Annotated in this window: 36 protein-coding genes and 1 riboswitch; of the genes, 21 read left to right on the forward strand and 15 right to left on the reverse strand. The window is 50.9% G+C overall.

Annotated elements, in window-relative coordinates; genetic code table 11:
• The 4 genes from CFERDRAFT_RS08675 to CFERDRAFT_RS08690 all read right to left on the reverse strand — a co-directional run.
• A partial coding sequence (locus CFERDRAFT_RS08675; RefSeq protein WP_040433568.1) for an energy transducer TonB occupies positions 1-844 on the reverse strand: 844 nt, incomplete at its 3' end.
• Positions 845-853: 9 nt separating this feature from the next.
• Positions 854-1,273 (reverse strand): protein TolR, encoded by a 420-nt coding sequence (gene tolR / locus CFERDRAFT_RS08680; protein ID WP_006366845.1) that lies wholly within the window; start codon positions 1,271-1,273, stop codon positions 854-856.
• Positions 1,273-1,950: a protein TolQ gene (gene tolQ, locus CFERDRAFT_RS08685; RefSeq protein WP_006366846.1), complete on the reverse strand. Its 678-nt coding sequence runs from the start codon at positions 1,948-1,950 to the stop codon at positions 1,273-1,275. The genes tolR and tolQ overlap by 1 nt, the downstream gene beginning before the upstream one ends.
• Positions 1,951-1,976: 26 nt before the next feature.
• Entirely contained in the window at positions 1,977-3,554 is a 1,578-nt protein-coding gene (locus CFERDRAFT_RS08690) for a DUF92 domain-containing protein (protein WP_006366847.1), read from the reverse strand.
• A 493-nt stretch (positions 3,555-4,047) separates the two neighbouring features.
• On the opposite strand from CFERDRAFT_RS08690, the gene ilvD reads away from it, so the two are divergent.
• From ilvD to radC, 10 genes are all read left to right on the forward strand, one after another.
• Positions 4,048-5,754, forward strand: a complete 1,707-nt coding sequence (gene ilvD / locus CFERDRAFT_RS08695; RefSeq protein WP_006366848.1) for a dihydroxy-acid dehydratase — start codon at positions 4,048-4,050, stop codon at positions 5,752-5,754.
• A 7-nt stretch (positions 5,755-5,761) separates the two neighbouring features.
• Positions 5,762-7,483 (forward strand): biosynthetic-type acetolactate synthase large subunit, encoded by a 1,722-nt coding sequence (gene ilvB / locus CFERDRAFT_RS08700; RefSeq protein WP_006366849.1) that lies wholly within the window; start codon positions 5,762-5,764, stop codon positions 7,481-7,483.
• An 8-nt stretch (positions 7,484-7,491) separates the two neighbouring features.
• On the forward strand, positions 7,492-7,968 hold the full coding sequence (gene ilvN, locus CFERDRAFT_RS08705) for an acetolactate synthase small subunit (RefSeq protein ID WP_006366850.1): 477 nt from the start codon (positions 7,492-7,494) through the stop codon (positions 7,966-7,968).
• A 41-nt stretch (positions 7,969-8,009) separates the two neighbouring features.
• Entirely contained in the window at positions 8,010-9,002 is a 993-nt protein-coding gene (gene ilvC / locus CFERDRAFT_RS08710; RefSeq protein ID WP_006366851.1) for a ketol-acid reductoisomerase, read from the forward strand.
• A 17-nt stretch (positions 9,003-9,019) separates the two neighbouring features.
• Positions 9,020-10,078: a 3-isopropylmalate dehydrogenase gene (gene leuB, locus CFERDRAFT_RS08715; RefSeq protein ID WP_006366852.1), complete on the forward strand. Its 1,059-nt coding sequence runs from the start codon at positions 9,020-9,022 to the stop codon at positions 10,076-10,078.
• A 25-nt stretch (positions 10,079-10,103) separates the two neighbouring features.
• Positions 10,104-11,672, forward strand: a complete 1,569-nt coding sequence (locus CFERDRAFT_RS08720) for a 2-isopropylmalate synthase (RefSeq protein WP_006366853.1) — start codon at positions 10,104-10,106, stop codon at positions 11,670-11,672.
• 6 nt (positions 11,673-11,678) lie between these two features.
• Positions 11,679-12,974 (forward strand): 3-isopropylmalate dehydratase large subunit, encoded by a 1,296-nt coding sequence (locus CFERDRAFT_RS08725; RefSeq protein WP_006366854.1) that lies wholly within the window; start codon positions 11,679-11,681, stop codon positions 12,972-12,974.
• Positions 12,975-13,020: 46 nt separating this feature from the next.
• Positions 13,021-13,587 (forward strand): LeuD/DmdB family oxidoreductase small subunit, encoded by a 567-nt coding sequence (locus tag CFERDRAFT_RS08730; RefSeq protein ID WP_006366855.1) that lies wholly within the window; start codon positions 13,021-13,023, stop codon positions 13,585-13,587.
• Between the two features lie 3 nt (positions 13,588-13,590).
• A complete protein-coding gene (gene cimA / locus CFERDRAFT_RS08735; RefSeq protein WP_006366856.1) occupies positions 13,591-15,204 on the forward strand; it encodes a citramalate synthase in 1,614 nt (537 codons plus the stop codon).
• Between the two features lie 194 nt (positions 15,205-15,398).
• Positions 15,399-16,070 carry a RadC family protein gene (gene radC / locus CFERDRAFT_RS08740; RefSeq protein WP_006366858.1) on the forward strand — a complete coding sequence of 224 codons (672 nt, stop codon included), beginning with the start codon at positions 15,399-15,401 and terminating at the stop codon, positions 16,068-16,070.
• A 12-nt stretch (positions 16,071-16,082) separates the two neighbouring features.
• Here radC and CFERDRAFT_RS08745 read toward each other — a convergent pair whose 3' ends face one another.
• The 3 genes from CFERDRAFT_RS08745 to CFERDRAFT_RS12395 all read right to left on the reverse strand — a co-directional run bounded on the left by CFERDRAFT_RS08745 (position 16,083) and on the right by CFERDRAFT_RS12395 (position 31,097).
• The gene (locus CFERDRAFT_RS08745) at positions 16,083-16,340 is read right to left on the reverse strand and encodes a cold-shock protein (RefSeq protein WP_006366859.1); all 258 of its coding nucleotides are present in this window, start codon (positions 16,338-16,340) and stop codon (positions 16,083-16,085) included.
• 208 nt (positions 16,341-16,548) lie between these two features.
• Positions 16,549-21,732, reverse strand: coding sequence for a VCBS domain-containing protein (locus CFERDRAFT_RS08750; protein WP_083791484.1), 5,184 nt, complete (start codon positions 21,730-21,732; stop codon positions 16,549-16,551).
• A 641-nt stretch (positions 21,733-22,373) separates the two neighbouring features.
• A complete protein-coding gene (locus tag CFERDRAFT_RS12395; RefSeq protein WP_006366861.1) occupies positions 22,374-31,097 on the reverse strand; it encodes a VCBS domain-containing protein in 8,724 nt (2,907 codons plus the stop codon).
• A gap of 488 nt (positions 31,098-31,585) precedes the next feature.
• Here CFERDRAFT_RS12395 and CFERDRAFT_RS08765 point away from each other — a divergent pair, with 488 nt between their 5' ends.
• The 3 genes from CFERDRAFT_RS08765 to serS all read left to right on the forward strand — a co-directional run bounded on the left by CFERDRAFT_RS08765 (position 31,586) and on the right by serS (position 34,153).
• Positions 31,586-32,317: an SDR family oxidoreductase gene (locus CFERDRAFT_RS08765; protein WP_006366862.1), complete on the forward strand. Its 732-nt coding sequence runs from the start codon at positions 31,586-31,588 to the stop codon at positions 32,315-32,317.
• A 69-nt stretch (positions 32,318-32,386) separates the two neighbouring features.
• A complete protein-coding gene (locus CFERDRAFT_RS08770) occupies positions 32,387-32,845 on the forward strand; it encodes a GatB/YqeY domain-containing protein (protein ID WP_040433588.1) in 459 nt (152 codons plus the stop codon).
• Positions 32,846-32,863: 18 nt separating this feature from the next.
• On the forward strand, positions 32,864-34,153 hold the full coding sequence (serS, locus tag CFERDRAFT_RS08775) for a serine--tRNA ligase (RefSeq protein WP_006366868.1): 1,290 nt from the start codon (positions 32,864-32,866) through the stop codon (positions 34,151-34,153).
• A gap of 35 nt (positions 34,154-34,188) precedes the next feature.
• Here serS and metX read toward each other — a convergent pair whose 3' ends face one another.
• Positions 34,189-35,265 (reverse strand): homoserine O-acetyltransferase MetX, encoded by a 1,077-nt coding sequence (gene metX, locus CFERDRAFT_RS08780; RefSeq protein ID WP_006366869.1) that lies wholly within the window; start codon positions 35,263-35,265, stop codon positions 34,189-34,191.
• Positions 35,262-36,566, reverse strand: a complete 1,305-nt coding sequence (locus tag CFERDRAFT_RS08785) for an O-acetylhomoserine aminocarboxypropyltransferase/cysteine synthase family protein (protein WP_040433580.1) — start codon at positions 36,564-36,566, stop codon at positions 35,262-35,264. The genes metX and CFERDRAFT_RS08785 overlap by 4 nt, the downstream gene beginning before the upstream one ends.
• Before the next feature lie 116 nt (positions 36,567-36,682).
• Positions 36,683-36,798, reverse strand: a riboswitch (SAM riboswitch).
• 104 nt (positions 36,799-36,902) lie between these two features.
• Between CFERDRAFT_RS08785 and rsmB the strand changes: the two genes are divergently transcribed.
• Both rsmB and xerD read left to right on the forward strand, forming a co-directional pair.
• A complete protein-coding gene (gene rsmB, locus CFERDRAFT_RS08790; RefSeq protein WP_006366871.1) occupies positions 36,903-38,246 on the forward strand; it encodes a 16S rRNA (cytosine(967)-C(5))-methyltransferase RsmB in 1,344 nt (447 codons plus the stop codon).
• Entirely contained in the window at positions 38,243-39,157 is a 915-nt protein-coding gene (xerD, locus tag CFERDRAFT_RS08795) for a site-specific tyrosine recombinase XerD (protein WP_006366872.1), read from the forward strand. The genes rsmB and xerD overlap by 4 nt, the downstream gene beginning before the upstream one ends.
• A 33-nt stretch (positions 39,158-39,190) precedes the next feature.
• Here the strand turns inward: xerD and CFERDRAFT_RS08800 are convergent, their stop codons facing one another.
• The 3 genes from CFERDRAFT_RS08800 to CFERDRAFT_RS08810 form a co-directional block, all read right to left on the reverse strand.
• Positions 39,191-39,640, reverse strand: a complete 450-nt coding sequence (locus CFERDRAFT_RS08800) for a DUF2721 domain-containing protein (RefSeq protein WP_006366873.1) — start codon at positions 39,638-39,640, stop codon at positions 39,191-39,193.
• Between the two features lie 190 nt (positions 39,641-39,830).
• Positions 39,831-41,222, reverse strand: a complete 1,392-nt coding sequence (locus tag CFERDRAFT_RS08805; protein ID WP_006366875.1) for an MBL fold metallo-hydrolase RNA specificity domain-containing protein — start codon at positions 41,220-41,222, stop codon at positions 39,831-39,833.
• A 149-nt stretch (positions 41,223-41,371) separates the two neighbouring features.
• Entirely contained in the window at positions 41,372-43,168 is a 1,797-nt protein-coding gene (locus tag CFERDRAFT_RS08810) for a DEAD/DEAH box helicase (RefSeq protein ID WP_006366876.1), read from the reverse strand.
• 486 nt (positions 43,169-43,654) lie between these two features.
• Here CFERDRAFT_RS08810 and CFERDRAFT_RS08815 point away from each other — a divergent pair, with 486 nt between their 5' ends.
• From CFERDRAFT_RS08815 to CFERDRAFT_RS08840, 6 genes are all read left to right on the forward strand, one after another.
• Positions 43,655-44,944 (forward strand): 3-deoxy-D-manno-octulosonic acid transferase, encoded by a 1,290-nt coding sequence (locus tag CFERDRAFT_RS08815; protein ID WP_006366877.1) that lies wholly within the window; start codon positions 43,655-43,657, stop codon positions 44,942-44,944.
• A gap of 103 nt (positions 44,945-45,047) precedes the next feature.
• Positions 45,048-45,512 (forward strand): DUF4293 domain-containing protein, encoded by a 465-nt coding sequence (locus CFERDRAFT_RS08820; protein ID WP_006366878.1) that lies wholly within the window; start codon positions 45,048-45,050, stop codon positions 45,510-45,512.
• 2 nt (positions 45,513-45,514) lie between these two features.
• On the forward strand, positions 45,515-46,522 hold the full coding sequence (gene pdxA / locus CFERDRAFT_RS08825; RefSeq protein ID WP_006366882.1) for a 4-hydroxythreonine-4-phosphate dehydrogenase PdxA: 1,008 nt from the start codon (positions 45,515-45,517) through the stop codon (positions 46,520-46,522).
• The gene (locus CFERDRAFT_RS08830) at positions 46,519-47,220 is read left to right on the forward strand and encodes a cell division ATP-binding protein FtsE (RefSeq protein WP_006366883.1); all 702 of its coding nucleotides are present in this window, start codon (positions 46,519-46,521) and stop codon (positions 47,218-47,220) included. The genes pdxA and CFERDRAFT_RS08830 overlap by 4 nt, the downstream gene beginning before the upstream one ends.
• Positions 47,221-47,417: 197 nt before the next feature.
• Positions 47,418-47,645 carry a ParD-like family protein gene (locus tag CFERDRAFT_RS08835; protein WP_040433591.1) on the forward strand — a complete coding sequence of 76 codons (228 nt, stop codon included), beginning with the start codon at positions 47,418-47,420 and terminating at the stop codon, positions 47,643-47,645.
• Positions 47,645-47,923: a type II toxin-antitoxin system RelE/ParE family toxin gene (locus CFERDRAFT_RS08840; protein WP_006366884.1), complete on the forward strand. Its 279-nt coding sequence runs from the start codon at positions 47,645-47,647 to the stop codon at positions 47,921-47,923. Before CFERDRAFT_RS08835 ends, CFERDRAFT_RS08840 begins: the two co-directional genes overlap by 1 nt.
• A gap of 495 nt (positions 47,924-48,418) precedes the next feature.
• Here the strand turns inward: CFERDRAFT_RS08840 and CFERDRAFT_RS08850 are convergent, their stop codons facing one another.
• The 3 genes from CFERDRAFT_RS08850 to CFERDRAFT_RS08860 all read right to left on the reverse strand — a co-directional run.
• Positions 48,419-48,667 carry a DUF2442 domain-containing protein gene (locus CFERDRAFT_RS08850; RefSeq protein ID WP_006366886.1) on the reverse strand — a complete coding sequence of 83 codons (249 nt, stop codon included), beginning with the start codon at positions 48,665-48,667 and terminating at the stop codon, positions 48,419-48,421.
• Positions 48,668-48,672: 5 nt separating this feature from the next.
• A complete protein-coding gene (locus CFERDRAFT_RS08855) occupies positions 48,673-48,930 on the reverse strand; it encodes a DUF4160 domain-containing protein (RefSeq protein ID WP_040433584.1) in 258 nt (85 codons plus the stop codon).
• A 491-nt stretch (positions 48,931-49,421) separates the two neighbouring features.
• A partial coding sequence (locus tag CFERDRAFT_RS08860) for a vitamin B12-dependent ribonucleotide reductase (RefSeq protein ID WP_006366885.1) occupies positions 49,422-52,769 on the reverse strand: 3,348 nt, incomplete at its 5' end.

Below are 52,769 nucleotides of genomic sequence, written 5' to 3' on the forward strand. Positions count from 1 at the left end.
TAAAGACAAAACCGACCCAAAGCTCACGCGTACGCTCCTCTTTTGGAATAACGGGAAGCGGGGAGGATTTCTCAAGTGCCCGTTTCACCGAGTTGTTCAGGTACTCACTTGGAGCCCTCCTGTCGATAACAATCTGATCGATCGTTCCGTCTGCAAGGATGTGTATATGAACATAGACCTCCATTCCATAGTTGCTCTTCAGCAACTTATTTGAGAACTCCCAGTTTTTCTGGATACGGTCCGCTATAACTGCCTTGTAGGGGCCGCCCCCTCTGCCGCTGCCGCCGGACCCGTTTCCACCCCCTGCGGAGCCGCCCCGTCCTCCCGGATTTCCTTCAGCATTCACTCTCTGCTGAAGCTGCGCCAGCGCTTTGTTCAGATTACCCATACTCCCTGCCGGAGATGGTTTGGGCGGCGCGGGCGAACTCTTGGCAACGACCTGTTTGAGGCGCTCAAGGGCCTTGTTGATCTCATCCTGCTTGCTGGCCGGCTTGGCTACAACATCGGAAATAGTCTTTGCCTTTTGTTGTACCGGGGTCGGCGGGGGCTGTGAGGCCGGCTGCGAGGCTTTTGGTTCGACCGGAGCAGGCGGTTCTGACACAGTTTGAGCTGCCGGAAGTGAGGATCCCTCGCCCGGTGCTTCTGAAAAACCGGCAGGGCCTCCGGGACCGGAGAGCGACACAAGCGTGACGCTTACCAGCCTTGGTGGTTTGGCATGCCGCTCTGCATCCAGAATCTGGAGATACAACGCGAATATAAAGAGCAGGAGATGCATGGCTGCTGCAGCGGCAAGCCAGAAAAAAAACTTTTTTTCAGCAGGAACTCTCTTCTGAGCTGTTTTCATACTCCCCACTTATCTCCCCTCTTTGCCGATAACAGCCGCCGGTTCCGTCACCATTCCGATCTTTTCAATTCCGGCATCCCTGATCTGGGCCATAACATCCATGACCAATCCGTAGGGGAGCGATTTATCGGCTTTCAGGTAGACCTCCCCTGTCCGCTTGACATCAAGGATCGTCGGCAGTTTCTGGCGAACTTCACTGGCGTTCAACTGATATTCATTGATATAGACCCGCCTTGAACCGTCAATGCTGATCACCAGCGCTTTCTCCGAGACGTCCATCTTCTCGTGGGTTGTTTGCGGGGTCTCAACCTTGACTCCATGCGTCATCATGGGTGCCGTTACCATAAAAATGATAAGGAGCACAAGCATGACATCAACAAATGGCGTTACATTGATGTCGCTCATCAAACGACCTTTTCCGGAAGTCATCATATCCCTTGCTGAGAAGAGGGTTCAATAAGGAATGCAGCGGCAAATTCCGGAGAAAACTCCTCGAGGTCATGTTCGATACTACCGATCTGCTGCGAAAAATAGTTATAGCCGATAACCGCCGGAATTGCTGCGGCAAGACCGGCGGCAGTTGCAATCAGGGCTTCAGAAATACCCGGAGCGACAATGGCAAGAGAGGCTGACTGAGACTGGCCTATATTCTGAAAAGAGGTCATAATACCCCAAACGGTGCCGAAAAGCCCGATGAAGGGTGCGGTATTACCGACAGTTGCAAGAAAAGAGATGAGTGACGAAAGTCTTTTGCCTTCCAGATTTGCCTCACGTTTGATTGCTCTTGCAATCCGGGCACGCGCCTGCCGGATATCGCTTTTCTCTCCAAGTGCCCGATACTCGATATAGCCTGCACGGAACACCCTGGGCAGGGAGCCATGCCGGTACTGTTCACTCTCGGTGAAAGCCTTGTCGACATTATAGACATCGAAAAAAAAGTCAAGGAACACTTTCGACTCGCCGAGTGATTTACGGACATAACCGAACTTGTAGGCAATGATTGCCCAGGATACCACAGAGAAAAAGAGGAGTACAAAAAGAACAAACAAGACGACAGGTCCGGCATCCGAAACCAGTCCGAAAATCCCGAGTTTAGAATCAAGCATCAGAAGGGTAACTAATTAAAGGTTCATTAAAACAAATTCATATTCTCAATCACCATGTAGGCCAGCGCTGAACCGGAAAGCGCACAGAGTGTGTTGACCAGATCATTATTGACAAAAGGGACGCCCTTGAGCAGCCGGTTTTCAACCATCAACCCGTCAGGAGCGAGGCTGTGGGTCCGTTCTGTAACCTTTTCCCGGATCGGATCAAAATACTGGGCCTGCACTGTTGCGCCGAAAAAGCTGTCAACAAGACTTGCCAGAAGTCCGGAAAAGCCGATGAGAAGAAAGGACTGGAGAACGCCAAAATCGGCCAGCCACTGCACATCGACGATCATGGCACTTGCACAGATAAAAAGGGAACCGAGAAATGCCCCTGATGTACCGGGAACAGAAACACCGCCGGAAGTACCTACGGGAACCTCCCTGAAGGTCGTGATCAGTCTCGCCTTCGGGTTTGGCCACATGGTTCCTATCTCTGTTGCCCAGGTATCGGCCTGCACGGCCGCAAGCGTACCAAGGTAGGCAAAAAAGATTGCCGGATCGTTGGTCAGGGAAAACACCACCATCATCATCCAGGCAATTCCCCCGTTGGCGTACACCTGGCCGGCATCACGCTGTGAACCTTTTTCAAAGACCAGATCAAATTTCGCCTTCCGTTTCTTGCCAACTTTGGACAATACCGATGAGAGAAGATAAAAGGTCAGGAGAGGAACAGTCCAGGCCATCCCGCCTATGCCGAATATCGTTGTTCCCAGAAGAAATGTGGCCGTTGCTCCGCTGTTATTGAGGAATTTAACCTTGATCGAGAATAACGCAAGGAGAAAGGCAAAAAATCCTCCGAGGAGAAAATTCTCAAGAAGAATAGTATGATTCATCTCAAGCACATAGAGGATATAGGCAATGGAAACCGGTATAAAAAAGTTATCCAGACCATAGGAGAGCAGCGCTTCAACCGCCGTGGCAACAAGCGCAAGAAGCAGCACAAGAGCAAAAAGAGAGATGGTTGATGTGCCCGCAAGGCCTCCGCTGAATTCATGACGGAAAAGCATCATGGTTGTACCGAGCAAGAGCAGGCTGCTGAAAAACATCGTGAGCGATCCCTCGACTGTTTTAGGGTTTTTGGTCAGATGCTCGATATGTTTTTTGCCGACGGAACTCCCTACAAGAGCCGCAAGCGAGTCACCCACCCCCATGACCAGCACGGAGATCTGGAGTATCCATTTATGCGATTCCCAGAGAAAAAGAGCAAGAAAAAGAAAGACCAGAGGAAAAAGAAGCGAACCATAGCTTTTAACGGTCGCGGTCGGCTGAAGATCACCGCTCTCGGCAAGCAAGGCCCGGAACCAGCTAAATCGCATGTTCAGTGCATTAAGCAGCAGCAGCAAAAGAGCTGCAAGCACGGGATAAAAGTTTGACTGAAAATAGGTTGGTATAAAAAACAGCACAACACCCATAGAGAGGTGAATGACTTTTCTGACCACCAGAGGAGAGATTCCGAATTTTCTTGTAAGCAGTTCCGCAAGAAGAACAAAAAGGAGCACAAGACAAAGAGTCAGAAAAAAGACCGGGATGTCCTGAGACAACGGAGACTGAAGGTTCAGCATGATTCTGTTGTTTGTTGTTTATTGCGCAAATATCAGCACTGAAAAAAGAATGCGACTGCTTAAAAAATATCATTTTAACTCTATAGATTAAACAGCAAATATTCACTCTCGTTTAATATTTTTATTGTTTGTATTAGTAGAACATTAAACGTAAATTAACTCCAGTTTTCGTTTTCTTTCGAAGAAACCTGTACCCATCAATGTCCGCATGTAATCGACATCTATTCCGCACAAGCAACGGATACGAAAAACCGGCCTCCGGAAATAATGCTGTTGGCGGTAGTATGGTCGCGATTTTGCTGAACTCCTTCAATTCCAGGATCGAAATAGTGTACACTGTGGTGATTCCGCAGGTGAGCACTGTTGTGCTCTAAACAAGCAACCGGTCCCAAGTCCATCACTCTCTTTTCAGACCTTTTACTTTCAGTGGCTTCGGGAACGGCAGTCCAGGAGATTTTTTTATAATTGGCGAAAAAAATAATCTTTCCCTGCCATGAGATCTGATACGATAAAGAGCGGATTTGAAAAAGCACCGCACCGCAGCCTGCTGAAAGCCACAGGCTCAATAACATCCAACAGTGACTTTAAAAAACCATTTATAGGGATCTGTAACTCCTTTAATGAACTGATTCCCGGTCATGCACACCTGCAGGAGCTGGGCAGAATTGCAAAGGAAGAGGTGCGAAAAGCCGGCGGAGTCCCTTTTGAGTTCAATACCATCGGTGTATGTGACGGTATCGCCATGGGCCATATCGGTATGCGCTACTCGCTTGCAAGCCGTGAACTCATTGCCGACAGTGTCGAGACTGTTGCCGAAGCCCACCGTCTTGACGGGCTTGTCTGCATTCCGAACTGCGACAAGATCACCCCCGGCATGATGATGGCCGCTCTGCGCATCAACATTCCCGTTATCTTTGTTTCCGGCGGGCCCATGAAAGCAGGCCATACACCTGCCGGTAAAACGGTTGACCTGATTTCGGTTTTTGAAGCTGTCGGCCAGTTCAGCAGCGGTAAAATCAGTGAAGGTGAACTGGAGACCATAGAGGATAGCGCGTGCCCCGGATGCGGATCCTGCTCCGGAATGTTCACGGCAAACTCAATGAACTGCCTGAGTGAGGCTCTCGGTTTTGCCCTGCCGGGAAACGGAACGATTCTGGCCGTTGATCCACGGCGAAATGAGCTGGTTAAAGAGGCCTCACGCCGCATCATTGATCTGGTAAACCGCAATATCAGACCGAGGGATATTCTTACAAGAAGTGCGCTTTTAAACGCATTTGCCCTTGATTTTGCAATGGGAGGGAGCACCAACACCATTCTGCACACCCTGGCCATTGCCAATGAAGCAGAGCTTGATTTTGACTTTTCGGAGCTGAACGCTCTTTCGGCAAAAACACCCTATATCTGCAAAGTCAGCCCTGCCACCATGGAGGTCCATATCGAGGATGTAGACCGGGCCGGTGGTGTATCGGCAATCCTGCATGAGCTCAGCCGGATTGATGGGCTTCTTGACCTCTCGGCGTTGACGGTAACAGGAAAAACTCTTGGAGAGAATATTGCTCATTCGGAAGTAAAGGACAGAACCGTCATAAGAAGTGTTCAGGATCCCTACTCCGCAACCGGCGGCCTGGCAGTACTATACGGAAATCTTGCCCCGCAGGGTGCTGTAGTGAAAACCGGAGCGGTGAGCCCGTCCATGCTGAAACATACCGGTCCGGCAAAGGTCTATGACTCTCAGGATGATGCGATCAAAGGTATTATGGGGGACGATATCAAACCGGGCGATGTCGTTGTTATCCGCTATGAGGGGCCGAAAGGAGGCCCTGGAATGCCGGAGATGCTCTCCCCCACCAGCGCCATCATGGGACGCGGACTCGGAGAGTCGGTGGCACTCATTACCGATGGGCGATTCTCCGGTGGATCACGGGGAGCCTGCATCGGTCACGTATCGCCTGAAGCAGCAGAAAAAGGGCCTATTGCCGCGCTGGAAAACGGTGACCTGATCACCATCGATATTGCGGAAAGAACCATCTCGATGGAGCTGACCGATGACGTTATCAAAGAACGGCTGGCAAAACTGAAGCCGTTTGAACCGAAAATAAAAAAAGGGTATCTGGCGCGCTACTCCCAGATGGTCACATCAGCCAATACAGGCGCCATACTGAAAAACCCGGGATCCTGTGAACCTTGTGAATCAAAATAATCGAGCTATGCACTCTTCAGACCAAACACTTAATGGTTCAGAGATATTTTTTGAATGTCTGCGGCGCGAACACGTTGAATATATTTTCGGATATCCAGGCGGATCGCTGCTGAAAGTCTATGAAACGCTTCATGACGTTAAAGATATAGAGCACATCCTTGTCCGCCATGAACAGGGTGCTACCCACATGGCTGAGGGTTATGCCCGTGCTACCGGCAAACCGGGTGTTGTACTTGTCACCTCCGGGCCCGGCGCAACAAACACCGTTACCGGTATTGCCAATGCCTATATGGACTCATCTCCGATGGTGGTCTTTACCGGGCAGGTCCCAAGCTCACTGATCGGTAACGATGCCTTTCAGGAGGCCGACATTGTCGGCATTACCCGTTCGATAACGAAACACAACTTCCTTGTAAAGGATGTCAGGGAGCTTGCTCTGACCATCCGCAAGGCGTTTTTCCTTGCCACTACCGGCAGACCGGGTCCGGTTCTTATCGATATGCCGAAAGATGTACTGAATGCCTCATGCCCGTTCCACTGGCCTGAGACCGTTGATATCCGGGGCTTCAAGCCAACACTCATCTGTCACTTGAACCAGGTCGAGAAAGCTGCCCAGAAAATCGCGCAGGCAAAGCGTCCTCTGCTCTATATCGGTGGCGGAGTGATCAGCGCAGAGGCATCGGAAGAGCTTCGGGCTTTTGCTATAGAACAGAACATACCGGTCACCATGACCCTTCAGGGACTGGGCGCATTCCCTGCAAACCATCCCCTCAGCATGGGGATGCTCGGCATGCACGGAACCTACTGGGCCAATCAGGCTGTCAACAACTGCGATCTTCTGATTGCCGTCGGTGCCCGCTTTGATGACCGGGTAACCGGAAAAATCGAGACGTTCGCGCCCCAGGCTTACAAGATTCACAATGACATTGATCCTACCAATGTCGATAAAAATGTCAAGGTTGATCTGCCGATTGTCGGCGATGCCAGACACTTTCTCGCTTCACTGCGTGAGGTTATGCCGGAGAAGTCGGCGAACCGCGAACCCTGGCTTGAGCAGATCAACTCATGGAGGGAGAGCTGCCCGTTGAGCTACAGTTACGATGAGAAGACACTCAGAACCGAGTTTGTTATTGAAGAGGTCTCAAAACAGACCGCCGGCAATGCGGTTGTTGTTACCGATGTCGGCCAGCATCAGATGTGGACATCGCAGTATTTCAAATTCATCAATCCGCGATCCATCATCACCAGCGGAGGACTCGGCACGATGGGTTACGGCCTGCCGGCGGCCATCGGTGCAGCTTTCGGCATCAAGGACCGGCCCGTTGTGCTCTTCTGCGGAGACGGAGGATTCATGATGAATGTGCAGGAGCTTGTTACCGCCGTTCACCATAAAATTCCGGTCAAAATTTTCCTGATCAACAACAGCTATCTCGGAATGGTACGACAGTGGCAGGAGCTTTTTCATAAGGAGAAATACTCTTTTACCGATCTTGGCGACAGCAACCCGGACTTTGTAAAGGTTGCAGAGGCATTCGGTTGCAAGGCTCTCCTTGCCGAAACCCCTGCTGCCGCCAAAGCCGCAGTCACTGAAGCCCTTGCATGGAACGAAGGGCCGGTACTTGTTGAGTTCAGGGTTGTCAAAAAAGATATGGTCTTCCCTATGGTTCCGGCAGGAGGCTCCATTTCAGATATGCTCCTGGCAAGGTTAAATCCAAAAACAATGGTTTGAATCGGACTATGAAACATCTTATTTCTGTACTGGTTGAAAACAAGTTCGGCACCCTCAACAGGGTTGCCGCCATGTTCAGCGCACGCGGCTTCAACCTCGAAAGTATATCCATCGGAGAGACCGAAGACAGCGAAATCTCACGCATGACCATTGTGACAAGGGGTGACGACCAGATCATCAGCCAGGTAGTAAAACAACTCAACCGGCTGATTGATACGATCAAGGTTACCGATCTGACAAAGCAGCCTCATGTTGAACGGGAGCTGCTTCTGATGACCCTGAAACTCAGCAAAAGCGTGCAGCATGAGATTTTTGAGCTGATCAATGTTTTTAAGGGAAAAGTCGTGGATATAAAACAAAAATCAATTACTATTGAGGTCATCGGCACTCCCGACAAGATCAACACAACTATTGATATCTTCAGGCCGTACGGCATCAGGGAACTTGCCCGTTCCGGGGCTGTTGCGATCCAGCGGGGAGAGTGAAACCATTTTTACTGTAATTATCAATCAAAACTATTTCAGAGATGAACGTTTATTATGACCAGGATGCCGATCTCGGTTATCTGCAGGGAAAAAATATTGCAATTCTCGGTTACGGCAGCCAGGGCCATGCTCATGCCCTGAACCTCAAGGAGAGCGGACTGAACGTCTGCGTCGGTCTTCGCAGCGACAGCTCTTCGGCGGCCAAAGCACGCGAAGCCGGCCTACAGGTCAATACCGTGGCTGAAGCGGTTAAATGGGCTGACATTGTCATGGTCCTGCTTCCCGACCAGACCCAGAAGGCGATCTATGAAAGTGAGATTCTGCCAAACCTTGTTCCGGGCAACACCCTTGCTTTTGCTCATGGCTTCAATATTCACTACAAACAGATTGTTCCGGCAGAGACCATCAACGTCATCATGATTGCGCCGAAAAGCCCGGGCCATCTTGTTCGCCGGACCTTTACCCAGGGTAACGGTGTTCCCTGTCTTATCGCCGTTCATCAGGACTATACCGGTGAGGCCAAACAGCAGGCACTTGCATGGGCAAAAGCTCTTGGCGGCACGAAAGCAGGCGTCATTGAAACCTCCATCAAAAATGAAACCGAGACCGATCTTTTCGGTGAACAGGCAGTACTCTGCGGCGGTTCAGCCGAACTGATAAAGGCCGGATTTGAAACCCTTGTTGAAGCCGGATACCCTGAAGAGCTTGCCTACTTTGAGTGCATGCACGAGCTGAAACTGATTGTGGATCTCTATTATGAAGGTGGCCTGTCGAGAATGAACTACTCCGTAAGCGATACAGCCGAGTACGGCGGCATGACCCGCGGACCCCGCCTTATCACCCCTGCGGTCAAGGCCGAGATGAAAAAGATTCTTGAGGAGGTGCAGGACGGCCGTTTCGCCAAGGAGTTTATTGACGAGTGCAACGGCGGCTACAAAAATCTCAACAAGCTCAGAGCGGAAAACAGCGGCCATTCGATTGAGAAGGTCGGTGCCAAACTGCGCGACATGATGAGCTGGCTGATAAAAAAATAACAGAACTCGAAAGAAGAATGTACAAGATCGTATCCATACCGGGAGATGGTATAGGCCCGGAGGTAGTTGCCGGAGCTGTTTCTGTATTGAAGCAGCTCTCGAAAAAACATGGCTTTGACGTAGTGATAGAAGAGCATCCATTCGGCGGAGCCTCCTATGACCTGCATGGCGAGATGCTCACGAGTGCCACGCTTGAGGCTTGTAAAAAATGTGATGCCGTGCTGCTCGGCGCTGTCGGTGGCCCGAAATGGGAGAAGCTGCCGCACGAGCACAAACCGGAAGCTGCACTGCTTAAAATCCGCAAGGAGCTTGAGCTCTTTGCCAATCTCAGACCGGCAAAAGTCTACGATGCACTTATTGACGCATCATCGCTCAAGGCTGAAGTGGTTCAGGGCACAGATTTTCTTGTCTTCAGAGAGCTTACCGGCGGTATCTATTTCGGTCAGCCTCGCGGATTCGATGAGAACCGGGGCTGGAACACCATGGTCTATGAGCGCTATGAAGTCGAACGTATTGCCCGACTCTCTTTTGAAGCCGCCAGGAAACGCAAGGGGAAGGTGATCTCCATCGACAAGGCCAATGTGCTTGAAGTCTCCCAGTTCTGGAGAAATGTCGTGCATGAAATCCACAGGGAGTACGCTGATGTGGAGCTGAGCGATATGTATGTCGATAATGCAGCCATGCAGATTGTTCGTAACCCGAAACAGTTTGATGTTATTGTAACAAGCAACCTCTTTGGTGACATTCTGAGCGATATCGCTGGTATGATCACCGGTAGCCTCGGCATGCTCCCTTCGGCAAGTATCGGCACAACCTATGCCCTCTACGAGCCTATTCACGGCAGCGCACCCGATATTGCCGGCCGTAATATTGCCAACCCGATTGCTACCATTGCTTCCGTTGCGATGATGTTTGAACACTCGCTGAACAAACCGGCAATTGCCCGCGAGATTGAAGCGGCTATTGAGGCAACTCTTGCAGCGGGACTGCGGACGGCTGATATTGCCGCACCGGGGGAGAAAACAGTTTCGACAACAGAGATGACAGAGGCAATTGTCCGCCATCTTGGCGCCTGAACAACCTGTAGGCGGAGAGAATTCGGTGAAAGAGAAGATTCTGGTATTTGACACAACACTGCGCGACGGGGAGCAATCACCCGGCGCATCGCTCAATGTGCAGGAGAAGGTGGAGATTGCCCGGCAGCTTGAAAAGCTTGGCGTCGACGTCATAGAGGCCGGCTTTCCGGCCTCCTCTCCCCTGCAGCTTGAAGCAGTACAGCGTGTCGGAGCAGAGTCGGGAGCAATTGTGGCGGCCCTTGCAAGAGCAGTTGAAGGCGACATAACTGCTGCATGGAAGGCCCTGCAGCAGGCGCGAAAGCCCCGCATCCATACCTTTATCGGCACCTCCGATATCCATATTTCCGGGAAATTCGGCAGCGAACGCTACGGTCTTACCCTGCAGGAGAAGCGCAAAACCATTCTCAGAATGGCGGCTGATGCTGTTGCCTTTGCAAAAACCTTTACAAACGATATTGAATTTTCCGCTGAAGATGCGGGACGCACCGATCCCGGTTACCTGGCAGAGATTATAGAGGCAGTTATAACGGCCGGTGCGACTACGGTCAACATTCCCGATACGACCGGCTACACCTGGCCCTCGGAGTTCGGAGAGAAAATCGAGCGTCTCCGGAACAGTGTACCAAACATCGCCAATGCCGTCATCAGTGTCCACTGCCATAACGACCTTGGTCTTGCCGTAGCCAACACCCTCAGCGCTCTCCAGCACGGAGCCCGCCAGGTGGAGTGTTCCATGAACGGCATCGGAGAGCGTGCAGGAAATGCATCGCTTGAGGAGATTGTCATGGCGCTGAAAGTGCGCAGTGACCTGCATAACTTCTGTACCGGTGTCGTCACTGAAGAGCTTTACAACACCAGCCGCATGGTCTCGACCTTTACCGGCATCATTATCCAGCCAAACAAGGCAATTGTCGGCGACAACGCATTCTCTCACGAGTCGGGCATTCATCAGGACGGCATGCTTAAAAACCGTGAGACCTATGAGGTGATGACGCCCGAATCAGTTGGCGTACCCCGTACAAGTATTGTGCTGGGCCGTCACTCCGGAAAGCACGGATTGCAGTCCCGTCTTCTTGCTCTCGGTTACAAACTGCAGGATGCTGAACTTGAAGCGGTATACCGGCGGTTTGTCGATATAGCCGACAAAAAGAAAGAGGTCTACGATGACGATCTCAGGGTGCTGATGGGTGACGAACTGACCAGACCCGGAAGCGCTTTTGAACTGGACTATTTGCATATCAACAGCGGTACCGCTTCGATTCCGACGGCAACCGTGCGAATAAAACACAATGAACAGGTGTTTGAAGAGTCAGCTACCGGGGACGGCCCTGTCGATGCCTGTTTCAGGGCCATTGAGCGGGCACTGGGCATTGAATCGATGGTCACCTCCTACTCGGTCCGTTCAACCACTGCCGGCCGCCAGGCTCTCGGAGAGGCACTGGTACGCATCAGGGACCGCAATGTATCCTTTAACGGAAGAGGGGTTTCGACCGATATTATTGAGGCAAGTGCCAAAGCCTATCTCCAGGCTCTCGGCCTGCGCCAGCATCATTTTGAAAACAACTCTACAGAAACCATAGATAACGGGGTTTAAGAAACCATGCAACAAACCATAACCCAGAAGATCCTTTCGAGGGCAGCCAACCGCAAATTTGTCGATGCGGGAGAGAGCGTATGGCTGAATGTCGACATCCTGCTTACCCATGATGTCTGCGGCCCTCCGACTTTTGATATTTTCAAGCAGGAGTTCGGACCGGACGCCAAAGTGTGGGATCCGCAAAAAGTTGTCGTGCTGCCCGACCACTATATTTTCACAGCCAACGAGCATGCACACCGCAATATTGATCTGTTGCGCCAGTTTGCCGCCGAACAGCATCTTCCCCACTACTATGATGTCGGCTCCGATCGCTACAAGGGCGTCTGCCATGTTGCCCTGGCCGAAGAGGGATTCAATATTCCCGGCACCGTGCTCTTCGGAACCGATTCGCACACCTGTACGTCAGGCGCATTCGGCATGTTCGGTACCGGTATCGGCAACACTGATGCCGCATTCATTCTCGGCACCGGCAAGCTCTGGGAAAAAGTCCCTGAATCGATCAAGTTCACCTTCGATGGCGTTATGCCCGAATATCTCACGGCAAAGGATTTGATTCTCCAGATTCTCGGCGATATCACTACCGATGGAGCTACCTACAAGGCAATGGAGTTCGACGGTGAGGCAATTTTTTCGCTTCCTATGGAGGAGAGAATGACCCTCACCAATATGGCAATTGAAGCCGGAGGGATGAACGGCATTATCGCTGCCGACAGTGTCGCCGAAAGCTATGTCAGGGCAAGAAGCCAGAAGCCCTACGAAATCTTCCGGAGCGATCCGGATGCAAAATATCACAGCAGGTATCACTACAATGTCCGCGAACTGGAGCCGGTTGTGGCACAGCCGCACAGCCCTGATAACCGGGCTACCGTCAGAAGCGTCCAGGGCACGAAAATAACCAAGTCCTATATCGGATCGTGCACTGGCGGAAAACTGACCGACTTTGTGATGGCGGCAAAGATCCTGAAGGGAAAAAAGGTTTCGGTAACCACCAACATTGTACCTGCTACGGTTCTTGTTGCCAGAGCGCTTGAAACCGAACGCTTTGAGGGAGTGACCCTGAAGCAGATTTTTGAGGATGCCGGATGCAGCATCGCCCTGCCTTCATGCGCTGCGTGCCTTGGCGGACCTTCCGATACGGTCGGACGTTCGGTAGATAACGACCTTGTGGTTTCAACCACCAACCGCAACTTCCCCGGACGCATGGGCAGCAAACATGCAGGAGTCTACCTTGCTTCCCCGCTCACAGCGGCAGCATCAGCAGTTACGGGCAAACTCACCGATCCGAGAGATTTTCTCTGAGCGGCGGAACAGGCAACTATGAACTTGTAAGGAAACAACTACCACTATGGAGACCATCATTCAGGGCAAAGCCTATGTACTGGGCAAAAATATTGATACCGACCAGATTATTCCGGCCGAACATCTTGTCTACAGCCTCTCCGATCCGGAAGAGGTAAAGCTCTACGGCAAATATGCCCTTTCAGGTGTTCCTCCCGAACAGGGTGGACTGCCGGAAGGGAACATCCCCTTCATCCGTGAAGGAGAGTTCAGCTCCGACTACACCATCATCATTGCAGGCCCGAATTTCGGCTGTGGCTCATCAAGGGAGCACGCTCCGTTCGCCCTGAAAGTTGCCGGCGCGAAAGCCATTATCGCGGAATCGTACGCGCGGATTTTTTATCGCAACTGTGTAGACGGCGGCTTTGTTATCCCCTATGAGACAGCCGAAGAGCTCAACCAGGTTATCAAAACCGGTGATGAGCTGAAAATCGATGTAAAGGCCAACACCATCGAAAACCTGAGCCGCCAGGTCACCTACAAACTCAGTGCTCTGGGTGATGTATTCAGCATCATAGAGGCCGGCGGAATTTTCGCTTATGCCCGACAGGAAAATTTAATGGCACAAAGCTGATTTATGAGTGTTCAATCAAGAAAAATAGAACTTTACGACACCACCCTGCGCGACGGAACGCAGGGTGAGCATATCAATCTTTCGGTTCAGGACAAGCTGCTTATTGCCGAGAGGCTTGATGAGTTCGGCATGGATTACATAGAGGGCGGATGGCCAAGCAGTAATCCCAAGGATGAGGAGTTTTTCATCAAAGCCCGCAAGCTGGAGTTCAAACAGGCAAAGCTCTGCTCGTTCGGTTCGACCGCCCGTTTTGCAAAAAGTGTTGAAACCGACCCCAATCTCCTGGGGCTCCTCCAGTCAGAAACTCCGGTCATCACCATATTCGGCAAAACCTGGCAGGCCCACTCCGAAAAAAGTCTCGGGATATCAGACGAGGAGAATGCCGAGTTGATCTATCGCTCGGTCTCTTTCCTCAAGAGTGAAGGTCGGGAGGTTTTTTTTGATGCTGAACACTTTTTTGACGGTTACAAAAATAACCCGCCGTTTGCGCTGAAAATGCTGCTCTCGGCAGTTCAGGGCGGTGCATCAAGAATCGTTCTTTGCGACACCAACGGAGGCTCACTGCCGCATGAAGTGACCGAGATGGTCCGCCATGTGCTCCAGGTTACCGGCATCCCTGTCGGGATCCACAGCCACAATGACGGAGATCTTGCCGTAGCAAATACCATCGCGGCTCTCCAGGCTGGTGCAACCCATGTGCAGGGTACCATAAACGGTATCGGTGAGCGGTGCGGCAATGCCAACCTCATCAGCATCATTCCGAACATCATGCTGAAACTTGAGGGTACCTCAACTTCAGTAAACAATCTCGGCAAGCTCACTCAGCTCTCCAAGTTTGTCTACGAGATTCTCAATATGCCCTCCAACACAAGGGCCCCCTTTGTAGGAAAGTCCGCATTTGCCCATAAGGGAGGCATCCACGTTAGTGCGGTCATGAAAGAGAGTTCGCTCTACGAGCATATCGACCCTGCGCTTGTCGGAAACCGGCAGAGGGTTCTGGTTTCGGAACTTGCCGGTCAGAGCAATATTCGCTACAAGGCCCAGGAACTCGGGATTGCTATTCCCGAAAAAAGCGATGTTATCAAGAACATTGTCAACCATGTCAAGGAACTCGAACACAAAGGGTACCAGTTTGACGGCGCTGAAGCCTCGTTCGAACTGATCCTTCAGAAAGAGCTTGGCAGCTTCAAACCGTTCTTTGAGGTAGTTGAAACCAAAGTGCATATTGAATCCGGAAAGGATGCCAAAAATGTCGATCAGGCCGTTCTAAAGGTGATGGTTGGTGGTGAGATTGAACATATTGCCGCTGACGGTGACGGTCCGGTCAACGCACTCGACAAGGCCCTGCGCAAGGCACTGATCCATTTTTATCCTGAAATCAAGGCCATCAAGCTGATTGACTACAAGGTCCGTGTGCTTGAAGAGAAACGCGGCACCAGCGCCAAAGTGAGGGTGCTGATTGAAAGCAGTAATGGCCGCAACACCTGGGGCACGGTCGGCGTTTCCACCAACATTATTGAAGCAAGCCTTCTGGCTCTTCAGGACAGCATGAACTACCACCTCTTCACCGTCAAAGCTGCTCTCCCCGCAGCTGAATCCCCTTTACCTCAATCCTGAACAAAATGATTTTCGGCAGCACCCCATGGTGCTGCTGTAAATCCCTGAACGATAAACCTCATCTTCCCGCCAACAAATCAACAACGGTATTGACACAAATCTGCTTTTGTGTCTAACTCATTTTCTGTACCTTAAAATATTACACTTATTATACTCTTGCGCACTAATACAGATTAATATTACTATAGTCAACTATGCGAATCCACGATCTGGACCCGGAGAACAGGCCCCGGGAACGTTTTCTCACCACCGGACCGGCCTCACTCAGCCCAGCTGAGCTTCTGGCGATTATCCTGCGATCAGGTACAAAAAATCATAACATCGTCGATACCTGCAATGAGCTGATTGCACGGGTCGGGCTTGAAAAGCTGAGCGATTTAACTCTGAGTGAGCTTCAGAAAACCAGGGGAATAGGAGAGGCGAAAGCCATGCAGATTATGGCAATCTTTGAACTGAACAGACGGCTGCACTACAGTCGAAACCAGAATAAAAAAATTCAGGCAGCACGGGATGTATTTGAATATATGGCAGGGCGGATTCCCGACGAGAAAAAAGAGCACCTCTTTGTTCTGCACCTGAACACAAAAAACCAGATCATCAAAAGCGAGCTGGTCTCTGTCGGGACATTGAACGCATCACTTATCCACCCCAGAGAGGTGTTTAAAGCAGCAATAAGGGAGAGTGCCCATGCAATCATTGTCGTACATAACCACCCGTCAGGAGATGTTGAACCAAGCAATGCCGACCGGCAGGTTACCGCTCTCCTCAAAGAGGCGAGCGCACTTATCCAGATCGATCTCCTTGATCACATCATCATTGGCAATACAGGCTGGTTCAGCTTCAGGGAGAACTCCCTGCTTGCATAAAACAGGAGCACGTTAGCCATATGACTGAATCTGCGGATGCTGCTCCTCTGACTGACTGATACCGGAAATATCGCGAACATTCTTTGCCTGTAATCCTTTCTGGGTTGTATCAAGCTCGAAATCCACTTCGGCATCCTGGTTGAGGACCTTGAAGCTCTGTTCTGAAAGAATGGCTGAAAAATGAACGAAAATATCCTCACCGCCATCCGGATTCAAAATAAAGCCATAGCCCTTTTTGCCGTCAAACCATTTCACTTTACTGATTGCCATGATAAAAAGTGTGCTTTATCATTATGAGGAAAAATCCATTCCATTTTTTCGTCCGCCATACACTTTGTATTATAAAGGGAATATACACAAACCCACACCAAACCCTCACAAACCCGCAGTAATCACTATAATATTACATCATTATATTGATATAACAAAAATATTTCACATAAAACATAGAAACAATACCCGGCAAACCAGACGTTGCTCAGGAGATAATCGAAATATCCGTATAGAGCAGTGCGGGGTGCGCTGTTGTGCCGATAAGCGCAACAAGTCGTGCGTTTGCACTTCCATTACCATCATCATCATAATACAGGTTGCCTGTTGCTGTATCGTAAATGATTCTGTCGTCACTGTCATGACCAACCGTTGCTCCGGCTTCTGACCAAAATTCTGCAGAGCTGAGCAAACCACCCGCAGAGCTGGTTATCCCGGTAAAGCTCCCTTTGCTGAATGCAAGAACATCTGAACCCGACTGAAAGTCAATAATGGTATCTTTATTGACTACCGGTTGTAGCTGATAAGTAAAGACAAAGCTATCAGCTCCCGATCCTCCGGTAAAAGTATCACAATAGGCTGTTCCTGTTAACGTATTGCTTCCCGCATTTCCGGTCAGGAGAAGGCCGTTCAACACTCCGGATGCATCAATATTGAGTGTTGCTGTACCGGTAGCTGTCACGCGTTCAATCCCCGTGTCGCCGGCATAAAGGGTCAGGGTATCATTTGCTATTGTTGAACCAAACCGCACATCATCACTGCCTGTTGTTCCTGTATCGGAAAATTCGGCAGACAAGTGCTCATCAGCAGAGAAGATGTGATAGATATCCGAACCATTTCCGCCGTTGAGCAGATCTGTCCCTTTTCCTCCATAAAGAACGTCGTTATAGGTTGTACCGGTCAATTTATTGGCTCCGGCATTTCCGGTAATAACAATCGGATTCAAAACTGCTGATGCATCAACATCCAGGGAGGTAGTCCCGGTAGTCACTCCACTAATCCCAACTCCCGTACCAATCACAACACGCTCTATGCCTGTATCCCCGGCAAAGAGGGTCAAGGTATCATGTTCAATTGTTGAGGCAAAGCGGACTTCATCAGAACCAGTGGTTCCGGTATCTGCAAATTCGGCGGCTAAATGATCTCCTGCCCTATTGACGATATAGAAATCCCCGGCATTTCCGCCATTCAGATAATTCAGTGCTGCGCTGCCGATAAGCACATCATTACCGGAACCACCAACAGCTCTTTCAATCGTGCAGTCAAAAGCAATAGCTACATTCTCAGTCATACCGCCTAAAGAGGAGTAGGTGCCTGGGTTCAGATTGATAATCTGTTGTGTTGTATAGCCGGAGCAATCAATGGTATCCATGCCGCCTGCATCCCAGATGGTAAAAATTGGCGTCGCATTGGAGGTGAAGTCATAAATCGGCCGTTCGGCATCAGTTGAAGCGAGATTGCAATTGAATCCATATATGGTATCCCCGGTGCGGGTTACCGTATCAGCACCATGCAAAGCCTGAATGGCAGCAATATCATAGAGCATCGGGGTCTGGGGAAATATAAAAGAGGAATAGGTGCCATCCGGATACCAGCCATACCCTGGCAGATATCCCCCGAAATAGGACATAACCGTATATTTACGATTATCCTCCGCGAACGCTGCGTTATTCTGATAGGTAATAGTACCGCCATTTCCTGCATCGTATACGCCGGGATGAGAGAGACCCAGAGCATGTCCGATCTCATGGATCATGGTAAACAAGCCATAACTTCCCAGACTCATTCCGATATCACTATTGGAGCTCCAGGCAGAGCTTAACCAGATCTGTTCTGCGGTTATGGAAAAGCTTTGGGTTACCGTATCCACGGTACCAAAACTTATGGTATAGGTCCCCCCTCCGGTGTTACTCGAATAGTTCAGCGTAATATTGGCTGATGGGTCTGCGATTTGAACCAGCCGATGGTCAGCTCCCGATGATTTGGCCATGATATCATCAAGCAGCTGAAAAGAGAGCCGGGCGGTTGCAACCTGGAGCGCTGACATCTGAACCAGACTGGTACCTCCTTCTGAAGGGGTATAACCGTCCACATTGGTCGGTGTTCCTTCATTGATTGCATAGGAAATTGAGGTTAAATCAGCCGGCCAGGTAAAGGTATAACCGGTAAGTCCGCTACCCCATGACGTGGTAAGTTGTGTAACAATCTGGCTCGTAGTCAAGGCATCATTCGTGCCCGTTATCGTTACCGTTACGATCTCCGTCGTGCCATCCATTGTCGATACCGTAAAACTCTCTGTGAGGGTATCTCCAGCATTCAGCTCATCGAAGGCACTGTTGGCTGCATAACTCCACAGTCCGGCAGCATCGATGCTGAAACTGCCATTGATGCCTCCGGTATCGGTCTGAACCACAAAGAGAGCCGGATTATCTACATCAGTAACCGAAAGATGGCCCGTTGCCGTGATCGGCACATTGGTCTCGTCTACACTTGCACTGAAATCACCGGTTATCACCGCCGCATCATTCGTTCCCATTATCGTCAACATCACGATCTGTGACGTCCCGTCTGCACTCTCTACAATAAAACTCTCAACGAGCGAATCTCCATCATTCAAATAGTCGAACGCACTGTTGGCGGAATAACTCCAAAGTCCATCACTATCGATACTGAAGCTGCCATTGAAGCCTGCATTATCAGTCTGAATAAGAAAGATAGCCGGATTATCTAAATCGGTCACGGTAAGATGACCCGTGGCCGTGCTTGCCTCATTAGTCTCGGCTACAGTGGCACTGAAATCACCGGTTATTACCGCTGCATCGTTCGTGCCGTTTATCGTTACGGTTACCACTTCCGATGTGCCGTCTGCCGTCGTTACCGTGAAGCTCTCCGTCACGCTGCTGTCCACATTCAGACCATCAAACGCACTGTTTGCACTGAAAATCCATACTCCATCGGTCCCGATACTGAATGTGCCGTTTGTTCCCGCTACATCCGTCTGCGCTATAAAGGCCGATGAGCTATCGACGTCCGTCGCATGCAACGTACCCGTCGCCGTTATCATCGCATCACTCTCATCCTCACTGGCATGTAAGCTCCCCGTTATCACGGCTGCGTCATTCGTACCCGTTATCGTCACCGTCACCAGATCACTTGTCCCGTCTATAGTCGTTACCGCAAAACTTTCTGTAAGCGTATCACCGACATTCAGATTATCAAAGGCACTGCTGGCCCTGAAATCCCAGGCTCCGTCTATACCGATACTGAAGAGACCAAGAGTTCCCTTTGTGCCGCTCTGTGCCACAAAAGCAAACGGGCTGTCTATATCGCTCACCGTAAGCGTGCCGTTTGCTGTTATTGGCGCATCCGTTTCGGCGACACTGGCACTGAAATTACCCGTCACAACAGAGGCATCATCGGTTCCCGTTATGATCACCGTCACCAACTCCGACGTACCGTCTACTGTCGATACCGAGAAGCTTTCCGTTACCGTTTCACCGACCTTCAGGCTGTCAAAGGCACTGTTTGCCCTGTAACTCCATGCTCCGTCCATTCCGATACTGAACGTACCCGTCAACCCCGTAATACCGTTTTGTGCTACAAAGATAGAAGGGTTATCCATGTCCATTGCTCTCAACCTTCCAGTGAGCGAAACTGCGGTATTCGTCTCAAATACCGTGGGGCTCAAATCACCCGTTATTATTGCCGCATCATTCGTACCCGTTATCGTAACCGACACAACCTGCGATGTACCATCCGAAGTGAATACTGAAAAGAGATCCTTTACCTTGCCGCCGACATTCAATCCGTCGAACGCACTGTTCGCTGTGTAGCTCCAGACGCCATCCGTTCCGATACTGAATGTTCCTGTCCGCCCCTTGCTGTCACTCTGCGCGACAAAGGCGGCCGGGTTATCAACATCATTAACCAGTAACCTGCCCATAACCGTCATGGCCGCATTCGTCTCGACGTAACTCGCACTTGAGTCACCGGTTATGACCGCTGCGTCATTCGTACCTGCTATCGTCACCGTTACCAACCCGGAGGTACCGTCAATTGTCGATGCCGTAAAGCTCTCCGTGAGGGTATCACCAATATTCAGGCTGTCAAACGCACTGCCTGCCCTGTAACTCCATGCACCGTCACTACCCATATCGAATACGCCGTACATGCCTTTAATGCCGCTCTGTGCTGAAAATATGGCCGGGTTATCTATATCGACCGCAGAAAGCCTGCCCGTTACCGCTATCAGAGCATTCGTCTCCAATACCGTTGCATTGAAGTCGCCAGAAATAACCGCAACATCGTTCGTGCCGGTTATGGTCACCGTCACCACTTCCGTCATACCATCCACGGTCGAAACCGTAAAGGACTCTTTTACGGTTTCGCCAACATTCATGCCGTCAAACGCACTGTTTGCTGTAAAGTTCCACAACCCGTCCGCTCCGATACTGAATATCCCCGTACTCCCTACCCTGCCGTTCTCTGCAACAAAGGGAAGTGGGTTGGAGGCAACCGAAAGATTACCCGTAGCTGTAATAACAGCATTCGTTTCCAGCGCACTTGCATTGATGTCGCCCGTTATGATTGCAACACTCTTGTTACCTGATGACGACAATACCGGTAAACTTTCAGCAACTGAACCGCCGGCTGGCAGAATTTCGTTTGTACCGGTTATCGTAACACGCACCACTTCAGTAGTCCCGTCGGCCGCAGTAACAATAAAGCTGTCGGTCAGGGACTCTCCTTCGTTGAGTTCATCAAAGGCACTGTTGGCTATGTAGCTCCAAAGTCCGGATTCATCAATACTGAATTTGCCATGAATACCTTCAGTCTCTATCTGAGCAACAAAGAGTGAAGGATTATCGATATCAGTTACAGCAAGCTGACCCGTTGCCGTGAGAGCCTCATCCGTTTCGGCGATAGTGGTGCTGACATCTCCACTAATTACCGCAGCATCATTGGTGCCGGTTATTTGCACCCTTTCAACCTGCGTTTTACCGTCTGTCAACGTTACGCTAAAGCGTTCCGGTATCGACTCCCGGACATTCAGTGAGTCAAACGCACTGTTTGCCGTATAACTCCAAACGCCGTTCGTCCCGATAGTAAAGGTTCCGGTACGGCCGACGTTGTCAGCCTGTTTAATAAACGACATCGGACTCTCGTTGCCCTTTATCATCAACATACCTCCGGTCGATAACGAAACGTTCGTCTCCTCAATAATCGCCCGGTTCATCCCGAAGTTGCCCGTATGGTCATGCCTGATATGGCCTGGAGCATCCGAGTTATCATGATAATGATGCCATCCATAATTTGAATGGCTCCGCTCAGCAACATTGCTCATGTTCGAGTTGCCATGTTGCGTTTTACCGGATAAAAGCGTTTTGTCCATGATGATGTATTGCTTTGGGCGCTCTGAAAAATGAACTTGTAGCGTAATTCGATCTTTACTGCTAAAAAATCCCTGCCTGCCATACCGGCAACAGTATAAAAGCTGTTCACATAAGTTGTTTTCATCATGAATCCATCAAGCGCTCATCAATACCTCCTGCGGCACCCCGCATTGAAGAAAACCAGGGTATAACCACCTTTTTCATCATCACTTTTCATGGCAAACAGATAACCCAAATCGGGAACACATAAAAATAATCAATAAAAACACCATAATTACACCGCACTACAGAGTAAAAAAATAACCGGAAATCGTACTGAAACCGACAACGATGCACGACCTATTCCGGTTATCTCAAAAACAGTTATCCGAACCGCCTGCTCAAACCACGCAAAGAGTACTGCCGCTCAACGCATGCACATGATCGACTCTCAGTAAATAAATAATAAAGCTTTCAATGTTAACAGCGTGTTAACAGTTTACCGACAAACGTCTCTCTGATTCATTAAAGCTCCCCTCTATTGACAAAAAATATCTTATACCGGTCTGGCCTCCTGATCGCTGCGTCAGTCATCATGTATACTCTTCATTGGCCCACTTCTTTCAAGCAAACCATCTCAGTCAACTTCCAGTAAATCCCGTCAGATCACAGTAAAGTCTGTGTGATCAATGTCCGTAGGTACCCCGGTAAGTACAGCAATCTGTACCGCATCACCCAATCCATCTCCATCGGCATCATAGAACAACTCTCCGGTGGCATCATTGTAGATGATCCGGTCGTCACCATCCTGGGCTTCAGACCCAACATAAAATGCAGCAGCACTCAATTCTCCAGTAGAGGTCAAAGCATCAAAAACAGATGACGAAAGATGAATTGTGTCATCATCATGATTGAAGTCAATGATCGTATCAACATTGTTGTATGGGTCAGGTACGGTATCAAAGACAAAAATATCATGACCCTCTCCACCGGTTAAAGTGTCATTACCCAATCCTCCGTTGATGGAGTCATCACCTTCAAGAGCATCAATGGAATCACTGCCATCCAGACCTAAGATCCTGTCTGCAATATCAGAACCAACCAATTCATCATCTCCGGAGGTACCCGAAACCGACTCATACGTGCCGGTTATCGTCACCGTCAAGATCTGAGAATTACCATCATCTGTTCCGACAATAAAGGTATCAATGATTGTAGCTCCAGGATTCAGGTCGTTGTAGACATCAAAGGCCGTATAGCTCCATTCTCCAGCGGTATTTATGCTGAATGTACCCAAACCATATTGCCCCGAGTCCTCCTGCGGAATAAAGCTTGGCACGGGGTCACTATCAACATCATCAACTTCGAGCACACCGGTTGTCGTCAGCACCGCATCCGTTTCATATATGGTCGAACTGCTGTTACCGGTAATGGTTGACAAGTCATCCGTACCCGTTATCGTCACAGTTACGAGCTGGGACAAAGTGCTACTGCCTTCGATAGCATAAACAGTGAAACTATCGGTATATGGCGTGTCAAGTACAAACTCGTTATGAGCAGTGTCCATCGTGTATGTCCACTCGCCGTTCGTGCCGATGCTGAACTTACCATAGCCATTGTTTCCTGCTACATTCGTCTGATTCCCAAAGGTGCCTGAAGCTCCGTTAACAGTCAGGGTGCCGGTTGTACTCTCCGCGGCATCAGTTTCGACCAGTGCCCCTGTTATATCACCAGTGACGATTGGCACCACCACATCACTCGTTCCGGTTATTGTCACTGTAACAACCTGCGTTGTACCGTCGGCTGTTGATACCGTTATGCTGTCCGTATATGTCACACCCGCTTCAAACTCATCGTGCGCACTATTTGTCGTATATGTCCACTCTCCATTCGTGCCTATGCTGAAGGTGCCGTAGCCATGGTTTCCAGCTCCACTCTGCGCTGTAAACAGGTTAGCAGTACCGTCGACGTCTGTTGATGTCAAGGTGCGTGTCACACTCAAAACCGCATCCGTCTCCGTGAGGCTCGCTGTGCTCGTGCCGGCTATAACCGCAGCATCGTTCGTACCGGTTATCGTTACGGTCACAACTTGAGAGGTGGTGTTACTTCCTTCGGTTGCATAAACAGTGAAACTGTCGGTATAGGGCTGGCCAAGTACAAACTCGTTATGAGCATTGTCCATCGTGTATGTCCACTCGCCGTCCGAGCCGATACTGAACTTACCATAGCCATGGTTTCCTGCAATATTACTCTGGGCACCAAAAGTCGGCAATATAGCCCCGGCATCCTGATCCGAAACTGTTAAAGTACCCGTCACACTCAAGGCCGTATCCGTCTCCGTCAGACCGGCACTGATAACTCCGCCAATCACAGCAGGATCATCCTTGTCGTCTACTGATACAGTAACCGCCTGCGTCGTGTCATTCGAGCCGTCGTTGGCTATCACGTTAAAGCTGTAGCTCGCTTTCGTTTCATAATCCGCCGACGTTTTTAACGTCACCGCACCGGTAGTACTGTTGATATCAAGAAGTGTTGCATCGGTACCGCTCAATGTATAGGTTCGGGTTGCGGAATCTACATCTGTCGTTGTCGCAGTATAGATAACCGTTGACGTAGGAGCATTCTCATCAACGCTGCCACTCATACCACTCGTAAATACCGGAGCATCATTAGTGCCGTTTATCGTTATAGTCACAACAGTTGAAGTGCCGTCAGCGGTTACTACATTGAAACTGTCAACCTGAGAGGATCCTGCAGCAAGGGAATCAAACGCTTCATTTGCAGTATAACTCCAAACACCATTCGAGCCGATATTGAACAAGCCGTAATCGCCATACAGCGGCTGCGATGGTGCAATCACAGCATTCGAACTATCGACGTCGGTTACCGTCAAGGTGCCGCCTGTTGTTATTGCCGCATCCGTCTCGACCACACTTGAATTGAAGTTTCCGCTAAAGGTCGCGGCATCGTTCGTGCCTGTAATGGTCACCGTCACTACTGCTACTGTGCTGGCTGTAGTCTGAACAGTAAAGCTGTCCGTTACACTTGTTCCGACATTCAGCTCATTAAACGCACTGTTCGCCGTGTACGTCCACTCGCCGTTCGTGCCTATGCTGAACGTGCCGTTTCCGTTCGTTCCCGTTCCTGTCGTCGCTATAAATGCCGATGATCCATCCACAGTGGCAGAATTCAGGATACCACCGGTCGTAATCGGTGAATCCGTTTCCGATACAAGCGATGTATCAACTCCCTGGGTGTAAGCCGGGTCATAGGTGCCGTGTATCGTCACCGTCACCAACTGGCTGGCTGAGCCGTCACTGCTTACTGCCGTAAAGCTGTCGGTCAGGGAAGCTCCATAGGCAAGCGTCTGAATCGTAGTATTCGCATTCAAGGCCGTGTAGGTCCAGTTTCCGTCGGCCGCCAAGGTGAATGTACCATAAAGCCCGGCGACGCTGGGACGTGCAGTAAAGACTGACTCACCGGTATCAGGATCGCTTGCTGTGAGTAAACCATTGGTAACCAGTGTGTTTTGTGGGGTGACCGAAACATCTTCCGTCACCGACCCCGTGCTCGTGCCCGCTATCGATGCATTATCATTCGAGCCTGATATTATTACTGTCACCACTGTTGGTGTATGATCAGCAGTTTCAACTGTAAAGCTGTCAGTATAGGTGTGGCCAGATACAAACTCGTTGTGTGCACTGCTCATCGTATAGCTCCAGGCCCCATCAGTATCTATACTGAACGTACCATATGTTCTGGCGACACCACTCTGCGATATGAACAGGTTATCCGTGCCATCAACATCAGCAGAATTCAACAAGCCCATAACGCTCTGGATAGCATTTGTCTCCGTAAGGTAACCGGTACTAATACCGTCGATAACCGCTACATCATTCGTGCCGGTTATCGTTACCGTCACCACTTTTGTTGTGTGATCAGCGGTCTCTACCGTAAAGCTGTCCGTATACGTTTGACCATCTATAAACTCGTTGTGCGCAGTGTACGCCGTGTACGTCCAGACACCGTTTGTTCCGATGCTGAACGTGCCGTAGCCATTATTTCCGGCTACTCCACTCTGCAATATGAACAGGTTAGCAGTTCCGTCGATATCCGTTGAGGCCAAGGCACCTGTAGCACTCAACACGATATCACTTTCCGTCAGGCTCGCAGTGCTCGTGCCGCTTATGACTGCCGCGTCGTTCGTGCCGGTTATCGTTACCGTCACCACTTGTGTTGTATGGTCAGCTGTCTCTACCGTAAAGCTGTCCGTATACGTCTGACCAGCCACGAGCTCATCATGCGCTCCGTTCATAAGATAGTTCCATGCCCCATTCGTACCGACGCTGAACGTACCATATGTTCTGGAGACACCACTTTGCGATATAAACAGATTATCGGTACCGTCAACATCCGTTGAGGTCAACGTACCCGTCGCACTCTGTACAGCATTCGTCTCGGTCAGAAACGCAGAACTCTGCCCATCTATGACTGCCGCGTCGTTCGTGCCGGTTATCGTTACCGTTACCACTTCCGACGTGCCGTCTACCGTCGTTACCGTGAAGCTTTCCGTCACGCTCGTTCCGACATTCAGCTCATTAAACGCACTGTTCGCCGTGTACGTCCACTCGCCGTTCGTGCCTATGCTGAACGTGCCGTTCGTTCCCGCTACTGCCGTCTGCGCTACAAAGGCCGATGAGCTATCGACGTCCGTCGCACTCAACGTGCCCGTCGCCGTTATCGCCGCATTCGTCTCCGAGACGCTCGCACTGCTCGTGCCGCTTATGACTGCCGCGTCGTTCGTGCCGGTTATCGTTACCGTTACCACTTCCGACGTGCCGTCTACCGTCGTTACCGTGAAGCTTTCCGTCACGCTCGTTCCGACATTCAGCTCATTAAACGCACTGTTCGCCGTGTACGTCCACTCGCCGTTCGTGCCTATGCTGAACGTGCCGTTCGTTCCCGCTACTGCCGTCTGCGCTACAAAGGCCGATGAGCTATCGACGTCCGTCGCACTCAACGTGCCCGTCGCCGTTATCGCCGCATTCGTCTCCGAGACGCTCGCACTGCTCGTGCCGCTTATGACTGCCGCGTCGTTCGTGCCGGTTATCGTTACCGTTACCACTTCCGACGTGCCGTCTACCGTCGTTACCGTGAAGCTTTCCGTCACGCTCGTTCCGACATTCAGCTCATTAAACGCACTGTTCGCCGTGTACGTCCACTCGCCGTTCGTGCCTATGCTGAACGTGCCGTTCGTTCCCGCTACTGCCGTCTGCGCTACAAAGGCCGATGAGCTATCGACGTCCGTCGCACTCAACGTGCCCGTCGCCGTTATCGCCGCATTCGTCTCCGAGACGCTCGCACTGCTCGTGCCGCTTATGACTGCCGCGTCGTTCGTGCCGGTTATCGTTACCGTTACCACTTCCGACGTGCCGTCTACCGTCGTTACCGTGAAGCTTTCCGTCACGCTCGTTCCGACATTCAGCTCATTAAACGCACTGTTCGCCGTGTACGTCCACTCGCCGTTCGTGCCTATGCTGAACGTGCCGTTCGTTCCCGCTACTGCCGTCTGCGCTACAAAGGCCGATGAGCTATCGACGTCCGTCGCACTCAACGTGCCCGTCGCCGTTATCGCCGCATTCGTCTCCGAGACGCTCGCACTGCTCGTGCCGCTTATGACTGCCGCGTCGTTCGTGCCGGTTATCGTTACCGTTACCACTTCCGACGTGCCGTCTACCGTCGTTACCGTGAAGCTTTCCGTCACGCTCGTTCCGACATTCAGCTCATTAAACGCACTGTTCGCCGTGTACGTCCACTCGCCGTTCGTGCCTATGCTGAACGTGCCGTTCGTTCCCGCTACTGCCGTCTGCGCTACAAAGGCCGATGAGCTATCGACGTCCGTCGCACTCAACGTGCCCGTCGCCGTTATCGCCGCATTCGTCTCCGAGACGCTCGCACTGCTCGTGCCGCTTATGACTGCCGCGTCGTTCGTGCCGGTTATCGTTACCGTTACCACTTCCGACGTGCCGTCTACCGTCGTTACCGTGAAGCTTTCCGTCACGCTCGTTCCGACATTCAGCTCATTAAACGCACTGTTCGCCGTGTACGTCCACTCGCCGTTCGTGCCTATGCTGAACGTGCCGTTCGTTCCCGCTACTGCCGTCTGCGCTACAAAGGCCGATGAGCTATCGACGTCCGTCGCACTCAACGTGCCCGTCGCCGTTATCGCCGCATTCGTCTCCGTCACGCTCGCACTGCTCGTGCCGCTTATGACTGCCGCGTCGTTCGTGCCGGTTATCGTTACCGTTACAACCTTCGACGTACCGTCTGCAGTCGTCACCGTTATGCTGTCCGTATAGGTCTGGCCGCCTACGAACTCGTTATGCGCACTGTTTGCCGTATACGTCCACACGCCGTTCGTGCCGATACTGAACGTGCCATAGTTATTATTTCCCGATACCCCACTCTGCGCCGTAAACAGATTCGCCGTGCCGTCCACATCCGTCGACGTCAACGTACCTGTCGCACTCAGCGCAGCATTCGTCTCCGTCACGCTTACCGCACTCGTGCCGCTTATCACCGCTGCATCGTTCGAGCCAGTTATCGTTACCGTTACCACCTTCGTCGTCCCATCAGCACTTGAGACCGTGAAACTGTCGGTATAGCTCTGACCTGCTGCAAACTCGTTATGTGCACCGTTAGTCGAATAATTCCAAAGGCCATTCGTGTCGATGCTGAAGGTGCCATAACCATTACTTCCTGCTACAGCATTCCGGGCAACAAAAGTTTCAGGACTATCCAGGTCAGTGACAATCAGGGTACCCGTCGCGGTAAGGATAACATCCGTCTCCGTCAGGTTCGCTGTGCTGGTACCCGTTATAACCGCATTTGATACATCATCGTCATCGTGATGATGGTGATGATGGTGACCGCCATGACCATCATGATCACCGTGACCATCATGATCTCCATGACCATCATGATCTCCATGACCATCATGATCTCCATGACCATCATGATCTCCATGACCATCATGATCTCCATGACCATCATGATCTCCATGACCATCATGATCTCCATGACCATCATGACCACCGTAACCATCATGATCTCCATGACCATCATGATCTCCATGACCATCATGACCACCGTAACCATCATGATCTCCATGACCATCATGACCACCGTAACCATCATGACCACCGTGACCATCATGATCTCCATGACCATCATGACCATCATACGTGCCAACCGTTGTCACCGTGACGACGTGTGATGTCCCGTCTGCGGTCGTCACTGTAATGCTGTCGGTATAGCTCTGGCCTCCGACAAACTCGTTGTGAGCGCTGTTGGCCGTGTACGTCCACACGCCATTCGTGCCGATAGTAAACACTCCGAATCCATTAGTTCCCGGGGCGGTCTGCGCTGTAAAGAGGTTTGCAGTACCATCCAAGTCTGAAGAACTCAATGTTCCTGTCGCAGTCAAAGCAGCATTACTTTCAGTCAGACTGACACTGCTCGTGCCGCTTATCACCGCCGCATCATTGGTACCGGTCATTGTCACCGTTACCACTTTCGGCGTTCCGTCTGCGGTCGTCACCGTTATGCTGTCCGTATAGCTCTGGCCTCCGACAAACTCGTTGTGTGCGCTGTTTGCCGTATACGTCCACACACCGTTCGTGCAGATACTGAACTTGCCGTAACCTCCGGTTCCAACGACATTGGTCTGTGCAACAAAAGCGGCTGAACTGCTGTCGATGTCTGTCGCACTCAACGTACCGGTTGCAGTCAGAACAGCATCCGTTTCCGTCAGGCTCGCCGTGCTCGTGCCGCTTATCACCGCCGCATCATTGGTGCCCGTCATTGTTACGGTTACAACCTTCGACGTACCATCAGCAGTCGTCACCGTTATGCTGTCCGTATAGCTCTGGCCTGCACCAAACTCGTTGTGGGCACTGTTTGCCGTGTAGCTCCACACTCCGTTCGTATTAATGCTGAACTTGCCGTAACCATTATTCCCCGCAACATTAATCCGGGTAACAAAATCTGTGGAACTATCGACGTCCGTGGCACTCAACGTGCCTGTCGCACTCAACACCGCATCCGTCTCTGTCAAACTTGCCGTGCTTGTGCCGCTTATCACCGCCGCATCATTGGTACCCGTCATCGTTACCGTTACCATTTTCGGCGTTCCGTCAGCGGTCGTCACCGTTATGCTGTCCGTATAACTCTGGCCTCCAATAAACTCGTTGTGGGCACTGTTTGCCGTATAGCTCCACACGCCGTTCGTGCTGATGCTGAACGTCCCATAACCGCCTGATCCAGCAACATTACTTTGCGCCACAAAAACCGCTGAACTGTCTACGTCATTTGCACTCAGCGTGCCCGAAGCCGTCAAAACTGTGTTCGTCTCCGTAAGACTCGCCGAGCTCGTACCGCATATCACCGCCGCATCATTGGTACCGGTCATTGTCACGGTTACCAACTTCGACGTACCGTCTGCGGTCGTTACCGTTATGCTGTCCGTATAACTCTGGCCTCCGACAAACTCGTTGTGGGCAGTGTTGGCAGTGTAACTCCATACGCCGTTCGTGCCGATGCTGAACTTGCCGTATCCGCCTGTTCCGGCAACATTACTCTGAGCGACAAAAGCCGCAGAACTGTCCGAGTCCGTAGCACTCAGGGAGCCTGTCGCAGTCAGACCAGTATCCGTCTCCGTCAGACTGACACTGCTCGTACCGCTTATCACCGCAGCATCATTAGTGCCCGTCATCGTCACCGTCACGACCTGCGACGTACCGTCTGCGGTCGTTACCGTAACGCTGTCCGTATAGCTCTGGCCTCCGACAAACTCGTTATGAGCGCTGTTGGCCGTGTACGTCCACACGCCGTTCGTGCCGATAGTAAACACTCCGTACCCATTCGTGCCCGGAGCGTTCTGTGCAGTAAAGAGGTTTGCTGTACCGTCAACATCAGTGGAACTCAATGTGCCTGTCGCAGTCAAAGCAGCGTTCGTCTCTGTCAGGGTTGTTGTACTCGTACCGCTTATCACCGCAGCATCATTGGTACCCGTAATGGTCACCCTCAGCACCTGCTCTGTGCCATCGGCTGTCGTTACCGTAATGCTGTCCGTATAGCTCTGACCAGCTACAAATTCATTGTGAGCACTGTTGGTAGTATAGGTCCAACCACCGTTCCTGCGGATGGTAAATGTACCATAAGCATGATCACCCGGCACATTATACTGGGTAACAAAAGTCTCTGAACTATCTATATCATAGACATTCAAATCACCAGTTGCTTTCAGTACCGCATTCGTCTCCGTCAGGCTGGCTGTACTCGTCCCGGTAATTATCGCATTTGGTCCATCAGTAGTATTCGGCACGGCGTTTGTTTTTAGTCAAGTCGACACTCCCGGTATCCAGGATGTCTCAATTATTAATAGGCATTGTCTATGTAAGCTATCAATGCGATCCTTCGCAAAATCGCGAAACGGATATACACTAAACAGTTTATGATATTGCTCTATCCATCTTGCCACAGAAGAAAATATTACCCCTCTTTTATAAACCACTTTTAAAGGTTATAAAATTCCGGAGCTGCACGTTACAATCATCATAATCCGCTGTTAAAGTCTTCCAAAACCAGATGGTTGGCCATGTTCAAAATCTTTATGATAAAAACACTACCTTGTTACCATCTCAGACGTTATAAGGGTATATAGTTAGTAGTTAATATAACTATATTTATTCTGATCTATATATATACAGCAACTTATTTAGCCGCTTCAGACCTGCAATTACCGCCATATATTATCGTTATTACATCATTAATACATAACCCATATAAATACCCGTCAAAACCAATTCATATATGAAAAAAATCATCATTATAACCGGAGCAGGGAAGGGGATTGGGAGAGCAATTGCACTTGACTTTTCACGTGCAGCAATAGAGAAGAGCGGTTTTGAGCCAATTCTTATTCTTGTATCAAGGACAGCTTCAGATCTTGAATCTGTTGCAACTGAATGCCGGGCAAATGGAGCCGTTGCTGAACTCTTCACCATTGATATTGCAGACAAATCACAAACAGACCGGCTCGTTGAAACAACACTCAAGCGATACGGAACCATTGACTGCCTGATCAATAATGCCGGTGTCGGACGATTCAAGCCTCTCGATGAGCTTCACGAAGAGGATTTTGACTACACCATATCGACGAACCTCAAAGGAACTTTTTTCCTGACACAAAAGGTCTTTGCTGCGATGGAGAAAAACAGGTCAGGCCATATTTTCTTTATAACCTCCATTGCAGCCGAAACAGCATTTAAAAGCTCAGCGATCTACTGCATGTCGAAGTTCGGTCAAAAAGGGCTGATTGAGACGCTGCGTCTTTACGCCAGGGAGTGTAACGTCAGAATTACCAATATCATGCCGGGTGCAGTCTATACTCCAATGTGGGGCGAGCTGCCGGAGGAGATGAAATCTGTCATGATGCGACCTGAAGAGATCTCGTCAGCCCTGCTCAATGCCTACTTTCTTCCCGGCAGGACATCGGTAGAAGAGCTGGTAATCCGTCCCGTCGGCGGGGACATCAATGATTGAGTGGGAAAGCACCATTTTTTCCTGTATTTTCAGATTCTTCTTGTTGAATACAACCCATTGAAAACCACCATGAGCCTGAAAGAGACTATAGATCGGGACCTGAAGGAGTCCCTTAAAAGCGGTGCAAAAGACCGCCTCAACGCCATCCGTTCCATTCGCGCCGCACTGCTGGAAAAAGAGGTATCAATCCGCGTTGCAGGAAAAGCGTTACTGACTGATGAGCAGGAGATTGAAGTGCTGGTAAGTCTGGCAAAAAAACGGAGGGATGCCATTGAGCAGTTTACCGCAGGAAACCGCCCCGATCTTGCAGAAACAGAGCAGTCAGAACTCAAGGTAATCGAAGAGTATCTGCCCGAACCGGTTTCGGATGATGAAATAGAACGCATCATTAAAGAGATCGTCGCAAAAACCGGAGCCTCATCCATGAAAGATATCGGCCGGGTAATGGGCGAATCGATGAAAGCGCTCAAAGGCAAGGCTGACGGCACCAAGGTTCAGCAGATCGTAAAATCACTGCTTTCAGCATAACCCACTCTTTTCACCATCATGCTTGATATCAACTATATCCGCCTGAATCAGGTGGAAGTCATGAATATGCTGCACCAGCGCCAGCTGGCTGTTGAAGTGCCCAGACTCCAGGAGCTTCTTGATCTTGACAAAGAGCGCAAGGAGCTGGTTCAGCGGTCGGACGATCAGAAAGCCCTGCGCAACAAGGTTTCAAAAGAGGTGGCCGACATAAAAAAAAGCGGGCAGGGCTCTGCAGAAGAGCTGATCGTGCGGATGAAATCCGTTTCAGAAGAGATTGCCCTGATGGACAACCGGCTCAGCCAGCTTGAAGAGGAGATGGAGAGTATTCTTCTTGCACTCCCCAACAAACTCCACTCTTCGGTTCCGGCCGGAAAAAGTGCTGCAGAGAACGAGGTTTTTGGTGAACCGGTAACGTTCGTGCACAATCTTGACTTCCCGGTTAAAAATCACCTTGAACTGGGTAAATCACTCGGCATCCTTGATTTTGAAAGGGGTGCAAAGGTAAGCGGGGCAGGCTTTCCCGCCTATATGGGCAAAGGTGCCCGGCTTGAAAGGGCTCTGATCAACTTCATGCTTGACATGCATACGGAAAATCACGGCTATACCGAGGTATTTCCTCCTTTTTTTGTCAACAGGGAGTCACTGAGGGGAACCGGTCAGTGGCCGAAGTTCGCCGATCAGGTCTATCATATGCAGGAGGACGACCTCTACGCCATCCCCACCGCCGAAGTGCCGGTCACCAACCTGCACCGGGGGGAAATGCTTGACAACGGAGCTCTGCCGATCTCCTATGCTGCCTACTCCGCCTGTTTCCGTCGTGAAGCGGGCAGCTACGGCAAGGATACCCGTGGCTTCCTGAGAGTACACCAGTTCAACAAGGTGGAGATGGTAAAGTTTACCCGGCCTGAAGAGTCCTATGAAGCACTTGAACAGATTCGCAGAAACGCTGAAGCCATTCTCATTGCACTGAAAATACCCTACCGGGTTCTCCTCCTCTGCAGCGGCGATATCAGTGCCAATGCAGCGAAATGCTATGACATCGAGGTCTGGTCACCGGCGGAACAGAAATACCTTGAAGCATCAAGCTGCTCAAACTTCGAAGATTACCAGGCTCGACGCGCCAACATCCGTTTCAAACCCAATGGCAAATCAAAACCGGAGTTCGTGCACACCCTGAACGGGTCGGGGCTGGCAACATCCCGCCTTATGGTATCACTCCTTGAGCACTACCAGACAGCGGAAGGCAATATTAGAGTCCCTGAGGTGTTAAGGCACTATACCCGCTTTGACGAAATCACGGCACCGTAAATTTTCCACAGGGGCGTCTTGCGATACGCCCCTTCTCAGGCGGCGGAGTGCTCCTCCACTGCCCTTCCGTCAAGAAACTCCCTTACCATGCGGCTCACCTTTTCAACATCAATCAGAAAAGCGTCATGCCCATAGGGTTCGTCAAGGTAGAGAATGCTTGATTTTGGAATAAACCGGGCAAGCTCCTCCTGCTCCTCTTTCGGGTAGAGAACATCGGAATTGATGGAGAGAATCTCGACCGGCATCGGCATTGAGCCGAGCACCTCTTCATAGACTCCCCGGCCCCTTCCAAGATCATGCATATCCATCGCCCTGGTGAGTGTGATATAGGTATTGGCATCAAATCGCTCTACCAGTTTGCGCCCCTGATGGTGCAGATAGCTTTCCGCCTTGAAAGTTGTACCCTTCTGCAGTTCACGGCCAAACCGGGTCTGAAAGTTTTCAAAGCTGCGGTAGGTGCACATGGCCATCATTCTTGCCGCAGCAAGCCCTGCCGCAGGCGGCTGCTCCCTGGTGTACCATCCGCCATTCCAGTCACGATCAGCATAGATAGCCTGTCGCTGTGCCTCACTCTGCGCAATACACCATGCGGAGTGTCGGCCTGAAGCGCCCATTGCCATCAGCGACTGAACAACCTCAGGATAGAGCATCCCCCACTCCAGCACCTGCATCCCGCCAAGAGAGGCCCCTACCGCCAGTTTTACCCGGTCAATGCCGAGTCCAGCAAGCAGCCTGCGCTGCACATGCACCATATCCCTGATCGTAATCAGGGGGAAATCAGGCCCGTAGTTTTTACCGGTCAGCGAATTCAGTGAAACAGGACCTGTCGAACCGTAACAACTTCCGAGCACATTGCTGCAGATAATAAAATCGGTTGTTTCATCAAACGCACCCCCTCTTGAAAACATCCCCTCCCACCATCCGTCAGCATCAGCCGAACCGGTAAGAGCATGGCAGACAAGGATCACATTATCTCTCTCTGCATTGAGGGTGCCCCATGTCCTGTAGGCCACACGCAGGGAAGGCAGCTCGGCTCCAAATTCGGTGGTATATGGTTCACTTGAATCGAAAAAATGCGTTTTTCCGGAAATAACATCGGTATATGCTCTCATACGTCACCTCTCAATTGTGCAAATGCCTGTTCAAAATCAGCCTTGATATCATCAATATGTTCAATTCCCGGAGAGACCCTGACCATATCGGCAAATACGCCCGCAGACTCTTGCTCCTCTCTGGAAAGCTGCTGGTGGGTGGTTGAGGCGGGATGAATCACCAGCGTTTTGGCATCACCCACATTGGCCAGATGGCTTGCCAGCTGCACACTGTCGATAAAACCGACCGCCTGCTCGTATCCGCCCCTGATACCGAAGGTCAACACGCCGCCGAATCCGTTTTGCAGATATTTTTGTGCCAGTTCATGGGTCGGATGACTCTCAAGACCGGGATAGTTAACCCACTCTACCGCCGGGTGCGCCTCAAGCCAGCGGGCAAGCTCCATTGAGTTGTCGGCATGCCGCTGAACACGGAGCGAGAGCGTCTCCAGACCCTGCAGGAGCATAAAAGAGTTGAACGGGCTGATCGCCGGGCCGATATCACGCAGCCCCTCAACCCGGGCCTTGATGATAAAAGCAAGATCCCCGAACGTTTCATGAAATTTCAACCCGTGATAGCCCTCTGAAGGCTCACTGATCAGAGGAAACTTTCCGTTTCCCCAGTTGAAGGTTCCGCCGTCAACAATTATACCACCCATGGAGGTTCCATGTCCTCCGATCCATTTGGTCGCAGACTCCACCACAATCGAAGCTCCGTACTCAAGCGGACGGCAGAGATAGCCGGAACAGCCGAATGTATTATCAACAATCAGGGGGATGCCATGTTCAGCCGCAATGGCCGAAATCGCCTCAAAATCAGGCACATGAAAAGCCGGATTGCCGATCGATTCCAGATAGAGCGCCTTGGTACTGCTGTCGATTGCACTGCGGAATGCATCCTGGTTACACCCGTCAACAAACTTCACACCGATACCGAGCCGACGGAAAGAGACCTTGAACTGATTATAGGTACCTCCATAGAGATAACTTGAGGAGACGATATTGTCACCTGCCTGGCAGAGAGTGGCAATAGCAATAAACTGTGCCGAATGACCGCTTGCCACCGCCAGGGCAGCCTTGCCCCCTTCAAGTGCAGCAACTCGCTGCTCAAGAACATCGGTCGTCGGATTCATGAGCCGGGTATAGATATTACCGAACTCCTTCAGGGCAAAAAGGTCAGCACCGTGACGGGCACTGTCAAAAACATAGGAGGTGGTCTGATAGATAGGCACTGCTCTCGACTTTGTCGTGGGATCAGGCCTCTGACCGGCATGAACCTGCAGCGTTTCAAACTTGTATTGAGGATGCGATCGCTCTGTCATCTGTATAGCTGTTGAAAATGCCGCTAACACCCGATGAGTGAGGGGGTAATCCTGAGAGGAACAAATCGTGCGGAAAATGACTGCAATGAGGTATAAGCATACATAGGGCATGCATACCATCATCTTTCCCGACCTTTATACCGGGATGGAATTGGCACCGTTCATACTTCATTATGAATTGACGGTTGCCAAGGTTTCTCAGGGCCAGTCCCTCCACCTTTCTCGATGATAGCGTAAAATCTTGAAAAGAACATTTAGTTCGGTTAATCTACAACAGGGAATAGTATTTTACAAATCACCCGAATGGGTACAATACTCTAAAATCCACAGCTCCCGATGATTACAGCCAGAGAAACAGCACTTAATGTTCTGCAGGCCCTCGAAACAGGAAAAAAACGATCCGACCAGATACTGCACCGGACTCTGGAACAGAGTGCACTGAACCGCATTGACCGGGCACTTGCAACCGGACTGGTCAACGGAGTACTTCGCTACCGGCTTCAGCTTGATTTTATTATCAGTCGCTACTACCACCACAAACTGGAAAAAGCCGCACCGGTACTGAAAAATATTCTTCGACTCGGCCTCTATCAGATTCTTTTCCTTGACAAGGTTCCCGACTGGGCGGCAGTCAATGAATGCGTAAAACTTGCGAAAAAATATAAAGGTGACCGGATGTCAAAACTGGTCAACGGTGTTTTAAGAAAAATCACCCCGCAAAGCATAGCCCTTGATGAGTGGCTCAAGGAGAGAGAGCCCTCAGAACAGCTGGCCATAAAACACTCCCACCCGAAGTGGCTGGTTGAACGCTGGATAGCTGACTATGGCCTTAAAAAAACCGAAGCCCTCCTGACCTATAACAACCGGTTCCCGCTCTTCGGATTCAGAATCAACCGGCTGAAAACTTCAGAAGAGCAGCTTTTTTCCGATCCCCTGTTTTCCTCCGCAGCATATGAAGCGTGCGGTATTGAAAACCTCTTCATTTCGAAAGAGTTCAGCACCTTCGAGCCTGCGGTCAGCGATGGCAGGCTCACCGTCCAGAATCCGACACAGGCTCTCGCCTGCCTTCTGCTGAATCCGGTGCCGGGAAGTGCTGTTCTCGACCTCTGCGCTGCACCGGGTGGAAAATCAACCTTTATGGCTGAATTGATGGGAAATAACGGAAGCGTCACCTCACTTGATCTCTATGAACAAAAACTCCTAAAAATCACCACGCACGCTGAAGCTCTCGGCATTACCATCATTAGAACAGTGGCCGCCGACGCAAGGAGCTTCAAACCGGAAAATCGCCCCGATGCAATCCTGCTTGACGCCCCCTGCTCAGGGAGCGGCGTTGTTGGCAGGCGAACTGAACTGCGCTGGAAACTGACACCTGAAACCATTCAAGAACTGATCACCCTGCAAATGGAGCTTCTCGACCATGCCGCAGAGTTGCTTGAGGAAAACGGAGTGCTTGTCTATGCCACATGCTCCATCGAACCCGAAGAGAATGCCCTGCAGATTGAAGCGTTTCTTGAGCGGCACCCCGACTTTTCTGTGGACCCTGACAGAGGAAAAGTACCGGAACCGTTTCTGCCAAAGAGCGGCTTCAAGGGAGCCATCCTCACCCTGCCGGGAGAGTATCCGGGATTTGACGGAGGCTTCGCTCAACGGCTCCGCAAAACCGGCAAAAAACCATGAACACCCTGCATGACTCCAGCCGCAACGTGCTTGAGAGCTTCCTGAACTATATGCTCATTGAACGCAACTTTTCGGAAAACACAAGGGTCTCCTACCGCAACGATCTCGAGCGCTACCTGCTCTTCATGCAGCAAAACGCCATATCGCTCGAAAGCATTACTCCCAACCAGATCCGGGAGTTCATCACCGAACTTTACCTGACGGGACTTGAAGCAAGCTCATTGGCACGGAACATTTCAGCAATCCGCTCCCTCCACAAATTCCTGCTCTCTGAGCGCACAACCTCCATCAACCCGGCGGAAAACCTTCATCAGCCAAAACAGGCGCGATACCTGCCCACCGTCCTGACAATTGATGAAACCCTTCGCCTGCTTGAAGCTCCGCTACTGCAAAACCCGCAGAGTAAATACTTCTTGCGTGACAAAACAATAGTTGAACTCCTCTACGCAACCGGAGTAAGGGTGAGCGAACTGATCTCTATCCAGCAGCAGAACCTCTACCTTGAGGCTGGTTTTGTAAGAATCTTCGGAAAAGGATCAAAGGAGCGTCTTGTGCCGGTCGGCAGTGCGGCAACAGAGTGGATCACCCGCTACCAGCGGGAACTGCGGCAAGGACTTTCAGGGCGAAACTCCGGCGACTATCTCTTTCTCAATGCAAGGGGAAAACCGCTCTCACGCATGGCCATCTTCTCTATGGTGCGGCAATACGCCATCATTGCCGGCATTGAAAAGCAGATCAGTCCGCACACCTTCCGCCATACCTTCGCAACCCATCTGCTTGAAGGTGGCGCAGATCTGCGCGCGGTACAGGAAATGCTCGGCCACAGCTCCATATCCACAACCCAGATCTACACACATATCGACCGGTCGTTTGTCAAGGAGGTCCACAAAACCTTTCATCCGAGAGGATAGAACCAAAAAGCAGGCAGAGTGAGCGTGCCCCTCTTAATGTTTGTGACTTCTCATCTCTATTTTCAGCGCAGCAAGGGTAAGGTTCACGTCAAGCACAAAAAAGACCAGCGAGCTGCTCAAGCAGAGCATACTGAGAATAAATATGGCCGAGAGCACCAGAGGCAGGTCAAGATTGACCAGAGCGCTGAGAAAGAGCATGATAATCAAAAGCGAGGCTCCCAGGCAGGTCATGGTTGCAAGCAGAATGGCTGTACGGATGTAGCGGGCTCTTGTCCAGAGAATGGCAACCTCCTCGTTGATTCTCTGTATATGGAGGTCCGGAAATGACTCCAGATTATCAATCAGGGATCTTGAACGGTCGATGATACGACCAAGCCTGTTGGTCATGGTGAGAAGAAGAAGACCAAGACCCGAGATAAGAATCATAGGGCCGATTGCGGTCTGAAGAATAGGGACAAGCTCCCTGAAGGTGGTAATTAACATCGTATCCTGATTATTAGGCATTAAAAAACAATCGTCAACATGATATCAGGCAGCATCTCTGCCGCACATAACATTTATTGTAACTCACGATTAAAATAGAAACTAATGCTTCGCATGCAACCCTTCCGGCAAGGTTTTGCATAAACGTGACATTTCCCTGCAAAGCGCAGGCATTATACAAAAAGAGTGATCACGCAAACCTGACAATCTCTCCCTGCTGTGGGATGGATGCCTTCAGATGCAGCTCGGCTTCAATTGCATCAAGGAACACTGTTTTTACCGGCTCATCGCCATGCACAACATAAATTTCAGGTCGGTTTGTAAATCCCCCGAGCCATCGAAGAATATCATTCCGGTCTCCATGCGCTGACAAGCCGCCTATGGTATGGAGCGCTGCCCGTACCGGATAACTCCGTCCGTGAATCTCCACTTCCTGCTCGCCCTCTACCAGACGACGCCCGAGGGTTCCCGCTGCCTGAAAACCGGTTATGATCACACTGCACTCCGGTCGCTCGATATTGTGCTTCAGATGGTGCAGAATCCTGCCTCCATTGCACATACCGCTGCCGGCAATAATGATGGCCCCCTGTTTTATGGCATTGATGGCCTTCGACTGCTCCGGCTTTGCGGTAAAATGCAGGTTTTTCAGATGCGGCATCCAGCTCCTGCCATTGCGGAACGAAGCCGCATCTTCATCAACAAGCGCAGGGTAATCCCAGTAGATCCGGCTGGCCTCAATGGCCATGGGACTGTCGAGAAAAATCTGCCAGCGATCCAGCTCCCACTCCTCATAGTGCTCTGAAAAAAAGTAGAGCAGCTCCTGACTTCGTCCGATTGCAAATGCAGGGATAAGAATATTGCCACCACCTGCAGCCGCCTTGCGGATAATCTCACCCATCTCGGCAAGGGTAAGCGCTATCTCCCGATGAAGACGGTCACCATAGGTGCTCTCCACAATTACTGCGTCGGCCTCTTCGATCGTCTCGGGATCGTTCATGATAGGGGTGTTGTATTGACCCACGTCACCGCTGAACACAAGCTTCCTTGAAACATCGCCTTCATGCAGCCACACCTCAACCAGAGCGGAACCGAGAATATGACCGGCATCCATGAAACGGATGATAATACCCGGAAGAATCTCCTGCTTTTGATGGTATGGCAAGCCGACAAAGCTGTTCAGCGCCCGCACGGCATCCTCACGGGTATAGAGCGGTTCAGCATGACGGTCACCGGCACTCTGGGGGTGCTTCTGGCGAAAAATGGCATCACGTTCACCAAGTGAAGCGGAATCAAGAAGCAGAACCCTGCAGAGATCAACAGTTGCCTGCTGGGTATAGACCGGACCGGCAAACCCCTTCTTGACGAGAAGAGGAAGACGTCCGGAGTGGTCGATATGGCCATGGGTAAGGACAACCGCATCAACAGCCGATGGATCAAAGGGAAACGGCTCGGCATTAAGAGCCTCATCTTCCCTTGAACCCTGTATGAGACCGCAGTCGAGCAGCACCGTTGCTCCACCAACCCTGAGAATATGGCAGGAGCCGGTAACCCTGCCTGTTGCTCCGTAGAATTCAAGCTCCATGGTTCCTCCCGGGATTGGCGTGAATCGATACGTTTAATATACAACCCTCAACGGTAGAGTAGAACGGGAAGATCTCGGAGAAGGGAAAAAAGAGCAAAAAAAAAGCGGGGAGTTCACGTCCCCGCTTTACAACTGTTATCGTGTAAGGATCATCCTTTGCGTTTCTTTTTGTTACCGGTAAAGAAAGCGGTCTCCTTGCCTGCCGGTTTAGCAAAAGGCTTCTTGAACGCTTTTTTGATACCATAGGGAGAGGAGTTGCGATCCTGATCCTCCATTTTGGAGAGCCTGAGCTGACGTCCGCAAACCCTTACCTTGCGGAGTTCATGAAACACATTATCAGGCATACCCTGCGGCAGCTCTACCGTGCTGTAGGAGTCATTGATGGAGATCTGGCCGACTGAATCAGGATCAAGACCGACCTCATTGAGAATAGCGCCGAGAATATTGCCGGCTTTCACACCATGCTCACTGCCTACCTCAAGACGGTAGCGCTCTTTACCCTCATCACTGCTTCTGCGTTTGGATGGGCCGCGATCCCGGTCAAATCCGCGATCACGATCTGAACCCCGATCCCTGCCGGAACCTTCGCGATCATCGTGGGAACGCGTTTTTTCGGGCTTGTTTGAAAGGAGTAACGGTGTTTCACCCTGAACCAGTGAAGCCAGTGCTGCCGCAGCTTCAATGACCGGTACATCATGTTCATGACAGTACTGCTCAATAATACGAGTGAAGAAATCAAGGTCTTCAGCCGCAATCGTATCGGTGATCTTCTGGTTGAATTTAGCTATCCGCTTGTTGTTGATGATCTCCGTTGACGGCAGCTCCATCAGTTCAATACGGCTGTGCGTCGCCTTTTCGATCGCATACAGCATATTCTTCTCCCTCGGAGAGACAAAGAGAATCGCATCGCCGGTGCGGCCTGCGCGACCGGTCCTGCCGATCCGGTGAACATAGGACTCCGTGTCGGAAGGGATATCGTAGTTTATAACATGGCTGATACGCTCCACATCAAGACCTCGTGCTGCCACATCGGTGGCAATAACAATGCTCAACGCTCCGTTCTTAAGCTGATCGACCGTGCGCTCCCGCTGATTCTGGGCCATATCGCCATTCAGGGCGGCAGCTCCATAGCCTCGGGCCTGAAGCTTTTCAGCCAGTTCAATCGTCATGGTTTTTGTGCGTACAAAAATCAGTATCCCGTCGAACGGTTCAACTTCAAGAATTCGGGTCAGGATATCAAGTTTGTGGCTTCCGCCGACAATCCAGTAGCGCTGACGAATAGTCTCAACCGTTGTGGTTTTGGTCTGTATGGTTACCTGGGCCGGATTATTCAGATACTTCTGTGCGATACGGCGGATGGCAGAGGGCATGGTTGCCGAAAAAAGAGCCACCTGGCGATCTTTTGGCGTCTGATCAAGAATCCACTCGACATCGTCGATGAATCCCATGCGAAGCATCTCGTCAGCCTCGTCAAGCACAAGGCACTGCAGAGAGTCAAGATTAAGCGATCCCCGACGCATGTGATCCATGACACGACCGGGAGTACCAACCACGACATGCACACCGCGTTTCAGCATGCGGAGCTGAATGCCGTAATCCTGACCGCCATAGATCGGAACAACATGAAACCCCTTGAGGTGTACTGCATAACGCTGAAAAGCCTCGGCAACCTGTATAGCCAGCTCCCTGGTTGGAGCAAGTACAAGAGCCTGGGGCTCGGCAAGTGCAAGGCGGATATTGGAGAGTACCGGCAGGGCAAACGCAGCGGTTTTTCCTGTTCCGGTCTGTGCCTGCCCGAGAACATCACGTCCTTCGAGAAGCAGTGGAATGGTTTCGGCCTGAATCGGGGTCGGATTTTCATATCCCACCTCTTCAAGCGCCTGCATTAATGGTTCCGCAAGCTGAAGGCTGCGGAAATCCTTCGGCAATAGAGAGTTGTCGCTCATTGTATTTTCATTTCCAGATCATTGATAAAAAAAGCCTCGAATGAGGCGGAGGTGGCAGCAATGCAGGAAAGAAAAAAATGAAGAAGAGTTCTCATCAACCGAAAACATCCGGGCAGCTTACAAAGGTCTACCAAGCGCCATTGTTTCGTCACAAACACCGGGAAATAAAGCACTTACATTCCCTGCGTCCTTTCTTAGCATATTCACCACGCATTTAAAACGTCAGCATAGTACGATTTTATTTCCTTAAAGACGAATTTATTTTATACCGGCCGCTTATCGGAAAACGGCCAACCCCATACCCGAAAAGCCGCCGGAATATGCTCATGAAAACGGTTTAACCTGAATGATACACGGAAGAAAAAATGTAACTGCTCTACCCTGCGATATAGAGAAATCTCCTTATCTTCATTCAGGCAAGATAACGGCATACCCATCCTGCTCTTCGGAGCATCCCGGAATGTGACAGAAGCAAAAAAAATAATAATGCACTCTTCCGCCCTCTCTATCTATAAACTCCTCTTTCCGGTTCTTCTTGGCGCGGCGAAACTTCTCAACCGTCTGCACCCGAGACTCCGCACATTTTTTTCAGTCAGGAAGGGGCTCTTCGAAGAACTCGAAAAAACAGCCGAAAAGCTCCCCCCTTCCGCTTTCAGAATGTGGGTACATGCCGCCTCGGTTGGTGAATTCGAACAGGCCCGGCCTATCATAGCCGCAATGAAAGAGAAACATCCGGATATTATACTGTTTGTCTCCTTTCTCTCCGATTCGGGATACAATGCCCGGAAGAACTTCCCGGATGCTTCGGCAGTCTTCTACCTGCCGCCCGACACCGCAAATAATGCAAAACGATTAATCGCACTGCTCCGCCCTGACCTGCTGCTCCTGATGCGTTACGACTTCTGGCCGAACCATCTGCTTGAAGCAAAAAAACAGGGGACAACACTGATGCTTGCCGCAGCCGTGCTGCAAACGCATGCGCCCTACTTCAACCCCCTCCTGAACAGCTTCTACCGAACCATTTTTCACCTCTTCGACTCCATCTATACCGCTTCCGAAAAAGACTCCACGGCTTTCAGAGAGCTTTTCGGATGCATGCGAGTGGAAACCGCCGGTGACCCCCGGTTCGACCAGGTGGTTTTGCGAAGCCGGAATCATGCACGGGTTGATCACCTTAAACCACTTTTTGAAAACCTGACCGTGCTGGTTGCCGGAAGTGTCTGGGAAAAAGATGAAACCGTGCTGCTTGACGCATGGCAAACTCTTGCAAAGAGACCTTCACTCATCATGGTACCGCATCAGGTCACCCCTGAAAACCTTGCACACCTCGAAGCTGATCTGCTGAAACGCTCGCTATCGTCGGTCCGTATCTCTCAATTGAACGGTTCATTTGATCCGCGCCGGCAGATTCTCATCATTGACCAGACCGGCTATCTGGCAGAACTCTATACCATTGCATCAATGGCATATGTAGGAGGAGGGTTCGGTGTCAACGTCCATAACACGCTCGAACCGGCAGTCTTTGCCATCCCGGTACTCTTCGGCCCCCGTTACCACAACTCCCCTGAAGCCGAAGATCTGGCGGCGAGCGGAGGCGGAACCGTCATTCATAACGGGAACGAACTTGCCGCTGCCCTGAAAATCTTCAGTGATGAGAGCGCAAAAAGAGTCGCAACCGGAGAGATTGCCGGAAGATTCGTCAGAGAGCGAGCCGGAGCGACGGCCATCATTGTAACCGGTATTGAAAGGGAGTACGCTGCTCATAAAAGGGCATAATGCAGGACACTTTTCTCCTGATTATGTATATTCGTTGAACTTACTGACTAAAGGGCACCTCTATTAATTGTCGTGAGAAGCCCTAAATTAACCAACATTACCTATGTTAGCCAGAATTCAAACCCTCTACCTCTTTCTTGCGGGCCTGCTGGCCATCGCGAGTATGATGTTCCCCTTCTGGAGCTTCAGTACCGCAACACTCTTTTTTATTACCGATTTCACCTCCTACCCCGAAGCAGGCATCATGCAGGTCACCAGCAACATTGCCGCCGGCATCTTTTCTCCCCTGACGGCCATCGTTGCCATTGCCGCCATCTTTCTCTATAAAAAAAGAGATCTGCAGAAAAAACTTATTCTGCTCGGCATCCTGCTCTTCGCTGGAGACCTGCTCTCCGGCCTTGCCGCAGCACACTTCATGAACCAGTATTTCAACTGCACCTGCATTACATTCTCCCACAGACCGGAAGCCGGATTATACCTGTTGCTACCGGAACCGGTTCTTTTCTGGCTGGCCCTCGGCGGAGTAAAAAAGGATGACAAGATTGCCAATGCCTACAAAAGACTCTGAAAATGCGCGTTGTCTGGTCGATTGGTGACCCTCACGGCATCGGTCCGGAAATCATTCTGAAAAGCTTTCTGAAACTGGAGCAATCAGGCCACTCTTTTCTTGTTTGCGGCTCCTTTGCTGCAATGGAGTATTACAGAAAACAGCTCGATCTGCCGGTAAAACTCCTGAAGGTTGACGATAAATCAGAACTCCAGAGTGCCGGCACCTTTCAACCCGGCATTCTGCCCGTACTCTCGGTAGCTGAACCCGAAACCATCACACCGGGAACCCTCTCTGCTGATGCGGGAAGAGTTGCCATGGAGTCACTCCGGGTCGCAGCAGAGCTCTGCCGTGACGGTGTATGCAACGCACTGGTTACGGCACCGATCAACAAGGAGGCAATCGCTCTGGCCGGGTTCAGGGAATCAGGTCACACAGGGTTTCTCGGCAACATGTTCGGTGTCCACTCTCCCTGTATGATGTTCTTTGATCCCGTTCTGGATCTCAAAGTTGCCCTCGCAACCATTCATGTACCCCTCAAAGAGGTACCGGAGTTGATTGGCAGGATGGACCTTGACCGTTTTCTTCTGGATCTCGCCCGGTCACTGAAAACCGATTTCAGGATTGCAGCGCCGCGTATAGCCCTGCTTGGGCTCAACCCGCACGCTTCCGACGGCGGTGTGATGGGAAACGAAGAGGCCGAAATCATCAAACCATGCATTGAAAGAGTCTCGGATCGAATCAATATTGAAGGTCCCTTTCCCTCTGACGGTTTTTTCGGTGCAAAAAGGTACCGCGATTACGATATTGTGGTTGCCATGTACCACGACCAGGGATTGCTCCCCTTCAAGGTGCTCGCATTTGACACCGGTGTTAACGTCACACTCGGACTGCCGATTGTACGAACATCACCTGACCATGGCACCAGTTTCGATATTGCAGGCAAAGGAGTTGCATCAGAACGGAGCTTCCTCGAAGCATCGAAGCTCGCCGGCAGGATAGCCCAAAACAGAAAACAGACAGAATCATGATCTCATTTATCGACGCAGAGCTTGAACTTGATAAAAAAACCCTCTTCAAAAACCTCAATCTTACCATCGAGGCCGGAGAGCTGGTCTACATCGTCGGCAAAAGCGGCAGCGGCAAAACAACCCTGCTCAAGTCGCTCTACATGGATGTGCGCCCGAAAAAAGGAGAGATCCGCATTGCCGGATTCAGCTCCCGAACCATAAAAAAACGGCAGATTCCGCTCCTTCGCAGAAAGCTCGGCATAGTTTTTCAGGAGTTCCGACTGCTCGAAGACCGCAATGTATACGACAATCTCGCTTTTGTGCTCAAGGTTACCGGCACAAAAGAAAAGCTGATCAAGGATATGGTCATGCATGCGCTCGGAAGCGTTGGACTTGAGCACGCAGCCAAACAGATGCCCATGAAGCTGTCCGGAGGAGAACAGCAGCGCATCTCCATAGCCCGGGCACTGGTGCGCGAACCCCTCGTCATCCTCGCCGACGAACCAACCGGAAATCTCGACCCAGACACCTCCCTCGAAATTCTCGACTACCTGAAACGGATCAACCAGAAAGGGATTGTTGTTCTTGTCGGTACCCACGACTACGAACTGGTCCGCCACTCCCCATCCAGAACCCTTCTGATCTCCAATCAGAACCTGGTTGAAACCACCATCGAACCCTCCGCCACCGGTTTCCGCCCTGCAATTACTGCGGGATGAAGAGGGATTTTGGATGCTGAATTCTGAATTTCGAATTGAGTCGTCTCAACTGTCCCATTGGTCATCTCGAATCCCGATCCATCGGGGTGAGAGATCTCTCAAACGCAACAACCCCAGATTCCGGGAGATTGCTGGAATTTGTTTTCCGTATTGCTTTTCGCTACATTTGTAGCAAAACTATCCTGGGAGAAACTATTATGGGAATGCCGGTACGAATAGATGATACCTTGTACGGACAAGCAAGAGCCCAGGCCAGGGCCGAGCATCGGACAATTGCCGGACAGATTGAGTTTTGGGCGATGATCGGACGGGCAGCTCTCGACAATCCGGATTTGCCAATCGATTTCATTCGGGATCTGCTGATTGTGAGGGCAGAAGGTAAGGAAAACTCAACACCATTTATCCCGGAAGGGAATCGTTCCTGATGAACAGTGACATTCAGGTCTATCAAAGCACTCTTTTCAGGCGTGCCTACAAGAAGCTGGACCCGAATCAGAAGGCTGATGTTGATGATGCCATTACTGAAATCATCAAAGACCCGAGTGTAGGTGAACCCAAAAAGGGTGATCTGGCTGGTGTGTTTGTCTATAAATTCAAATGTAACGGCCAGCTAACCCTGCTCGCCTACGAGTATGATGCCGCAAGCCGTCTCCTGCTTCTCTTGGGCTCCCACGAAAATTTCCACAGGACACTCAAGCGCTGATCTAACTTAATCGTTCTGAGTTGCTTTTTTCGCAGGTTTTTTGATATGATGAGTTTGTCGCAATTATGGGCATAGTGCATTCCAGAAAAGGTCACCGTATGCCCAAATGATTGTTCCTGCCACAATCAGGACAAGCGACACAGAGTTACCAAGGAACACGTACCGCTGGTACTTGAGGATAAGTTCGTTAAACTATTTCGTCGAGAAATTATTCGGAGTAAGTAGCTCGCTTAGGTGGCCGACCCTGTTCTGAGCAATCAGTGCAAAAATAGTCATCGGTGCGCCGGCCCGCGAAAACCAGCAGGCAAAAGACTCCCCACAGGGCTTAAATACTCCTGCAAAGGGAAATAGTAGCGCAACCACAGCAATAGCGGAAAACGTCACGATTAACCAAAGCGTCTTCTGTACAGTGCGTTCATATTCATTCATGCGTTCAATGACCTTGCAGTCTGATATTCTTATAAACATTGTGGTTTATGCCTGTTCATCCCGATTTTACACCGGACTTTGTTCAACCATTTTTTCATACAGGTACTCTGGAGCAAGGTCTGCATCATTTTCCCATCTGATAGTATGGACAACATCCGAAACTTCGAATTTCCTGAATGTGTTGAAATCTTTCAGTTTTTCAAACATAGTGCCCCACAGCGCGTCCTTCAGGTCAACCACCCCGCATGCCCCGTTGTTAAACGTAATCTGTATGCGGTACTCCCCCATGTATTCAGCCTTGGTAACTTCTAACATGATATTTACTCCAGTGGCGGGATTTTGTTTAAAGGCTCGTGCCTTTCAGCCAGTTTCCAGTCTTCAAGAAGATTGTCTTTATAAATTTCATACCATTCCATCAAGGAATGAAGGGCTCGCTTTGGGAAACGACCATCAACTATTCCTGAAAGAATTTCAACAGTGACTTTGTAGTCGCCATATTGAGCGTGAAAATGTGGTGGACTGTGATCACTGTAAAGCATAGTGATGATTATCCCGAGAAATCTGCTGAGTTCCGGCACTTATCCTCCTTTCCACTTTTCGTTTATCTCAAACAATAATACCACAGATTGCCCTCTATCCAACGAGTCACGGTTGTGAGAACAACTTTGCCCATAACCTTTTGGCATGGATTGGTTTGTCAAAACGGCCTGTTTTTGAAGTATAACAAACAATTTCAGGCCATCAAAACAAGCCTTTAGCCTTATAACGGGCCTCTGCCTGTCAGTGGGAAGCAATTAGTTGAACCGGTATCAGGATATTTTCAACGAGACGAAAAATGAGTGGTAACAAAAAGAGTCAGGAGAGCTTCTTCAGCCATCCTGACTCTTTTAATGCAAAATTCAAAATCCAGCATTCAAAATAAATCCCCGAATCAAATATGAACATCACTGTACCGTCGTGAGCCGGGCATGGCGGACGGAGCACAGAACCCGGAATGTACACAGAGTACATGAGGATTTCGAGCACCGCCCAACGAAGCAATCGAGCCGCGCAACAGGTACAGTGAGGTTCAGGAACAGCCGGTAGTCATACCGCAATCCTCACAAACCTTGCAGGTCCCGTTCTGCTTGACGCGCATGGAGCCGCAATTTTCACACTGCTCACCGGTATAGCCCTGAACCTTGGCCTGATAGACCTGGCTTTTGCGGGTTGAGGAGCCTTCTGAACTGCTGTGAACGGCAAGGGCCGGCTCGGCAACCGGAGCATGTCCATTCGAACCGCTAATGCCCTCGGCATCACCGTCATGCACCTCATCAACCGCCTTGACATGCACAAAATCCTTCCGGCCGAGATAGTCATAGCCGATTGAGCGGAAAACGTAGTCAAGAATGGAGGTGGAGTTCTTGATGGCATTATGACCCTGAACCGCACCTGCCGGTTCAAACCGGGTAAAGGTGAAGCTGTCCACCAGCTCTTCAAGCGGCATGCCGTACTGCAACGCCTTGGAGGCAAGCACGGCAAAGCAGTTGAGCAGCCCCTTGAAAGAAGCGCCCTCCTTGTACATGTCGATAAAAACCTCACCGAGAGAGCCGTCCTGGTACTCCCCTGTTCTGAGAAAGACCTTGTGGCCGCCGACGTACGCTTCACGGATGTACCCCTTTCTGCGTTTCGGCAGATAGCGGCGCTCGGAGCGGTGATAGACCCGTTCCACGATCTGCTCCTGAACCTCTTTGGGACCCTTGGTCTCGTCAAGGCTCTCTTCGGTGCCAAGCATGATGACCTCGTCAAGATCCTGATAGCTGGAGCTGTTGAGCGGCTGGGAGAGCTTCGAACCGTCACGGTAGACCGTAATGGCCTTGATCATATGCTGCCATGCCGAGGTGTAGACCTCGCCGATTTCAGCCGTAGTGGCGGTTGAGGGCATGTTGACCGTTTTGGAGATCGCGCCCGAAATAAAGGGCTGTACCGACGACATCATGCGCACATGGGCCATATGCTTGATATAGCGCTGCCCTTTCTTGCCGCACCGGCTGGCGCAGTCAAATACCGGCAGATGTTCCAGCTTTAGATGCGGAGCCCCTTCGATGGTCATGGTGCCGCAAACATAATCATTGGCCAACTCGGCATCCTCCACCGTAGCGCCGAGAGCCTGAAGCAGATCAAAATCTGGATCGTTAAGCTGCTGATCACTGAAACCAAGCGAAGCGCAGAACTCCTCACCGAGAATCCATTTGTTGAAGGCAAAACGGATATCAAAAACCGTTTCAAGCTGCGACTCTACAACTTCAATCTTCTCATCGCTGAAGCCGCGGGTTTTAAGCCACTGGCGGTTGATGGAGGGCGAACCGGCAAGCGTGCCATGCCCCTTGCAGTAGTGCTCAATTTCGTCAATCTGTGACGGGGTGTAACCGAGCCGTTCAAGCGCCTTGTGCACGGACTGGTTGACAATCTTGAAATATCCTCCACCGGCCAGTTTCTTGAATTTGACAATAGCAAACTCCGGCTCGATTCCGGTTGTATCGCAATCCATAACCAGTCCGATGGTGCCGGTAGGCGCAATCACGCTCACCTGCGCATTTCGGAAACCATACTTCTTGCCTTTCTGGAGCGCCTCATCCCAGATCTTTCCGGCAGCCTCGAAGAGCTCCTTCGGGCAGTACTCCGAATCAATACCGCGAGGGCTGACCGAAAGCCCCTCATACTCCTCTTCAGAGAGGTTGTGTGCTGCCCGGCGATGGTTGCGGATGACGCGGAGCATCTCCTTTGCATTGGCGCTGTGACCGGCAAAAGCGCCGAGGTCATGCGCCATCTCTGCCGATGTGGCATAGGCCTGACCGGTCATGACCGATGCAATTGCACCGGCAAGGGCCAGCGCTTTGGGTGAATCGTAAGGGATGCCGAGCACCATCAGTACGGTGCCGAGATTGGCAAAACCAAGCCCGAGCGTTCTGTACTCGTAACTCAGGCGGGCGATCTCCTTTGAGGGGAAGTGAGCCATCAGCACTGAAATTTCAAGCACGATAGTCCAGAGCGCTGAAGCGTGCTGCAGCTCACGGATCTTTACCCTGCCCGACTCCTCATCAATGAAATGGATAAGGTTGAGACTTGCAAGATTGCAGGCGGTGTCGTCAAGGAACATATACTCCGAGCAGGGGTTGCTCGCATTGATACGGCCGCTTGCCGGGCAGGTGTGCCACTCGTTGATGGTTGTATCGAACTGCAGGCCCGGATCGGCGCACTTCCATGCACTGAGCAGAATTTTCTCCCACAGGTCACGCGCCTTTACGGCACGGACGTTCTTACCGGTTGTACGCTGGCGAAGCTGCCAGATATCGTCGTTCTCCACCGCCTTCATGAACTCGTTGGTCACCCTGACGGTATTATTGGAGTTCTGGCCGCCGACCGTCTGGTAGGCTTCCGACTCATAATTGGAGTTATACTCGTCAAAATCGAGCGAGGTGAAACCCTGTTCGACCAGAGCAAGCACCCGTATAATATAGCTCATCGGTACAGCCCTGCTGAGCGCATTCTGAATCAGGCGGTTGAGTGCCGGATTCTCCTTGCGGTCAGAACCGTTCAGAAGTGCCTCTTCAACAATAGCCTGCAGAAAACGGGAGCAGATTCTTGATCCTGCCACAAGAGAGGCAACCTTGTCCTCCTCCTTGGCCTTCCATTCGATAAATTTTTCCACATCCGGATGGTCGATATCGACAATAACCATCTTGGCTGCCCGGCGGGTTGTGCCGCCTGATTTTATAGCTCCGGCCGCAGAATCAAAAATCTTCAGAAAACTCATCAGACCTGACGAACTTCCGCCGCCACTCAGTTTTTCACCACCTGAGCGAAGGTTGGAGTAGTTGGTACCCGAGCCGCTGCCGAACTTGAATACCCTCGCCTCACGGATCGCCAGATCGAAAATACCACCCTCATTGACCAGATCGTCACTGACCGACTGGATAAAACAGGCGTGAGCCTGCGGACGACTGTAGGCATCCTCGGACTCCTTCACCTCACGCGTTTCAGGATCAACATGGTAGTGACCCTGTGCAGGCCCGGTCGTGCCATAGGCAAAATTAAGGCCGGTATTGAACCACTGCGGAGAGTTGGGAGCACCCATCTGCTTGAGAATCATGAACGCAACCTCATCATAAAAGGTCTGTCCATCTTCCACTGTATCGAAATATTTGTTTTTCTCACCCCACTCCTTCCAGCAGCCCGCCAGACGATGAACAACCTCCCTGATGGAGTGCTCACTGCCGGTCACCGGATGACCTTCGGCATCAAGAATAATTTCGCCCTTTTCGTCCCGCTGGGGCACCCCGGTTTTGCGGAAATATTTCTGTGCAAGAATATCTGCGGCAACCTGCGACCACTGTTTCGGCACCTCGATATCGGTCATTTCAAACACTTTCGAACC

Origin of the sequence: Chlorobium ferrooxidans DSM 13031 (genome assembly GCF_000168715.1) — a bacterium.
Lineage (GTDB): Bacteria > Bacteroidota > Chlorobiia > Chlorobiales > Chlorobiaceae > Chlorobium > Chlorobium ferrooxidans.

What these genes read in the sequence shown, in the direction of transcription:
- ilvN (WP_006366850.1), top strand. Translation starts at nt 7,492, where the DNA reads ATGAAACATCTTATTTCTGTACTGGTTGAAAACAAGTTCGGCACCCTC.
- xerD (WP_006366872.1), top strand. Translation starts at nt 38,243, where the DNA reads ATGAACACCCTGCATGACTCCAGCCGCAACGTGCTTGAGAGCTTCCTG.
- CFERDRAFT_RS08815 (WP_006366877.1), top strand. Translation starts at nt 43,655, where the DNA reads ATGCACTCTTCCGCCCTCTCTATCTATAAACTCCTCTTTCCGGTTCTT.
- CFERDRAFT_RS08770 (WP_040433588.1), top strand. Translation starts at nt 32,387, where the DNA reads ATGAGCCTGAAAGAGACTATAGATCGGGACCTGAAGGAGTCCCTTAAA.
- CFERDRAFT_RS08840 (WP_006366884.1), top strand. Translation starts at nt 47,645, where the DNA reads ATGAACAGTGACATTCAGGTCTATCAAAGCACTCTTTTCAGGCGTGCC.
- pdxA (WP_006366882.1), top strand. Translation starts at nt 45,515, where the DNA reads ATGCGCGTTGTCTGGTCGATTGGTGACCCTCACGGCATCGGTCCGGAA.
- CFERDRAFT_RS08850 (WP_006366886.1), bottom strand. Translation starts at nt 48,667, where the DNA reads ATGTTAGAAGTTACCAAGGCTGAATACATGGGGGAGTACCGCATACAG.
- cimA (WP_006366856.1), top strand. Translation starts at nt 13,591, where the DNA reads ATGAGTGTTCAATCAAGAAAAATAGAACTTTACGACACCACCCTGCGC.
- CFERDRAFT_RS08800 (WP_006366873.1), bottom strand. Translation starts at nt 39,640, where the DNA reads ATGTTAATTACCACCTTCAGGGAGCTTGTCCCTATTCTTCAGACCGCA.
- radC (WP_006366858.1), top strand. Translation starts at nt 15,399, where the DNA reads ATGCGAATCCACGATCTGGACCCGGAGAACAGGCCCCGGGAACGTTTT.
- CFERDRAFT_RS08835 (WP_040433591.1), top strand. Translation starts at nt 47,418, where the DNA reads ATGGGAATGCCGGTACGAATAGATGATACCTTGTACGGACAAGCAAGA.
- ilvB (WP_006366849.1), top strand. Translation starts at nt 5,762, where the DNA reads ATGCACTCTTCAGACCAAACACTTAATGGTTCAGAGATATTTTTTGAA.
- CFERDRAFT_RS08750 (WP_083791484.1), bottom strand. Translation starts at nt 21,732, where the DNA reads ATGGACAAAACGCTTTTATCCGGTAAAACGCAACATGGCAACTCGAAC.
- rsmB (WP_006366871.1), top strand. Translation starts at nt 36,903, where the DNA reads ATGATTACAGCCAGAGAAACAGCACTTAATGTTCTGCAGGCCCTCGAA.
- leuB (WP_006366852.1), top strand. Translation starts at nt 9,020, where the DNA reads ATGTACAAGATCGTATCCATACCGGGAGATGGTATAGGCCCGGAGGTA.
- tolR (WP_006366845.1), bottom strand. Translation starts at nt 1,273, where the DNA reads ATGACTTCCGGAAAAGGTCGTTTGATGAGCGACATCAATGTAACGCCA.
- CFERDRAFT_RS08810 (WP_006366876.1), bottom strand. Translation starts at nt 43,168, where the DNA reads ATGAGCGACAACTCTCTATTGCCGAAGGATTTCCGCAGCCTTCAGCTT.
- CFERDRAFT_RS08730 (WP_006366855.1), top strand. Translation starts at nt 13,021, where the DNA reads ATGGAGACCATCATTCAGGGCAAAGCCTATGTACTGGGCAAAAATATT.
- CFERDRAFT_RS08765 (WP_006366862.1), top strand. Translation starts at nt 31,586, where the DNA reads ATGAAAAAAATCATCATTATAACCGGAGCAGGGAAGGGGATTGGGAGA.
- tolQ (WP_006366846.1), bottom strand. Translation starts at nt 1,950, where the DNA reads ATGCTTGATTCTAAACTCGGGATTTTCGGACTGGTTTCGGATGCCGGA.
- CFERDRAFT_RS08785 (WP_040433580.1), bottom strand. Translation starts at nt 36,566, where the DNA reads ATGACAGAGCGATCGCATCCTCAATACAAGTTTGAAACGCTGCAGGTT.
- CFERDRAFT_RS08805 (WP_006366875.1), bottom strand. Translation starts at nt 41,222, where the DNA reads ATGGAGCTTGAATTCTACGGAGCAACAGGCAGGGTTACCGGCTCCTGC.
- CFERDRAFT_RS08745 (WP_006366859.1), bottom strand. Translation starts at nt 16,340, where the DNA reads ATGGCAATCAGTAAAGTGAAATGGTTTGACGGCAAAAAGGGCTATGGC.
- CFERDRAFT_RS08820 (WP_006366878.1), top strand. Translation starts at nt 45,048, where the DNA reads ATGTTAGCCAGAATTCAAACCCTCTACCTCTTTCTTGCGGGCCTGCTG.
- ilvD (WP_006366848.1), top strand. Translation starts at nt 4,048, where the DNA reads ATGAGATCTGATACGATAAAGAGCGGATTTGAAAAAGCACCGCACCGC.
- serS (WP_006366868.1), top strand. Translation starts at nt 32,864, where the DNA reads ATGCTTGATATCAACTATATCCGCCTGAATCAGGTGGAAGTCATGAAT.
- CFERDRAFT_RS08830 (WP_006366883.1), top strand. Translation starts at nt 46,519, where the DNA reads ATGATCTCATTTATCGACGCAGAGCTTGAACTTGATAAAAAAACCCTC.
- metX (WP_006366869.1), bottom strand. Translation starts at nt 35,265, where the DNA reads ATGAGAGCATATACCGATGTTATTTCCGGAAAAACGCATTTTTTCGAT.
- ilvC (WP_006366851.1), top strand. Translation starts at nt 8,010, where the DNA reads ATGAACGTTTATTATGACCAGGATGCCGATCTCGGTTATCTGCAGGGA.
- CFERDRAFT_RS08725 (WP_006366854.1), top strand. Translation starts at nt 11,679, where the DNA reads ATGCAACAAACCATAACCCAGAAGATCCTTTCGAGGGCAGCCAACCGC.
- CFERDRAFT_RS08690 (WP_006366847.1), bottom strand. Translation starts at nt 3,554, where the DNA reads ATGCTGAACCTTCAGTCTCCGTTGTCTCAGGACATCCCGGTCTTTTTT.